We start from the raw sequence: 54,407 nt of genomic DNA, 5'->3' as shown, positions 1-54,407 counted from the left end.
AATCAACAAGCTACGTCATTGCGATGAATGAAGCAAAGCGAAATGAGGAAGCAATCTCATTTTTATGAAAAGATTACTTCAAATTATGGCACTACATTTATAATTTTCGCAATGAAATTTTGATTTTTAGTTATTTAAAGTAAATCCTTAGGTCGAACTCAGGTTAATACTATTTTAAAGCTATAATTTCTTTTACATAATTTTAGTGCTATAAAAAAAAGAACAATTCATATTTTTAATAGAAAATAATATGTAATTTTATAAGATAATTCTTTGATTGCTAAATGAATTACTCTAACAATGGAAACTAATACTCCTATTCAAAAAAAAGATACACCTAAGTTTAAATCTAACAAAAATCTTCATTTTAATGAACTATTTGATCTTGCCGGTGATGCTATTTTTTTAGCCGATATTGAATCGGGAAATATTGTTGATTGTAACCGGTTAGCTTGTGAAAATCTAGGATATTGTAAAAAAGAATTATTGGCTTTAACAGTTGGAGATTTGGATGCTACTTATGTTTCTCTTGAAGATGAACAAAAATTATGGAATAGTTTAAAGCCTAATAAACCAATAACTATTGAAGGGAAACATAAACGTAAAGATGGAAGCACTTTTCCAGTTGAGATTAGAGTTTCCATATTAGAAAATAATGGTAAAAAAGAAGTTTTGGGTATTGCTAGAGATATTACGGAATTTAAAAAAGTAAATGATAAACTTATTGAAAGTGAAGAAAAATACAAAGCTTTATACGAAAATGCTCCTTTATCTTATCAATCATTAAACGAGAATGGTAATTTTATTGATTTTAATCCTGCTTGGTTAAATACTTTAGGATATAAACGCGAAGAAGTTTTAGGTAATTGGTTTGGAGATTTTTTACACCCAGATTATGTAGATTATTTTAGAAAAAACTTTTCTGAATTTAAAAAAAAAGGATACGTACATAACATCCCATTTAAAATTCGGCATAAAAATGGAAAGTATTTAACTATTTCATTCGAAGGGTGCATTGGCTATAATCCTGATGGTAGCTTTAAACAAACCTATTGCACTTTTAAAGATGTTACCGAAGAAACTAAAGCAAAAGAAGAGTTAGTAAAAGCCAAAGAACAAGCTGAAGAAAGCAACAGATTAAAATCGGAATTTTTACACAATATGAGCCACGAAATTAGAACTCCAATGAATGGAATTTTAGGTTTTTCAGAATTGTTAGGAGATCCAAATTTATCACTTGAAAAACAACAACATTTTATCAAAATTATTCAAAATAGCGGTAAATTATTACTTAGAATTATTGATGATATTTTAGAAATTTCAAGATTAGGAACTAAACAAGTAAAAGTAATAAACGAAAAAGTGTGCTTAAATGATTTAATGGTTGAATTGTTTTCAATATTTGATGCAAAAGCAAAAGAAAATAAAACCCCACTATATTTAAAAACTCCGCTATCGGATGAAGATAGCAGTATTGAAACTGATAGTGCCAAATTGCATAAAATTATTAGTAACCTCCTTGAAAATGCACTAAAATACACCAATAAAGGATTTATAGAACTTGGTTATTATTTAGAAAAAAACAATCTTAAAATCTATGTAAAAGATACAGGAATAGGAATTTTACCATCTAAATTAAATGTTATTTTTGATCGTTTTACACAAGCTAATGAACACCCGTTAAACAGTAATGCTTCTGGTTTAGGATTAGGGCTTTCTATTGCAAAAGAAAATGCAGAGTTATTAGGAGGAATCTTAAAAGTGACCTCTGAAGTTATGAAAGGATCAGAATTTGTATTAACCTTACCGTTTAAAGACTCATCAAAAAAAACTAAAAAAGAAATTAATAAAAATAAATGCAAAGTCTTAATTGTAGAAGATGAAGAAGTAAATGTATTATATCTTGAAACTATAATTCATGATTTTGAAGATTGCAATATCGTTCATGCTAAAAATGGAAAAGAAGCTGTTGAAATAGTGCAACAAGATAAAAATGAAACCATCACCTTGATTTTAATGGATTTAAAAATGCCAGTTATGAATGGTTTTGAGGCAACTAAAAAAATAAAAAAAATACATCCAAACGCCATTGTAATTGCACAAACCGCTTATTCAACTTCAAATGAAAAGAAAAAAGCGTTAGAAAGTGGATGTACAGATTTTATTTCAAAACCTTTACATAAAGAGAGAATAAAGGAAATATTAAAAAAATACTTAAATTAACGAGCTTTTTTATTTCTATTTAAAAACCAAACAAGTGGAATTTGGGCTTTCTACGCTACTAAAAAAAGTTAATTTCCCTGTTTCTTTATTTACTTTAAAAACACTAATATTATTACTTATTTTATTGGCAACCAATAAAAAATTTCCATTTGGAGCAATTGTAAAATTACGAGGCCAATTCCCGAAAGTAGCAATAGATTGTATTTTTTGAAGCATTCCAGTATTTGTATCTATTTTAAAAACAGCAATACTATTTTCTCCTCTGTTTGAACTATATAAAAATTGTCCATTTTTAGATAAACAAATTTCAGCTCCAGAATTTTTTCCAGTATATTTTTTGTTTCTAGTGCTTATGTTTTGAATACTACCGTAGGAATTAGTTTCTTTTTTAAGAACCGCTATAGAAGAACTCAACTCGTTCATAACATAAATAAACGTTTCGTTTTTTGAAATCACAAAATGCCGAGGACCCGCGTTGTTTTTTATGGCATAAGTTTTATCTAATAAAAAATGCTCCTTATTTTGAGTATCCATTTTATAATTTACCAAAAAATTCCTACCCAAATCAGCAATTAACAAATTGTTTTTAAAAAATTTAGCAAAATGGGGATGTGCTTTTTTAGAAGCAATATTATGATCAATTACTTGAAAAGCTTTTTTGATTTTACCATTTTTTTTGATTTTGTGAATTGATATATTTCCACCTGTATAGTTTGCAATAGCAGCTAAGTTATTAGCTGAGTTTGTTTCAATATAACAAGGATTTGCACCATTAGTACTTACTTTATTGATGAATTTAAGTAAACCGTTTTTAGTAACTTCATAAGCATTTACATAACCACTTTTGTTTTTATCAAAATCAGCTACTTCACTAACCGCATATAAGTATTTTTTGTTTGATGAAAAAGTTAAATAGGACGGGTTTTTAACTTCTGCTGCCAATTGTTTATTAGTTAAAAAACCTGTAACTACATTAAAATCATGATAATAAATTCCTTCGCTTTCACCATTGGTATAAGTCCCCACATATAACTTTATATTTTGAGACATTAAGGTTGAACTTAAGAAAAGTAATAGTATAGAAAATTTCATAAAATAAATTTTTAATGTTAATTATTTAGCCAAAATACCTCGTTTATTAAGCACTGAAATTTGTCGTAAATTTCCTTCTTTAATAGTTCCTTTTTCAAAAACATATTTTTTTTCAAACATGTTATTCCCTTCAAAAAAAGTAATATCAAAAAAATTAGTTAGCTTTAAAACTTCATTTTGAATTAATTCAATTTTAGCGAAAGAATTGGCTGGTAATTTTTCAATTTTATGTCTTAATACAGCAGTTTTAATTCCTCTATCTTCATTATAACCTTTAGACACAATCAAAATCATTTCCAAGTCAACCTCTTTTGTGTTAATTATATAAGCATTCCAATCTTCACATTTAAATACTTCGTTGTATTCTTTTGCAACAGCAACATAAACATTAGAAACTTCAGGTATTTGAATATCTTTTTTCATTTTTCAGTTCCATTCATTTTTCAGTATGGCAAAAATTACATCATCTTTCCATACTCCATTAATTAATAAACTTTCTTTAAAATGAGCTTCTTTCCTAAAACCTAACCGTTCAAAAAGTTTAATAGAATTTTTGTTATCTGGATCAATAGATGCGGTAATTCTATGTTTATTAAATGTATCAAACAAATAAGTAATTATTCCTTTTAATGCTTCCGTTGCAAATCCTTTTCTCTGCTGAATTTTAGCTACAGTAATTCCTAATTCAACTTGTTTTTTATCAGCATCTAAAAAATGTACACCAATATCTCCAATAATTTGATTAGAATTTTTATCAATAATGACCAGCTGAAACCAAGAATCTACAACATTAAATTCGGAAGTAGTTTTATTAATATACTCATAAGCATCCTCTAATTTTTCAGGAATCCAACCTTGAAATTTGTTTGTAATAGCATCACTTCTATAATCAAATAATGCTGAGGCATCCTTGCTTTCAAGTGGTTTTAAATGAAGGCGTTCCGTTTCAATTGTGATTTTTACCATTATCAATATTGATTTATTACCGCATTTGAAAATTCAGAAAATCTTACACAAATAAGAAAATGAATTACATTAAGAATAAAACTTTTTAAGGATTGGTTATTCTTACAAAACAGATTTAAATTGTTCTAAAAAGCGAATATCGTTTTCATAAAACATTCTAATATCTGGAATTTGATAAAGCAGCATGGCAATTCGTTCAATTCCCATTCCAAAAGCATATCCTGAATATTTTTCAGAATCAATATTAGCGTTTTTAAGCACATTTGGATCTACCATTCCGCATCCCATAATTTCTAACCAACCTGTACCTTTGGTAATTTTATAATCAACTTCAGTTTCTAATCCCCAATAAATATCAACCTCAGCACTTGGTTCTGTAAATGGAAAATACGAAGGACGCAATCTAATTTTAGATTTACCAAACATTTCTTTAGTGAAGTATAACAGTGTTTGTTTTAAATCAGCAAAAGAAACATCAGTATCAATATACAATCCTTCCACTTGATGAAAAATACAGTGAGAACGTGCCGATATATCTTCGTTTCTAAAAACTCTACCTGGAGAAATAGTTCTAATTGGTGGTTTATGACTCTCCATATAACGAACCTGAACAGAAGAAGTATGCGTTCTTAATAAAATATCAGGATCTTTTTCAATAAAAAAAGTATCCTGCATATCTCTAGCAGGGTGATATTCTGGCAAATTTAAAGCGGTAAAATTATGCCAATCATCTTCAATTTCAGGACCTTCCGAAACATTAAAACCAACTCTAGAAAAAACATCAATTATTTTATTTTTAACAATAGAAATTGGATGTCTAGCACCTAATTCAATTGGTTCTTCAGGTTTTGTTAAATCGCCATAAATTCCTTTTAATTCTTGATTATTTTCAAGAGATTCTTTAAGTTGATTTACTTTTTCTTGAGCGTTATTTTTTAAAGAGTTTAAAACTTGTCCAAATTCTTTTCTATCAGCAGTAGCTACATTTTTAAATTCAGCAAACAAATCGTTTAAAATTCCTTTTTTTCCTAAAAACTTAATTCTAAAAGTTTCTATTTCTTCTGAAGTCGTCGCATTAAATGCAGAAACTTCTGCAAGAAATTCTTTAACTTTATCTATCATCTTCCATAAAAATTAGATTGCAAATTTAAACAATTTTATTGGGTTTTTATTCATTGAACAAGGTGTTTGAAAAGGATAAAAAAAATTAAATATTTAAGAAAAGACGAAAACGTTTTCGTCATAGTAAAAAAAACAACTGTTTTTAATCAGTTTTCTTTAGTTTTATTACATTATTAATTATATTTGAGTAATAATTTAACAAACCTTTAAAAAATCTAAACCTAAATTATGAAATCTAAAATAGATGCGTTCATGAACTTGGTGAAAAAGAGTAATCCAAATGAACCAGAATTTTTACAAGCTGTACAAGAAGTTGCAGAAACTGTTATTCCTTTTATTGAAAAAAAACCTCAATATAAAGACAAAAAATTACTCGAAAGAATGGTTGAGCCTGAAAGAACCATCATTTTTAGAATTCCATGGGTAGATGACAAAGGAGAAACCCAAGTAAACCGAGGCTTTAGAATTGAATTTAACTCTGCAATAGGACCTTATAAAGGAGGCTTGCGTTTTCATCCATCAGTAAATTTAAGTATTTTAAAATTTTTAGGGTTTGAACAAACCTTTAAAAACTCATTAACTACTTTACCAATGGGAGGTGCAAAAGGTGGTTCTGATTTTAACCCTAAAGGAAAATCAGATAATGAAGTTATGAAGTTCTCACAATCATTTATGTCCGAATTATTTAGGCATATTGGCCCCGATACTGATGTTCCTGCTGGAGATATTGGTGTTGGCGGACGTGAAATTGGCTATTTATATGGGCAATATAAACGATTAAAAAATGAATTTAGTGGGGTTTTAACAGGTAAAGGAATGGCTTTTGGCGGCTCACTAATTAGACCAGAAGCCACAGGTTATGGCGATGTATATTTTGCAAAAAACATGTTAGAAACCAAAGGAGAAAGTTTTAAAGGCAAAACAGTTGTAATTTCTGGATCTGGAAATGTAGCACAATATGCCTGTGAAAAAGCAACCCAATTAGGTGGTAAAGTAGTTACCTTATCCGATTCTTCAGGTTATATTTATGATAAAGATGGTATTGATGCCGATAAATTAGCTTTTATTTTAGATTTAAAAAATGTAAAACGGGGTAGAATAAATGAATATGTTAAAAAATATACATCCGCTAAATTTTTTAAAGGTGAAAAACCTTGGAGTGTAAAATGTGATATAGCCTTACCTTGTGCAACCCAAAATGAATTAGACGGATCTGCAGCAAAAAAATTAGTTGCAAATGGCGTAATTTGTGTTGCTGAAGGAGCAAATATGCCAACTACACCTGAAGGAATTCATATATTTCAATCTAATAAAATATTATTTTCACCCGGTAAAGCATCAAATGCTGGTGGCGTTTCTGTTTCCGGTTTAGAAATGAGTCAAAATTCAATGCGGTTTAATTGGACTACTGAAGAAGTAGATAACAAACTTCATGAAATTATGAAAAACATACATGAATCTTGCGTTAAATATGGTAAAAATAGTGATGGCTATGTTGATTATGTAAAAGGAGCAAATATTGCTGGTTTTGTTAAAGTTGCTGATGCAATGCTTGCACAAGGAATTGTTTAAGAACAAACTAATTTTATAATTTTAAAAAGGTTGCTAATTAGCAACCTTTTTTTTGGTTAAAAGCATAAAAACACATTAAATTAGGGGGAAATTTAAAATAAGGAAATCCTTTAGTATGGATAATAAAATAAATAACCGATTACCCGATTTAAAAACCTATAAATTTGAAGATGTTGCTTTTAATAGGTTAATGCAAAATCGAATAAATAACATCTTAATTGTTTGTTCCAATTATGACTATTATATGTTGGAAGAAGATGGTAGAATTGATGAACGCATTTTTAACGAATATACCGACTTAAATTTACGCTATCCACCTAGTTTTACCCACGCCAACTCAGCCAGAAGAGCTATAAAAATGATGGAAGCCAATAAATTTGATTTAGTTATAACTTGGTTAGATATTGGCAATTATAAAGCTTTTGAGACTTCCAAACAAATAAAAGATGCATTTCCAGAAGTACCAATAGCAGCGTTAAGTTTATACTCTTCAGAATTAAGAAAAAAATTAAAAAGTGGAAATACAGGTATTATAGATTTTGTTTTCCATTGGAATGGTAATGTCGATATTTTTTTGGCAATTATAAAACTAACTGAAGACAGAATGAACGCTAAATACGATATCAATAAAATTGGAGTAAAAGCCATTTTATTAGTGGAAGATTCTTTAAAATTTTATTCTCGGTATTTGCCAATTATTTACAAAATTTTAATGAAACAAACTCGTTCACTTATGTCTGAAGGCTTAAATGAACACAGAAGAATGATGTTAATGCGTGGTCGTCCTAAAATATTATTGGCTACTGACTATGAAAATGGAATAGGTTTATTTAAAAAATATAAACACAATTTATTAGGAGTAATTTCAGATGTAAATTACTTTAAAGGAGGAAAAAGAAACCCTAAGGCTGGATTTGCCTTCCTAAAATATGTCCGCAAATTAGACCGATATTTCCCCTTTTTAATTCAATCATCTAATATTGAAAATAAAAAAACTGCACTTGAACTCAAAGGCAAATTTTTATATAAATATTCTGATACTTTAGGTACCGATATTAAAAAATACATTACTAAATATTTTTCATTTGGCGATTTTGAATTTTGGGATCCAGAGCAGAAAAAGATACTTGCAAAAGTTAAAGATTTAAATAGTTTTCAAAAAGCATTATCTATTGTTTCTCTTGAATCTATAAAATATCATGCACAAAGAAGTGAATACTCTAAATGGTTAAAATCTAGAGCATTATTTTCCTTAGCAAATTTATTTAGTAAGGTTGAATATAATGATTTTGAACATCCTGAAGAAATCAGAGATTTTTTAATTAAAGCCATAAAACTTTATCGAATTTACCAATCAAGAGGTGTTATTGCTAATTTTGATAAAAATAAATATGATGAATATCTAGGGTTTGCAAGAATAGGTGAAGGAGCCTTAGGAGGTAAAGGTCGAGGCTTGGCTTTTATTGATTCCTTTTTAAAACGTCATAAATTATTTGATAAATATAAAGATGTATTCATATCAATTCCAAGAACCGTAGTTTTAAGTACTGATATTTTTGACGAATTTATAGAGAAACATGATTTAATAAATTTTGTAGTACAATCTAACTCCGATGAAGAAATATTAAATGAATTTATTTCAAAACCGCTACCTAAATGGGTGAAAAATGATATTGAAGCATTTTTAAATGTCATTAAAAGACCTATTGCGGTAAGATCATCAAGCGTGCTGGAAGATTCTCATTATCAACCTTTTGCTGGTGTTTTTGCCACTTACATGATTCCACATTCTAATAAGAAAAAAATGTTGAAAATGGTATGTAACGCTGTTAAATCTGTTATTGCATCTTCCTTTTATCAAAATAGTAAATCCTATTTAGAAGCAACTTCTCATACTATTGAAGAAGATAAAATGGCAGTTATTTTGCAAGAATTAACTGGAAAAGAATATGGTGATGTTTACTATCCAAATATTTCAGGAGTGGCTCGTTCCATCAATTTTTATCCAATTGGCAACGAAAAACCAAATGAGGGAATTGCTAATATAGCTTTAGGTTTAGGTGAAATTATTGTTGGTGGCGGACAAACCTTACGTTTTTCGCCTTATCATCCTAAAAAAGTATTACAACTTTCTTCTCCTAGCTCTTCCCAAAGAGATACTCAAAAGTATTTTTATGGGCTTGATTTAAATCCAGATAGCTATAAAGTTTCGACAAATGAAGGCATTAATAAAAAGAAAATTAGCATAAGAGCTGCAAAAAATCATAATTCCTTAAAATTTGTGGCTTCAACGTATGACCTTCAAAATAATATTATTAAACCTGGAATAATGCACGATGGAATTCGTGTAATTACTTTTGATAATGTGTTAAAATATGGGACCTTTCCTTTACCAGAAATTCTACAGGAACTATTACGGATAGGACAACGAGAAATGCGAAACCCTATTGAAATTGAGTTTGCCATAAATTTAGATGTCCCAAAAGGTCAGCCTAGGATTTTTAGTTTTTTGCAAATTCGTCCAATTGTAGAAAGTATTGAAAATAAAAATGAACTTCCTAAAAATTTCAATGAAAAAGATACCATTATATACTCAAAATCTGCATTAGGTAACGGAACTTACGATCATATTAAAGATTTTGTTTACGTAAAACCTGAAACTTTTAATTCATCTAACACAAGGCAAATTGCAAGTGCCGTAGAAAAAATAAATAAAAAGTTTTTAAAAAAAGACAAACAATATATTTTAGTAGGTCCAGGCCGCTGGGGTTCTAGTGATCCTTGGTTGGGAATTCCTGTTATTTGGCCTCAAATATCTGCTGCAAAAATAATTGTAGAAGCTGGTTTGCACGATTTTAGAATTGATCCAAGCCAAGGAACACATTTCTTTCAAAATTTAACTTCTTTTAGAGTGGGTTATTTTACGATTAATCCATTTTTAAATGATGGTTTTTTTGACTTAGATTATTTAAACAACCAAAAAGCAGTATATGAAGATGAATATTTACGTCACATCACATTTAAAAACCCTTTAACAATTATTATTGAAGGAAAAGATAATAAGGCTGCAATATTTAAAGAGAATTTTAATTTAAAAGATAATACTGAGACCAAAAATGAAGATTTATTGGATGATTTACCTCCTGATGGATTTATGTAACAAAAATATCAAAATGATAAAAATCAGCCTTTTATTATGATAATAATGAATTTTTTATACTTAAATTTGCACATAATTTATCATTAAATTAATAACAAACTAATTTAATTTTTTAAAATCACAATACAATGAATGTTAATACTATAATTAACAACTTGGAAGCAAAGCATCCAGGTGAAAAAGAATACTTACAAGCAGTACATGAAGTTTTGGAATCTATTGAAGATATTTACAATGAAAATCCACAATATGAAGCTGCTAAAATAATTGAACGTTTAGTTGAGCCAGATCGAATTCTTACTTTTAGAATATCTTGGACTGATGATGAAGGTCAGGTACACGTAAATTTGGGTTATAGAGTTCATTTTAATAACGCTATCGGCCCATACAAAGGCGGTTTACGTTTACACCCTAGTGTAAATTTAAGCATCCTAAAATTCTTAGGATTTGAACAAACTTTCAAAAATGCTTTAACTACCCTACCAATGGGTGGAGCAAAAGGTGGTTCTGATTTTAATCCTAAAGGAAAATCTGATAACGAAATTATGCGTTTCTGTCAAGCATTTATGTTAGAATTATGGCGCATGATTGGCCCTAATACCGATGTGCCTGCAGGTGATATAGGAACTGGCGGTAGAGAAATTGGTTACTTATACGGAATGTATAAAAAATTACAAATGGAGAATACTGGTGTTTTAACTGGTAAAGGACTAAACTGGGGAGGAAGCTTAATTAGACCAGAAGCTACTGGTTTTGGAGCAACTTATTTTACCAAAGAAATGTTAGCGGTTAATAATGATACTTTTAAAGGAAAAACAGTTACTGTTTCAGGTTTTGGAAATGTGGCTTGGGGTGTTGCTTTAAAAATTACTGAACTTGGAGGTAAAGTAGTTACTATTTCAGGTCCTGATGGATACATTTATGATGAAAAAGGATTAGATGCTGAAAAAATTGATTATTTATTAGAACTTCGTGCTTCTAATAATGATATTGTTGCTCCTTATGCTGAAGAATTTCCAGAAGCTAAATTTATAGCAGGTAAAAAACCTTGGGAAGTTAAATGTGATATTGCTATGCCAAGTGCTATTCAAAATGAATTAAATGGCGATGATGCAAAACAACTTATAGCAAACGGTGTTAAATATGCCGCTGAAGTTTCTAATATGGGTTGTACTCCTGAAGCTATAGAAGCATTCCAAGAAGCTGGAATTCCTTTTGCTCCTGGTAAAGCTGTTAATGCTGGTGGTGTTGCTGTTTCTGGATTAGAAATGTCCCAAAACGCTATGAAATTAAACTGGAAAGCAGAAGAAGTTGATGAAAAATTACATCACATTATGTCATCTATTCATCAAGCTTGTATTAAATATGGTACTCAAAACGATGGTTATATTAACTATGTAAACGGAGCAAATATTGCTGGATTTATTAAAGTTGCCGATGCCATGTTAGATCAAGGTATTATTTAATAATTCTTCTTTTTATAAAAATTTAAAAGCGTGCTTAATAGCACGCTTTTTTTATGACATTTAGTTTGTAATTTTAAATAGATACCTTCGACTTACATTTAAATGAACCAAAAATAAAATTGCAATATGAGTATAACCATTCATTTCCTATTAGGATTTATTACTTCATTTTTAGGAACCTTAACACCGAGTATGTTAAATATGACTACGGCAAAAATAAGTTTAACTAAAAGCAAAGCAGATGCCATAAAGTTTGCAATTGGAGTTTCATTAGTGGTTTTAATACAGGTTTATGTTGCCATTTTATTTACTAAATTTTTAAGAAATAATCCTGCATTTGTACAATCGCTTCAAAAAATTGCCATGGTTATTTTTGCAGGTTTATCATTTTATTTTTACCGAGAATCAAAAAAACAAAAAGAAGCAACTTACAAAGAACGAGCAGGAAATAGTTTTGTGGTTGGTTTGTTACTTTCTGCTTTAAATATGTTTTCTATTCCTTTTTATTGCGGAGTTACCACGGCTTTAGATGTTGCAGGATGGTTAAAATTTTCTCAGTTTAATATTTTAATATTTGTTATTGGTTCTGCACTTGGAACTTTTACTTTATTAGCGATGTATGCAAGTTATGCGAAAATTATTCAAGCAAAAGCCAAAGGATTAGCAAAAAATTTAAACTTAATATTAAGTATTTTAACAGGTGTTTTGGCATTATTTACCCTTTTAAAATTGTGGATTTAACATTAATCATTTTAGTATTTTGTAATTTTAAAAAATGTTAGAAAATACGGAAAATAAAAAAATAATTCATATTGATATGGATGCGTTTTACGCATCTGTAGAACAATTAGATAATCCTGAATTAAGAGGAAAACCAATTGCCGTTGGCGGTGGTAGTGAACGCGGTGTAGTTGCTGCTGCAAGTTATGAAGCACGTAAATTTGGCGTTCGTTCTGCTTTAAGCGGTCCTATTGCTAAAAAAAATTGTCCGCAATTAATTTTTGTAAAACCTCGTTTTGAACGCTATAAAGAAATTTCTCAAAAAATTAGAGCTATTTTTTATGAATACACCGATTTAGTAGAGCCACTTTCTTTAGATGAGGCTTATTTAGATGTTACCATAAACAAAAAAGGAAATCCATCTGCCAGTTTAATTGCCAAAGAAATTAGACAACGGATTTTTGATGAATTACATTTGAATGCTTCCGCAGGAATTTCAAACAGCAAGTTTGTGGCTAAAATTGCATCAGATATTAACAAGCCAAACGGACAAAAAACAATTCTTCCAAAAGAAGTAATTCCTTTTTTAGAAGAATTACCTATTGAAAAATTCTTTGGAATTGGTAAAGTTACCGCTTCAAAAATGTTTAATCTAGGAATTTTTAAAGGTGCTGATTTAAAGAAAAAATCAGAAGAGTTTTTAATTGCCAATTTTAATAAAGCCGGAAAACATTATTACAACATTGTTCGTGGCATCCAAAACAGTGAAGTAAAACCTAATCGATTGCGTAAATCCGTTGCCGCTGAACACACTTTTATAGAGAATTTAACTTCAGAAATATTTATGTTTGAAAAATTAGAGAAAATTTCTGAAGAATTAGAACGGCGATTAAACAAATCTAAAGTTTCGGGAAAAACAGTTACTTTAAAAATAAAATACAGCGATTTTAAAACACAAACGCGTAGTAAAACCTTACCGTATTTTATAAAAGAAAAAGCCATTATTTTAGAAACGGTTAAAGAATTATTATATCAAGAAAAAGTAATGAATTCCGTTAGATTACTCGGAATTTCTGTAACTAATTTAAATATTCATTCTAAAAAATCACCTGAAAAGCCTATTAATGTGCAGTTGAAATTTGAGTTTTAAAATTCTTCTTTCAAATAAATTATCTTTCGTTCTCTTAAATACTTTAAAATGTATTCAAAAACACCTTTTTTATCACCAATTAATTCTGGTGGAAAAACACCTTTTTCAAAAAACAATCTATCTAAAAACATGTTTGCAACAGCGGTTGCAGTATAACCCGTTGTTCTTGCCATAGATGAAGTTTTAGTTTCAGAACAATATTTATCATGTAAATTATAGACAATTTTCTTTTGCGTTCCATTTGCATCTTCGCCAATAATAGTAATTCTCATAATCGTTAATTCCTCTTCCATTTCTCCTAATTTCCATTCATCAAATAAAATTTTAGAAGTAAAATCTAAGGGTGAAATTTCAATACCATTTATTTTAACTGGTTTAGTATTAAAAAAACCACTTTGTTTTAAAACTTGTATATATTCCACATGCCCAGGGTAACGCAAGGTTTTTTCTTTCATGTTTCTGATGTGAGGCATCGTAAAAATTAAAGAACGCAATCCCATCAGAATTAAAAGATTCAAGTGTTCCTACACTTTTAAATTCAACATGTTCCATATCAGAAAGTGCTTCCTTAACTACTAAATTTCCATTTTCTACATATCTCGCAGGTCGTGTATATTCTTCAATCACATCAACAGGTGAAAAAGGAGCTTTATAATTAAAAGGCCATTTTTTAACGGTTGGTAATCCACCCACCAAACATTCAAAATCAGTAATTTTTAATTGTTGGTTGTAATAACCTAAAATAATATTTCCCATTCCTGGTGCAACGCCACAATCTACAATGGCAGTAACATTATTTTGTTTGGCTAAATCGTTTAATTCTAAGGAGTTTTCAGAGAAAAAGGAAATGTCAACTACATTTTTTTTGGCTTCAATAATTGTTTTTAAAGTTTCAAATCCTAAGAAACCAGGAACTGCACAAACAACCAAATCGAAAGGTTGTAAGATTTGTTTTAAAGCTTCTTTTTTGGTAACGTCAAGTTTTAAAGTTTCAAGAAGATTGCATTTATTTTTTGAAAATTGAAGTGCTTCTTGGCTGAAATCTGCCAAAGTTACGTTGTGTTTATTAGTTAAATCAATAGCGATAGTTCTTCCAACCATGCCAGCACCTAATACAATTATATTGCTCATACTATTTGTTTAATTTTAAAGTTGGAAATAAATAAAAAAGGGAAACTGAAATCTGTTTTTTGAAAAAAGAATCAATACAAATTATAACCCTGGCAAAAAAAACCAAGGCATTTCGTTATTTATTAAGTTCAACATTTTCTTCATCAGTTAACAACCTTGAATGAATAATAAACCTAACACCAAGTGGAATTTCTAGAGAAAAACTTGAACCTCTGCCTTCTGTTATATCAACTGTCAAATGTGTATGTTTCCAATATTCAAATTGGTCTTGGTTCATATAATAATTAACTCCTTCTAATTGTCCAAGTAATATATCGCTATCATCTAAATACATATCTCCTTCTTCAAAAACCATTGGTGCTGAACCATCGCAGCAACCTCCACTCTGATGAAATATTAATTCTCCGTACTTTTCTTTGAGTTTATTTAAGACTTTAATTGCTTTTTCTGTTATAGCAATTCTTTTAAATTCCATAATTATATTTTATAAAAAAGCTGACTGAGATTACAGTCAGCCTAATAGTTTAGTTCTATTATCTTCTAAAAAAATCCTAATTTATTCTTATCATAAGAAATTAGCATATTTTTAGTTTGACGATAATGGTTCATCATCATTAAATGGTTTTCTCTTCCAAATCCTGATTTTTTATACCCGCCAAATGGTGCGTGAGCGGGATATGCGTGATAGCAATTTACCCAAACTCTACCTGCTTTTATGGCTCTTGGAATTTGATATAATTGATGTGCATCTCTTGTCCAAACACCTGCTCCTAAACCATAAAGCGTATCATTTGCAATTGCAATTGCTTCTGCTTCATCTTTAAATTTAGTTACAGAAAGAACTGGTCCAAAAATTTCTTCTTGAAATACACGCATTTTGTTATGTCCTTCTAAAATAGTAGGCTGAATGTAAAACCCATTTGCTAATTCTCCTTCTAATTTGCAAGCCTCACCACCTGTAAGAACTTTTGCACCTTCTTCTTTTCCTATTTTAATATAAGAAAGAATTTTTTCATATTGGTCATTTGATGCTTGAGCACCAACCATTGTATTTACGTCATAAGGATTGGCTTGAATTGCTGCTTTTGTTCTTGCAACTACTCTTTCCATAAATGCATCATAAATATCTTCCTGCACTAATAACCTTGACGGACAAGTACAAACCTCTCCTTGATTAAAAGCAAATAATACCGCTCCTTCAATTGCTTTATCTAAAAACGCATCATCTTCATCCATAACAGAATTAAAGAAAATGTTAGGCGATTTACCACCTAACTCCATTGTTACGGGATTTAAGTTTTTAGATGCATATTGCATAATTAATTGACCTGTTGTAGTTTCACCTGTAAAAGCAACTTTATCAACACCTGAATGAGATGCTAAAGGCTTACCGGCTTCAGGTCCAAAACCGTGAATAATATTAATTACTCCTGGAGGGAATACGTCTGCAATTTTTTCTAATAATAGAGTTGCAGTTGATGGTGTTTGCTCTGCTGGTTTTAGTACTACACAATTACCTGCTGCTAATGCTGGCGGCATTTTCCAAGACAGCATTAATAAAGGGAAATTCCAAGGAATAATTTGAGCAATCACACCAAGCGGTTCTTTAATATTCATTGATAGCGTGTTTGCATCTAATTCCGTTGCAGAACCTTCTTCCGCTCTAATAACTGCTGCAAAATAACGCCAATGGTCTATCGCTAATGGAATATCAGCATTTAGAGTTTCTCTAATTGGTTTTCCATTATCACAGGTTTCAACTAATGCAAATTCTTCTAAATTTGCTTCAATTAAGTCTGCTACTTTATTTAACATTGCTGCTCTTTCAGTTACAGAAGTATTTCCCCAAGCATCTTTTGCTGCATTGGCTGCTGCTACTGCATTATCTACGTCTTCTTTTTGAGAACGTGGGTATTTTGCAATTAATGTGTTGTCAATTGGTGATGTATTGTCAAAATACTGCCCTCCAACTGGTGCTACGAATTTCCCATTGATGAAATTTCCGTACTTGTCTTTAAATTTTGGTTTTGAATATGCCATATTTAACATTTTTAAAAGTTAGTAAATCCTACTCTTTTATAGATTTTCGGTTTCCTCTATTTATTTCTTAATGTCTAGTCCTGAAATACAGCTACAAGTTAAAATTTATTTTGAGATATCAACTTCTTCTTTATAAAATTTCCCTTGCCAAGTCTTTTTTTCGATAAGTTTTTTATCGATTTTGGCAACGATTTCAAAGTTTTTAAGATTGTCCCATTTAGGAGCTATTAATAACTCTTTTGGGGCTTCACTTATAAATCGTTCAATAATAATAGTTGGACGTAAATATCCAATAAATTCTGCAATAAAATCGATGTAGTTTTCAACAGTAAAGAGGTCGAAATTTTCTGCAACAGTCAAAAAAACATTATCTCTATAATCCATGTTTATAATAAATATATTTAGTATTGATAAATATTTAATTTAAAGCAATTTAACTAGCTGTATTTTACAACTATTAGTCGCTATCAATTATAAAAATTAGTAATTTGTATTTTACGATTTTAAAATAGTTTCTATCCTCTAAATTTACTTGTTTTTTCTACACAACAAAATGAAATATTTTTTTATTTTATTAATATATAATCTTTTTCAACATTAATTTTTTCCATTTCAGCTATTAAAAAGGTTTATTCAGTAATGTTTTTTTCAATAATTATTTTTCGCTTAAGTTATTTGTGGCATAAAATAATTATTAAAAACAAGTAAATTATGAAAAAAAGTTTATTAGTGTTGCTCATAGTAGCAATAGGATTAAGTTTTCAGAGTTGCCAAAAAAATGATGTAACTCCAGTTCCAATTCCTAACAAAGTACAATTGACAGTTGATGCCACATTCGGATCTATTTTAACAGATTCTCAAGGGAAGTCTTTATATTTCTTTGCCGATGATGCAAATGGTTCTTCACATTGTGTAAATGGTTGTTTAAATAATTGGCCTATATTTTACGATGCAAATATCACCATTGATAATGGTTTAGATATTGCAGATTTTGGTACAATAACTAGAGCTGATGGAGCCATGCAAACAACTTATAAAGGATGGCCTTTGTATTATTATGTTTCAGATGTTAAAGCAGGAGATACCTTTGGAGATGGTGTAAATGGAGATTGGTTTATTGCAAAACCTAATTATAGTGTTATGTATGTTTTTGATCAACTAACAGGTCATGATGGAATTGACTATTTAAGTGATTATACATCAGGTACTGGAGAAACAGGTTATATTGTAGATAGTTATGGAAATACACTATACACTTTTAGTCACGATTCAAATAATACAAATACTTTTACAGCATCTGACTTTGGGAATAATGCCATATGGCCAATTGCAGAAGTTACACCTAGTGAAGTGCCAAGTAATTTAAATGCTGCTGATTTTGGAACTATTAGTGTGTATGGAAAAACACAATTAACCTATAAAGGATGGCCATTATATTACTTTGGTCAAGATAGTGTTAGAGGGGATAATAAAGGAATAAGTTTTCCTGCACCAGGTGGTGTTTGGCCAATTGCCAATAGTACAACAACTGTAGCACCCTAATAAATATAATTATATAAGGTTGTTTTTAATGATTATATATTATTAAAAACAACCTTCAATTAAAAATAAGTAAAATATGAAAGTAATTAAACCTATAATGCTTCTTCTGGTAGTATCATTTTCTTTTTCTTTGATTTCGTGCAAAGATAAAAATGAATCTGATTATCATATTATTTCAGATGTTCCAGATTTAGTTATGCCAAATAACAATTTATCTTTTAAAGAAGTAAAAAATTATAAAAATTATAAGATTATTGCGACTCATTATCGTACAGATAAAAATGAATTGCGGTATGTTTTAGCAAACAAGAAAGCTTTTAAATCTTTTTATAAAAACCAACCCTTTCCTGAAGGAAGTAAAATTGTTAAAATAGGATGGAATGTTGAAAAAATGAAAAACTTTGGCGTTGCACTTGAAGCAAATAAAATTCAGAGAATTGAATATATGATAAAAGATAAAACACGTTTTCCTAAAAACCCTGGAAATTGGGGATATGCAAGGTTTGTTAAAAAAAATGGAGCTTATAAAAGCTGGGATAAAGGAACTGCTAGTTGTATCGCTTGTCATAATTTGGCAAAAAATAATTATTTTATTTTTTCAAAATTTCAACATTTACAGTAGTTAATTTTTTCCAGCCCATTTTTTAAATTCAGTAAGTTTTGCTTTACTTATAATTATATCAATAGGCGAAATAGGATTTGTAAATACTTTTAATTGAGTTGTTCCATATTTTTGTATTTTATCTATTGCTTTTGCCGATACAATAATCTGCCTTGATGCTCTATAAAATGTATTTTGATTTAAAGATTTAAAAAGTTCATCTAACGTTAAATTTATAGATGATTTTTCATTATTGTATTCAATGATATATGTTATTTTATTTTCTGTAAAAATAAATGCAATGTTATTAATAAAAACAGGGGTTAGTTGATTGCCTTTATCCGCTAAAACCCTTTTTGTTATTTCTTCTTTTTTATCAAGTGTTTTAGAAATTGTTTTTAACTCATTAAAATACTGCTTTCCAGTATCTCTATTTATTTCCCCAATTTTTTTTAAATTAATTGAGTTCATAAATTGAAGAACAAAATAGATTAATAAAGAGCTACTTAGCCAAACGAGTATAAAAATTAATGATAGTTTTTCTTTAAGATTACTAAAAATAGTCCTAAATTTTTCAACATTAGCATGAGATGCTACAATCCAATTTGTATTTTTTACAGGATTTAAATAAACAATTTCAGTATATTTTTTCAGTTCTCTTAAACCACCTGTTGCTTTTTTTTCAATAATTGCTTTTTTAAAGTTTATTTCAGCTTTTTGGTTTGAAATGAATTTTATAACGGAATTATTTTCAGATAGCATCTTCCCTATTTTTTGCTGGTTTGGATGACAAATTTCTCTTCCTGTAGAGTCAAACATGCAAACAAAACTATTTTCAATAGACATGTTTTCTATGCTTTTCTGAAATTCTTCTCTAACCTGACTCTTTGAATAACCAGAACTAAGTCTTTCAGATAGCATTTTTGAAATTAAAATAGTTTGATTTTTTGAGTTTTCAATTTGTTGATTTAATAAATCATTTGTTGCAGAGCTATAAACATAGTTAAAGCTGTAATAATACATTAAAGCCAAAATTAATAATATAGAAGGTAGAATTATTGTTTTTAATTTCACAGTAGTTATTTTTATATTAATTGTTACAGAATAAACTTACAATTTATTTTGAGATATCAACTTCACCTTTATAAAACTTTCCCTGCCACGTATTTTTTTCAATCAGTTTTTTATCAATTTTAGCAACAATTTCAAAATTTTTAAGATGATTCCAATTTGGAACGATTAATAACTCTTTTGGAGCTTCACTTATAAAACGCTCAATAATAATAGTTGGGCGTAAATATCCAATAAATTCTGCAATAAAATCAATGTAGTTTTCAACAGTAAACAAATCGAAGTTCTCTGGATTTCGTTTGTATTGAACAGCCATCACCGAGTTTTTTATAATTTGTAAATGGTGAATTTTTAAAGTTTTTATAGGTAGTTTAGAAATCTCAAAAGCATGATGTAAAAGTTCGGATTTCATTTCTCCTGGCAATCCTAAAATAATGTGTGCTCCTAATTCAAAACCTTTATTTTTACATAATTCAAAAGTAGTTTTAGTTTCTTCAAAAGTGTGACAACGATTTATTTTTAGTAACGTTTTTTCATTGGTACTTTCCACTCCAAACTCTAAAGAAATAAAATATTTTTTTGAAAGTTCATCTAAATAATCAATAATTTCTTTTGAAATACAATCGGGTCTCGTACCAATAACTAAGCCTATAATTCCCTCGATATTTAAAGCTTCTTTATACATTTTTTTAAGTGAAGCTAAATCGGCATAAGTGTTTGTATATGCTTGAAAATAAGCTAAATACTTTTGAGCTTTGTATTTTTTACTAAAAAACGAAATCCCTTCTTGTAATTGTTGTGTAATCGATTTTGTAGGTTCACAATAATCAGGATTAAAAGTGTTGTTATTGCAATACGTACAACCTCCATAACCTTTGGTTCCATCTCTATTTGGACAAGAAAAACCTATATCTAAAGCTATTTTTTGTACACGTTCACCAAATGTTAATTTGATAAATGAAGAATAATCTAAATAACGTTTTCCCGTAAATTGCATTTAAAATATTTATACAGCAAAACTATTAAAAGAAGTTGGATTGGATTATATTTATTTATAAATCCTGACTGATTATTCATAATTAGTTATAATATTTATATTGCAAGTCTAAAGGAACTTGGTTCAGCATCTCATTACTATTTAATAACCTATGTTTTATTGAATATGACACTGAAACAAGCCCGCCTGCTGCTGGCAGGTTTAGGGTGACGAGCGTTATGTTAGATTGCTGATATTCAGAATTATGAAAGTTATTATAGAATTAAAAATAAAATTATTTGAAGCTTGTACTTTTTTTGTAGAAGAAAAATACAACACAGTAACTACCAGTATCAAGTCTTATCAAAAAGCATTATTTTCTGAAACAAAAAGTTCGGCAGGTGATAAACATGAAACAGGTAGAGCAATGATTCAGTTAGAAATGGAAAAAGCAAGTCAACAATTGGTAATAATTTCTGAAATGAAAGAAGTTTTAAAACGAATTTCAATTGAAAATAAATCTAATATTATTTGTTTAAGCAGTTTAATTATCACCAATAAAGTTAATTATTTTTTAGCAATTAGTGCGGGTGAAATTATCATCGAAAATAAAACATATTATGCCATTTCAACAAATTCACCTATTGGGAAACAATTATTAGGTAAAAAAGTTGGAGGTATCGTTCCTTTTAATGAAGCTAAAATTTTAAATATTTATTAATTTAAATAGTGTCAGTCTGAGCTTGTCGAAGACTTATTGATTTAACTTCTACAAGCCCAGTAGTTTAACAAAATTATCTTCTATTTTTTACTTTACTAGGTAAATCCTTAAAACCCATATTGAATAATGTAAACCCAAAAATATCAGCATATTGCTCAATTATTTTTGAAACAGGAGTTCCTGCTCCATGACCTACGTTAGTTTCAATTCTAATTAAAATAGGGTTATTACCTCCTTGTTTTGCTTGTAATTCAGCAGCAAATTTAAATGAATGTGCAGGTACTACTCTATCATCATGATCTCCCGTTGTTATTAATGTAGCTGGATAATGAACTCCTTTTTTAACGTTGTGTACTGGAGAATATCCTTTTAAATATTCAAACATTTCTTTTGAATCATCAGCAGTTCCATAATCGTAAGCCCAACCTGCCCCAGCTGTAAATTTATGATACCGCAACATATCCATAACTCCAACAGCGGGCAATGCAACTTTCATTAAATCTGGTCTTTGAGTCATTGTTGCACCAACCAACAGCCCTCCATTTGAACCTCCGCGAATAGCTAAATAATTTTTGGAAGTATAATTATTTTTTATTAAATATTCTGCTGCTGAAATAAAATCATCAAATACATTTTGTTTATGCATTTTAATCCCTGCATTATGCCATTTTTCTCCATATTCACCACCTCCTCGTAAATTTGGTACGGCATAAATACCTCCTTCTTCCATCCACACAGCATTTGTAATACTAAAAGAAGGTGTTAGGCTAATATTAAATCCTCCATAACCATATAAAATAGTAGGATTTTTACCATTTAAAATGGTTCCTTTTTTATAGGAAATAATCATTGGTATTTTTGTTCCATCTTTTGAAGTATAAAATATTTGATGCGATTCAAAATTACTTGAATTAAAATCAATAGCTGGTTTTTTATAAATAGCTATTTTTCCTGATTTTGTTTCCAAACTAAAAATAGAGTTTGGTGTAATATAATTTGAAAATGAAAAATAAATTATTTGTTGATCTTTTTTACCTTTAAAACCACTAGCTGTTCCAATTCCTGGAAGTTTAATTTTTCTAATCAATTTTCCATTATAATCATATTGATTTACTTTAGAAATAGCGTCAACCATATAATTGGCAAAAATAAATCCGTTGGCTTTTGAGGCGGATAGTACATTGCTGGTTTCTGGAATAACATCAACCCAGTTTTTTGGAATTGGATTTGAGGCACTAACCTTAACAATTCGCTTATTAGGTGCGTTTAAATTAGTTACTAATAACAATATTTCACCCTTATTATCTAATACATTAGTAGTTGATTCAAAATTACTAACCACTGAAATTATTTTACTATTTTTTTTAGTTAAATCTTTTATGTATAACTCATTACCCGAAGTTGAAACAGAAGCTGTTATTACTAAATAATGTCCATCTTCCGTAACATAACCTCCTACATATCTTCTTTTCTTTTGTTTTCCAAAAATAATTTTATCTTCTTTTTGTGAAGTTCCTAATTGATGATAAAATAATCTATGTTGATCTGTTTTAGCAGATAGTTCACTTCCTTTTGGTTTTTCATAACTTGAATAGTAGAAACCTTTATTTCCTTTCCAAGAAATTCCACTAAATTTTACATCAACAATTGTGTCTTCTTTAATTTCTTTTGAAAGTGCATCCATAATAATAATTTTTCTCCAATCTGAACCTCCTTCAGAAATTGAGTAAGCCACTATTTTTCCATTTTTTGAAAAAGAAACATTTCCTAATGAAATAGTTCCATCTTTAGAAAAAGTATTTGGATCTAAAAAAATTTCAGGAGCTTCTTTATTTTTTTGTCGGTACAACACATATTGATTTTGTAATCCATCATTTTTATAAAAATAAGTGTAGTTCCCTTCTTTAAATGGAGCTCCAATTTTTTCATAATTCCACAATTCTTTTAATCGTGATTTTAATTCCTTTCGATAAGGTATTTTTGATAAATAATTAAATGTTATTTTATTTTCAGCTTTCACCCAATTTTTAGTTTCTTCAGAGGTGTCATCTTCTAACCAACGATATGGATCTCTAACTTTTATTCCAAAATAATTAGTTATGGTGTCAACTTGTTTGGTTGTTGGATATTTCAAATTAGTAATATTTTGTGGTGAATTATTATTTTTACAGGAAGCTAAAAGAATTGCAAACAATGTAATAAATATTATTTTTTTCATAACAAATGAATTAAAAGTTTTTTCAAAAGTAATCAAAAAAAAAGCATATCCTTTTTGAATATGCTTTTTAAAAAAATTTAATATCAATTAAAATAGTGTTTTGTACTTATTCCATTTTTTATACATTAAAATAATAACAATTATAGTTACCACTGCTGCTGGACCAATCCCCGCAGGATTTAAAAATAAATGGAAAAATATCATATTTACAGCAACTGGAGCGATTATTACCAATGCTAAAGGAACCCATTTATTAAACAATAAAAGTAGGCCAACAACAACTTCGGTAGCACCTACTAATTTAAATAAGTAACCTGTTGCCATCATTGCTGCCATAAAATTACCTGCAAGTTCAGGCATTTTAGGATCAGGCATAAAACCAAAAAATTTATTAGCTCCAAATACAATAAGGATTAAGGCTAATAAAATTCGTAGTACTAAAATTAATTTTGAATTCATAATAATGTGTTTTAGTTTAAATTAATATGGTTTTCAGTCGTTAAATTACAAATAATTTACAGATGTAACCAAAGTTACGCTAACTTTGTAAGTTTTTATGTCACTTTGCAGTCTAATAAAGTGCACAAAACAAGTATTTTATTAATTAAAAAAATAGAAAATGACAGAATATTTAACTAAAGAAACTTTTTTAGAAAAAGTTTTTAATTACGAAAAAAATAAAACGTGGAAATTTGAAGGTGAAATTCCTTGCGTTATTGACTTTTATGCTGATTGGTGTGGACCTTGTAAAATGGTGGCCCCAGTTTTAGAAGAATTAAGTAATGAATACGACGGTAAATTAAATATCTATAAAGTAGATACTGAAGCTCAACAAGAATTAGCTGGAGCTTTTGGAATTAGAAGTATTCCTTCTATGTTATTTTGCCCAAAAGAAGGTGAACCACAAATGGCTCAAGGTGCATTACCAAAACATCAATTAGAACAAATATTTAAAGATGTTTTAAAAGTTTCTTAAGGTTTTAAATCCCAAATTCCAAAGACAAAAGCCGCACAATGTGCGGCTTTTTATTTTTATAAAACTTAGTTATTATATCAATTTATTTTCCACCAAATACTCGGCAATTTGTACAGCATTTGTTGCAGCACCTTTTCGTAAATTATCGGAAACAATCCACATATTTATTGTTTTTGGTTGCGATTCATCTCTTCTAATTCTTCCTACAAAAACATCATTTTTACCATGTGCATAAATAGGCATTGGATAGGTATTTGTATCAATATTATCTTGTACAACAACTCCTGGTGTTTCATTTAAAAGTTTTCTAACTTCACCTACATTAAAATCGTTTTCAAATTCAATATTTGCACTTTCGCTATGTCCACCAACAACAGGAATTCTAACTGCGGTTGCGGTAATGGCAATGCTTCTATCATTTAATATTTTTTGAGGTTCTTGCACTAATTTCATTTCTTCTTTTGTGTAACCGTTTTCTAAAAAAACATCACAATGCGGAATTGCATTTTTATGAATAGGATAATGATAAGCCATTTCGCCTTTTACACCTTTGTATTCATTTTCTAATTGTTGGACTGCTTTAACTCCAGTTCCAGTGATTGATTGGTATGTGGAAACAATTAATCGTTTAATCTTATATTTTTTATGAAGTGGTGCTAATGCCATAACCAATTGAATGGTTGAGCAATTAGGGTTTGCAATAATTTTATCCTCTTTTGTTAATTCAGAAGCATTTATTTCAGGAACAATTAATTTGTTGTCAGGATTCATTCTCCAAGCAGAAGAATTGTCAATAACTGTTGTCCCAACTTCAGCAAATTTTGGAGCCCAATCTAATGATGTTTGTCCGCCAGCAGAAAATATAGCGATATCTGGATGTAAATTAACAGCATCTTGCAATCCAATAACGGAATAATTTTTATTTCTAAAAGTAATTTGTTTACCAACAGATTTTTCAGAAGCGACAAGAATTAATTCCGTAATTGGAAAATTTCGTTCTTCTAAAATTTGTAACATTACATTTCCTACCATTCCGGTAGCACCAACTACTGCAACTTTCATGTAAAAATAATTTATGTATTAATTATAATGCAAATTTTATAAAAAAATGTTACAACTTGTAGTAATTATTTTAAAATTAACAAATAAATATGCTTTTGTTAAATAATTGTGATTATATCGTTTAAATAATTTTATGTTTAATTACTTTTAAGGTATAATTTTTGAAGATAATTTTATAAAATAAACCATGAAAAAGTTCTTACTATTTACACTCTTTTCCTTATCAACTTTTATTTCGTTTTCTCAATATATTTAAGGCAAAGTTTTAGATGCTAATACTAATAAACCTATTGAAGGGGTTCATGTATTTATGAAAGGTATAAACCGAGGAACTAAAACCAATGCTAAAGGAGCGTATTATTTAAAATTTCCTTATTAAAATTTCCTTATAAAATTATGAAGTCTGATGTTATTCGGTTTTTACAAGTACACAAATTATTCTATTATTCGTTCCGCAAGCCTTTTTAGTATTGATTTAAACCAATTTAACTTAACAAAAATTATACAATCTAAAACACTTTAAGTTTTTAAAAGATAATATATGCAAGTTTCTCTTAAGCGTTATCAAAATAATTGCCCATTTTAGTAATAAAATTTCAGAACTTATTAAATTCTGACTTTTAAATTTTTATAAAATTATGTGGATAATCTAACATACGATTCTGAAAAGTTAAAACAGACTTCTTTTTAATCACACCATTATCAACATTAATAGCTTTTTGAATTGTAGGATTTTCCATCCAACTTTTATGACCTTCTAAAATTATTGGTAAATAAACAATTAGTGCTGCAGATATTGATCTTGAAGCACTTTCCCATAGATAACTTGGCGTATGATCAACTGCATAATAGTCAATATTATCTATATTCAGCATTGGTTTTTTAAAAGTTGTAGGTTTTGCAAAATAGAATCCCATACCTTCGTCACAACTCACATCAATAATTAAACTTCCTGGTTTTAAACTATCTTTTTCTTCTTCTGTTACAAAATCGATAGGATTGTCAGTATCCTGGTAGGTGCCATTAATAATAATTTCAGATTTACTAATTAAATCGGATAAAGGGCGAACTGTTCCATCGGTTAGTATATGGTTTTGTGGCGGTTTTTGGAACACAAAACTTTCAACTTACGTCGATGTTTTATTAATGTTAAATCGCTCATATTTAGCACTTCATCCGCCATAAACTATACACATTGCTATGTGCTGATTATTTTTTAATAATGCCATATTTAGCATATTTCCTGCCTTTTTCTATTGCCCAGATAGTATTTCCATAATCAAAATGCCAATATTCTTTAGGGTCAACTACAAACCCCTCTTTATCGAAGAGATTAATAAGAAGTTCTCTGTTCTTTCTTACTTGTGCTGTAATGTCAGGATGAAATGGATAACAGGTTTTATTAAGTTCTAAATGTAGTCCGACATTATTTCCAAAATCCATTACGCAATCCTTTTTTAAATCATAGATTAACGCATCCACAGCTCCACCGGTTGAATGCATAGATTCTTCCTCAGGAGCAATGAAATAAGAAACTATTTTATTAATCTCTTTTAATGATTTATTGGGATAATCTTTTTTTATAATCTTGACTCTTCTGTCACGCAAAAGTTTTTGATGTGCAAAACCTCTCCATACGGAACGAATGATTAATCTTTTATCTTCCTTATCCAAAATTTTGCTTATTCGTCCTATTTTTTTAAAAACAGCTTCTCTAACCATATAGTTGTAATCCTTGTAAAAAGATGGTTCAAACACTAAATTAAAATTTGATTCTTTTAAGCTGATTAACGGAGAATGATCGTCCTTAATCATAATAGTAGAGATAAGTTGCTTTTGGAAGCGGTCTAATCGTTCAACTAATTCGCAATATTCTTTTCCAGTCATTGGCTCTATTTGTATTTTTTATTTATATACGGTGAGGTCATTGCTGAGAGTAATGCTCCGTAATTGAGATTAAACTCAACAGTATTTCCCACTTTTAAGTCTGTTTGTTTGGCATCAACAATGATATGGTCACTACTTGCTCCGAGAATATCAATATCCAATAGGGGCGTTAATCCTGAAACTAAAACATCTTGTAAACCAACTCCGAGTAAAATTCTTTTTATTAAACCACGGTCAATAAATTTTGGTGTATTTCCAAATGCATCCTGATAAACATTTCCATTTGGTAAAGAGGGTTTTATTTTTGATTCAATAACTTCTGCAATTAAAGTAAAGGCATCTGTAAATAAACCTGGTATGGGTTTTCTTTCAAGAGTTTCACAACCCAAAAATATAGATTCACCAAGCCGTAAATTATTGATTTTACCAACATCCTTAGTTGACATAAACCAATTATAATTGGCTGAGTTTCCACCTGAAACAAACTCTAATTTTAATTCGAACTTATCTTCAATATTTATTGCAATTGAGGACAAATTCTCCATTTTTTTATCATCAGGCTTAATTCCCCCGAAACAAGCCAAGTTTGTTCCGATACCGGCAAGTTCAATTCCTTTTAATCCTATAACCTCATTAACGATTTTTTCCAAGTTGGAGGGCATAATACCCTCTCTTAAATCTCCCAATTCCACCATTAATATAATTTTATGTGTGGCATCTTGCTTTACAGCGAATTTTGAAAGTTCTTTAATTACCATAAGCTCCGAATTAAGACTAATGTCGGCATACTTCACAATATTTTTGGCTTGACTATAAATGCTCCTTAATAAAAGAAATTGTGCTTGAATACCTGCATTATGCATTTTTTTGATATTATCTATTCTTGAATCGGCAAGAATATTTATTCCACTTTTTATTAAAATATTTGCAATCTTAGTATCTCCACAAACTACTTTTGTTACGCCAATTACATCAATACCTTTTGAACCATAAAGTTCTTTCAATGTTTTTGCATTATGGGCAATTTTCCTAAGGTTTATCTCTATTCTTGGTGTTATCATATCAATTGCACTCACTTTAGTATTTCGGGAAATACTTCAAATATCTTTTTAATAATATTGTCGCATCCATATTTTAAAACATTCGTAGTAGGTAGTTGATACCTGTCTTCATATTCTGCTATTGTGTTTATTAATTCAGTATCAGTCATATCTTCATCGTTAAGTGTAATGGCAATTACTTTTGATTTTGAAAACATTTCGTTAAGTTTTATTTCACTTTCTAAAGTAGGCATTGGAATTGTCGGAAAATCACAACGACTTTTTCTTTTTGGTGGATGCTGAATGATTATTGCATCGGCATTTGAACCCTTTATAATAGCAGATGAAGAATTAAATGCAGGATGGCTTAAACCACCTTGCCCCTCAACAATAATTATATCAGGATGTTCAGTATTAACTGCATCTATAATTGCTTTTTCAACTTCTCCTGTGGTAAAACCTGATGTTAGCACATCTAATGCCATTCCATACTTAGCACCCTGAAGTAAACCTGTTTGTCCAGTGGCTATAAATACAGCATTTATATTTTCTTTTTTTAATGCCTCAACAATAATCCTAGCAGTAGTCATTTTGCCAACAGCACAATCTGTACCGGTAACAACTATTACAGGGGTTTTGTTTTCGAAAATTTTTCCAGTAAAAAGATGCAGACCTTTTCGTTTTGGAGGTTTTCTAAAGTCAAATATTTTGACATTACATTCACTTGCTTTTTGCATAAATTCTTTATCATCAGCAAAGAATTCAGGGAGAGGATTTACAATATCCATTCCTTTTTCCATTGCAGTTATGATTATTTGCCTCTGTTCCTTATCAAGAAATGGAGATAGCGGTGCAATACCATAAATAAAATATTTCGGGATGTAATTCAACTTCTCTAAGGCATCATCAATACTGCTAAATATAGGGATTCCCTTTTTTATTCCATCGAGACATTCGCCCGCATCAAGACCTGCCTTTGTACTATCTATAATGCCAACAATTTTATATCGTTCCGAATATCTGATAAGTCCATTTGCAACTTTTCCATCTACCTTTCCAAATTCATTTTCACTAAATACTAATGCTTTCTCTATCATAATTTATCTCTTAATTTAATTAATTTCTTAATATACACTATTGGACTCAGTGACTCTGTTTTAATTTGCACATAACATGTTCTATAGTTACCATTCTAGCCTCGTCATTATTACCTTCACGAATACGAACATAATGTACTGCTAAAATTTCTTCACGTACTTCATTGATCAGGTCTTTGAATACAAATTGTAATATCTGTAAAACCATGAGCTTTGAGTGCGTAAATAGCTCCACGACTAACAGCTCCAAATCCAAAAATAATTACTTTACGCTGGTTCCCGTAATGACCATCAACACCCTTTAATTGCAATGCATGAATAACGGCACAATAGCCTGCCAATTCATTATTTTATAAAACGTATGTCTGCCTATATGACCATCTGGAGACCATACAAACATATCTTCAAAAGCTATTAGAGTTAATTTTCTATCTATGGCAGTTTGTGTAATATCACCTTGCTGTGCACAATGTGGATAACCCCAAATGAGTCCACCTTCACGTATTTCTTGTAAATCGGCTAATGTTGGTTTTGCAATGATAACTGAACCAATTTCAGCCAATAAATCATGACGAGAAGCAACTCCTCCTGCTTGCGAAATAAAAAAATCGTCATCCAAACCAAAAGGTGCACCATATCCCTTTTCAAAAATTAATTGTTTCCTGATATCTTCAGGTAAACGTGATAGATGATTTGGATGAATTGGCACACGTTTTTCATCTACTTTTTTTGAAGTTCCGATAACTCCTAGGGTTAGTTTTTTCATGAATTCTACTTTGTTAGTTTTGTTTTAAAACAAATAAATGTTGGTCTGATTATCCGTAATTCAAAGAGAAAGCATTTGCAGAAGTAAAAGACTATATTATTTATAGTAGCAAAATGTAGTAATGACTGATTGAAATCAAAAATGGTTTAAACCTGTTGTAAAGATACGCTATTTTTTTAAGAGCTATTTGAATTTAAAAGGTGATAAAAACAGTTTATAAAAAACTAGCATATAAAAATGGCAAAATTAGGTAGATTAGAGAAATCAATTAACTTCTTCTAGCCTAAGTGGATTAAACATAGTTTTAACACCATTATATTTTCGAATTTCTAATAGTTATAAGAAAATACGTAATTTTGCAAAAATCTAGAAAAGAATGACTACGACTGGAAAAATAGAATTAATGGCTCCTGCCGGAAATTTTGAATCATTACAAGCTGCACTAGACAATGGTACAGATTCAATTTATTTTGGTGTGGAACAATTAAATATGCGAGCACGAGCAACTATAAACTTTACATTAGATGATTTACAAGAAATTTCTAATAGGTGTAAAGCAAAAAATGTAAGAACCTATCTTACATTAAATACCATAATTTACGATCACGATTTAACTATTGTAAAAACATTACTTCAAAAAGCAAAAGAAGCTGATATAACCGCAGTAATTGCTATGGATCAAGCAGTAATAGCTTCTGCAAAAGCTATTGGAATGGAAATTCATATTTCTACCCAAATAAATATTACCAATATTGAAACGGTTAAATTCTACGCCATGTTTGCCGATACTATGGTATTAAGTAGAGAATTAAGTTTACGTCAAGTAAAGAAAATAACTGAACAAATTGTAAAGGAAAACATTTGTGGCCCATCTGGAAAATTGGTGGAAATTGAAATTTTTGGTCACGGTGCATTATGTATGGCGGTTTCAGGCAAATGTTATATGAGTTTACACAATCATAACTCATCGGCAAATAGAGGTGCTTGTAAACAAGATTGTCGAAAAAAATATACCGTTATTGATCAGGAAACAGGTGTTGAAATGGAGTTGGATAACGAATACATTATGTCCCCAAAAGATTTATGTACCATTGATTTTTTAGATGAAATTGTAGATGCAGGGGTTAAAGTTTTAAAAATTGAAGGAAGAGGTAGAGCTCCAGAATATGTTGCCAGAGTTATTAAATCCTATAGAAATGCTATTGATAGTATTGAAGATGGCTCATATAATAAAGAAAAAGTAATTAGTTGGATGCAAGAGCTTGAAAAAGTATATAATCGTGGTTTTTGGAGTGGCTATTATTTAGGTCAAAAATTAGGAGAATGGAGTAAAGGTTCAGGAAGTCATGCAACACAAAAGAAAGTGTATTTAGGAAAAGGCATGCACTATTTTCCAAAATCTAACATTGGAGAATTTAAAATAGAAGCTTATGATATTACTTTAGGCGATACTATTTTAATTACCGGTCCAACAACAGGTGCACAAGAAATGAAAGTAAAAGAAATGTTTGTAAATGATATAAAAGGAGAGAAAGCTCAAAAAGGAGATTCAGTAACTATTCCTCTTGAATTCAGAATTAGACCTTCCGATAAATTATATAAAATTGTTGAAAACAAAGTGGAAGCTTAAATGGTAATTATAACGTTACAAAGAGCTAAATGTATTGGCTGTAATTATTGTGTAGAATTAGCTCCTTCTCAATTTCAAATGTCAAAAAAAGACGGAAAATCGGTTTTGCTTCATGCTAAAGAAAAAAAAGGATTTTTCACTATTAAATCTCCTGATAAAACTATTTTTGAAAATAGTATTAAAGCAAAAGAAGCTTGTCCTGTTAAAATAATTGATGTAAAACAAGTATGAAATTCCATTTTTTAACGTTTTATATTTCTTAATTTTAATCCTATCTTTACAAATTAGTGAATACCGAAATCTATTTTCGGATGTTAAAACCTATTAAACATAAAAAATATGAGCTGTAATAATTGCTCTTCCACTATAGATAAAGCCCCAAAAGGCTGTAAAAGTAACGGAAATTGTAACACAGGAAGCTGTGAAAAACTTTCTGTTTTTGATTGGCTGGCTAATATGCCTTTGGCTACAGGACAAAAGCCAATGAATATTTTTGAAGTTAGATTTAAAAACGGAAGAAAACATTTTTTTAAAAATGTAGATGACTTAAAAATTTCTATGGGCGATATAATCGCTGTAGAAGGAAATCCTGGTCATGATATTGGAGTTGTATCCTTGGCAGGTGAATTGGTTAAAATTCAATTAAAAAAGAAAGGAATTGAATTAGATAGCGATGCTATTAAAAAAATATACAGAATTGCTACTCAAAAAGATATTGATATTTGGACTGCCGCACGTGAAAAAGAATATAACACACAGTATAGAGGTCGTGAAATTATTAGCCGTTTAGGTCTAAAAATGAAATTATCTGATGTTGAATATCAAGGTGATGGAAATAAAGCAACCTTTTATTATACCGCTGAAGAACGTGTGGATTTCAGACAACTTATTAGAGATTTTGCAAGTACATTTAGTATTCGTATTGAAATGAAACAAGTTGGGCTACGTCAAGAAGCTGCTCGGCTTGGTGGTATAGGTTCTTGCGGAAGAGAATTGTGCTGTTCTACTTGGTTAACCGATTTACGCAAAGTAAATACCGCTGCTGCCCGTTATCAACAATTATCTCTAAATCCCCAAAAATTAGCTGGACAATGTGGTAAATTAAAATGTTGTTTAAATTACGAATTGGATACTTATTTAGATGCACTCAAAGACTTTCCAAAAACAGATATAGAGCTTAAAACCGAAAAAGGAATTGCCGTTTTTATTAAAATGGATATCTTTAAAAATTTACTTTGGTACACCTATAAAAATGAACGAAGTAAATGGTATAAATTAACGTTAGATCAAGTTAAAGAAATTATAGCATTAAACAAAGACAATAAAACGGCATCTTCATTAGAAGATTTTGAAAATGAATTAATTGTAGAAAAAGTAAATATTTTTGAAAATGTAGTTGGTCAAGATAGTTTAACTAGGTTTGATACTCCTAAAAGAAAAAAGAGAAGAAATAAAAAACATAGAAACAACCACCAAATTGTAGCTAAAAACACTGCTCAAAAAGGAAATAACTCAAACGCTAATAAACATTCTAAAAGAAAACCGTTTAGAAGAAAACCGAATAATGAAAAAAACAGTTAAGAAATTTAAAGTTTATATATTCTTTTTTTTAGCGCTAATATCTTGTAATTCAAAAACGATATTTAATAAATACCAAAGCTTACCTAACAAAACTTGGTTTTTAAATAATAAAATTGTCTTTAATATCGAAAATAAAGATACTATAAACAATAAAAACGTGTTTATTAATATAAGAAATACTACAAATTATCCGTTTAGTTCATTGTTTTTAATTGCCAAAATTGAAACTCCAACTAATAATCAAATTATTGATACTTTAGAATATAAAATGGCGGATAATTATGGCAATTGGTTAGGAACTGGTATTTCTAATATAAAAGAAAATAAGTTGATTTATAAACAAAATTATCATTTTTCAAAGCAAGGAAATTATAAATTTACAATTCAACAAGCAACTCGTAGTAATAGTGATATTGATGGAAATATGCCTTTAAAAGGTATTTCTGATGTTGGTTTAAGTATTGAAAAAATTAAAGAATGAAAAAAAAGAAAGTAACTAAAAATCCTTTTTCAATCTATATTAAATGGTTTTGGATTCTAATTTTAGGAGGTACAGCTTCTATTATTTTTATGTTTTTATTAGCATCTTGGGGAGTTTTTGGTCCGTTACCAACTTTTGAAGAATTAGAAAACCCCGAAAAAAACTTAGCTTCTGAAGTCATTTCTCTTGATGGTAAAACATTAGGAAAATATGCTTTTGAAAATAGAACTCCCATAAAATACAAAGATTTACCTAAAAACATAGTTAACGCTTTAGTAGCAACTGAAGATGAACGTTTTTATGAACATTCAGGTATCGATTTTAAGGCAACTTTACGTGCAATAGTTAAATTAGGAAAAGACGGTGGCGGAAGTACCATCACCCAACAATTAGCTAAACTTTTATTTACAGGTGAAGGCTCCAAAAATTTACTAGAAAGAATACTACAAAAATTCAAAGAATATGTAATTGCAGTTCGATTAGAACGCCAATATACCAAACAAGAAATTGTAACAATGTACCTTAATAAGTACGATTTTTTAAATTTAGCAGTTGGTATTCGTTCAGCTTCCAGAATTTATTTTGGAAAAGAACCAAAAGAACTTACAATACCTGAATCGGCAATGCTAATAGGTATGCTAAAAAATGCATCTTATTTTAACCCGTTAAGAAGAAAAAAACTAGTAAGAAATCGTAGAAATGTTGTTTTGAGTCAAATGGCAAAAAACAACTTTATTACTGAAAAAGTAAAAGATTCTCTTCAAAAAACAGATTTAGGACTAAACATTAATAGAGAAGGTCATAGCGATGGTCACGCAACCTATTTTAGAGAATATTTACGTGATTTTATGAAAAAGTGGATTAAAAAACATCCTAAACCTGATGGTTCTTTTTATAATTTACACAGAGACGGACTTAAAATTTATGTAACCATAGATTCTCGAATGCAAACAGATGCAGAGGATGCTATGAAAGAACATATGGCAAATTTACAGCGAGTATTTTTTAAAGAACAAAAACACAATAGAACCGCACCTTTTTACGATTTAGACAAAAAGCAAATTGCCAACACAATGCTTCGAGCTATGAAACGCTCTAATCGCTGGCATAGAATGAAAAAACAAGGAAAATCTGAAAAAGAAATACTTGCATCCTTTAATAAAAAGGTAAAAATGAGTGTTTTTTCTTGGAAAGGAGATAAAGACACAATTATGTCTCCTAAAGATTCTATTCGTTATTATAAGTATTTTTTAAGAGCTGGTTTAATATCTATTGAACCTCAAACAGGCTATATAAAAGCTTGGGTTGGTGGTATTAATTACAAACATTTTCAATTTGATGCCGTAAAACAGCAAAAACGTCAAGTAGGCTCTACTTTTAAACCTTTTGTTTATGCATCAGCAATTAATCAATTAAAATTATCTCCTTGCTACAAATTACCAAATACTTTATATACAATTCCTAAAGAAAAATATGGAATGCCTGAAGATTGGACGCCAAGAAATGCCAGTAATAAATATGGAGGTGAGCTAACCCTTAAACAAGCCCTGGCTGGCTCTGTTAATGTTATTACCGCTAAATTAATTGATATGGTAAACCCACAAACCGTTGTTAATTTAGCTAAAAGTGCTGGTATTACTAGTAAAATTCTTGCTGTTCCGTCAATAGCATTAGGCTCAGTAGATTTATCTTTATATGAAATGGTAAGTGCTTATTCCACTTTTGCAAATAAAGGCTTACGAATATCACCAATGATGTTGATTAAAATTGAAGACAAAAACGGAACCGTTTTAGAACGATTTATTCCAAAATCAAAAGAAGTATTAAGTGAAGAATCAGCTTATGTAGTTATAAATTTATTAGAAGGGGTAACAGAATCTGGTTCAGGAATTCGGTTACGCACAAAATGGGGGAAATACCCAGATAATGTTGCCACAGGTTATCCTTACGGATTTACAAATCCTATTGCAGGTAAAACAGGAACTACACAAAACCAATCTGATGGTTGGTTTATAGGAATTGTGCCTAATTTAGCTACTGGTGTTTGGGTTGGTGGTGAAGATCGTTCCGTCCATTTTGCAGGAATTGATAAAGGTCAAGGTGCCACCATGGCATTACCAATTTGGGCTTTATATTATAAAAAATTATATGCCGATCCTAGTTTACATATCAGCAAAGAAGATTTTGAAAAACCTAAAAAATTAACGATTCAAATTGATTGTGATAAGGACATTAATAAAAATAATCCTGATAAAAAAAGTGTTGAGGAGAACCCTGAATTTTAATAGTTTATGAAATTAAAACCTGATTGGAATCCAACCAAAGAAAGTATTAAAAATAGCAACATTTTTAAAATGATGCAAAAATTTGGTTTCGATAACTATCAAGATTTTTGGAAATGGTCAATAACAAATAAAGAAACTTTTTGGCAGGAAACAGTTAAAATTTTAAATATTCATCTAAATAAAAAATACACTTCAATTTTAGATGTTTCCAAAGGAATTGAAAATGCAGCATGGCTTAAAAATGCAAAATTAAACATTGTAGATTCCTGTTTTCAAAATAATGAAAATGCTACTGCTATTATCTTTCAAAAAGAAGGAGAAGAAATTCAAAAAATCACCCAAAAAGAACTTTTAGCATTAACCAATAAAATTGCAAATGGTTTATTAAAATTAGGCTTAAAAAAAGGAGATAAAATAGCTATTGATATGCCAATGACCGTGGAAGCTGTCGCAATTTATTTGGCAGGTATAAAAGCAGGAATGCCCATAGTTACTATTGCGGATAGTTTTACTCCTAATGAAATTGCCATCCGATTAAAAATAACAAATCCAAAAGTTATTTTTACGCAAGATGTATTGCAAAGAGCTGGCAAAACAATTCCTTTATTTAGTAAAATAATCGAAGCTAATGCACCAAAAGCAGTAGTTTTAAAAGTTTCAGATGAATCAATTTCATTAAGAAAAAATGATATTTACTGGAATATCTTTTTAAGTGATAACAAAAAATTTGAATCGGTTATTCAAAATCCTGAAGATATTATAACCGTATTATTTTCATCAGGAACTACTGGAGAACCAAAGGCAATTCCTTGGACACATACCACTCCAATCAAAAGTGCAAGCGATGGTTATTATCATCATGATATTCATAAAAACGATGTAGTTTGCTGGCCAACTAATTTAGGTTGGATGATGGGACCTTGGTTGGTTTTTGCATCGCTTATAAATAAAGCAACTATTGCACTATATTATGGAGCACCAATGGGAGAAGATTTTGGAAAATTTGTACAAAATGCAAAAGTTACTATGTTAGGGGTAATTCCAAGTTTTGTTAAATATTGGAACAGCAGTAAATGCATGGAAAAACTGAATTGGAATACTATTAAATGTTTTAGCTCAACAGGAGAAGTTTCTAATCCTAAAGAAATGAAATACTTAATGCAATTAGCTAACAATAAGCCAGTTATTGAATATTGTGGAGGTACTGAAATTGGCGGTGGTTACGTTACAAGTACGGTAGTTCAGCCAAATATTGCTAGTATATTTTCATCTCAAGCTTTAGGTGGAGCATTTGTTTTATTAGATGAAAATCATCAAAAATCAGATAAAGGAGAAGTATTTTTAATTCCCCCAATAATGGGATTATCAACAAAACTTTTAAACCGAAATCATTTTGACGTTTATTATAAAAGCACACCAACATTTGAAGGAAAACTGTTACGACGTCATGGCGATCAAATGGAACAGCTTGAAAATGGCTATTACCAAGCACAAGGACGCGTTGATGACGCCATGAATTTAGGCGGAATAAAAGTGAGTTCTACTCAAATAGAAGCCATTATCAATACATTATCATTTGTTAAAGAATCTGCAGCAATAGCTGTTGCTCCAAAAGGTGGAGGCCCAAGTTTGTTAGTGGTTTATTACATAGAAAGTACTACGGAATTTTCTGATAAAGAACGCTACAATCAATCTAAAAATAGTATCAGAAAACAATTAAATCCGTTATTTAAAGTAACTGATTTAGTTAAAATAGAACTATTACCCAGAACAGCATCGAATAAAGTGATGCGAAGAAAATTAAGAAATTTATACGAACAAGATTAAAGGAAATTTGTGAAAATAATATCATACAACGTAAACGGAATAAGAGCAGCTTTAAAAAAAGGATTTATAGACTGGTTAACAACTACAAATGCTGATGTAATTTGTCTTCAAGAAACAAAAGCCCATAAAGAACAATTAGATTTAAGTGTATTTGAAAATGCAGGTTATACCTATCATTATTGGTTTTCGGCACAAAAAAAAGGATATAGTAGCGTAGCTATTTTATCAAAAGTAAAACCTAATCATATTGAATATGGAACTGGAATTGAAACCATGGATTTCGAAGGTAGAAATTTACGTGTAGATTTTGATGATTTTTCCTTAATGAGTTTGTATTTACCTTCTGGAACAAATGATGCTCGTTTAGATTTTAAATTAAATTATATGGCTGAATTTCAGCAATATGTAAATCAGTTAAAAAAAGAAATTCCTAATTTAATTATTTGTGGCGATTATAATATTTGTCATACTGAAATTGATATTCACAACCCAAAACAAAACAAAAATACTTCAGGATTTTTACCAATTGAAAGAGAATGGCTAAGCGGATTTATCAATAGCGGATTTATAGATTCTTTTAGATATTTACACAAAGAACCTGATAATTATACTTGGTGGAGCTACAGAGCCAATGCCAGAAATAATAATAAAGGTTGGCGTATAGATTATCACATGGTTAGTGAACCGATGAAAGACAGAATTAGAAGAGCTTACATTCTGCCTGAAGCCAAACATTCAGACCATTGTCCAATTGTTGTTGAAATAGATTAAAATGAAATTTACCTTGTACAAATTTGAAGGTAAAATTATAGAAAATTAGAAGTGATTAAAATGAAACAACTCGTATATATTCTTTTTTTATGTTTTTTTTATAATGGTTTTGCCCAAGTTAAAAAAGACACTCTTAAAATTGAAAAAATTGAAAATTTAAAAGAAATATCTTCAAAAAATGATACCATTTTTAAACAGGTAAAAGATTCTTTAGCTTTTAAAACAGATACTATTGCCGACAAAATAGATAGTTTATGGCTACATCAATTAATAAATTCACCTTTAAACGATACTATTAAATATGTTTTAACCGGAACAAAGATAGTAGTTTCTGATTTGGTTGATTTACCAACAGACACTTTAAAAAAACGATTAAAAATTTTAGATGCTAAATCTCCTTTTCATATTGAATACAATCCTCAATTAGAATCGATAATTAAGACTTATTTAAAACGAAGAAAAGGAACATTCGCCAATTTACTAGAAAAAGCACGTTATTATTTCCCTTTATTTGAAGAGCAATTAAGCAAATATGACATTCCGTTGGAAGTAAAATATTTAGCAATTGTTGAATCAGCTTTAAACCCTAGAGCTCGTTCAAAAGTTGGAGCCGCAGGTTTATGGCAATTTATGTATCAAACCGGAAAACAGTATCATTTAAACGTTAGTTCGTACGTTGATGAACGTTATGATCCTTATCGTGAAACAGTAGCTGCTTGTAAATATTTAAAAAATTTATATCAAATTTTTGGGGATTGGGATTTAGCGTTAGCGGCTTACAATTCTGGTCCAGGAAATGTTTCAAAAGCTATCCGAAAATCTGGAGGAAGTAAAAATTATTGGAATATTCGTCATAATTTACCTATGGAAACTGCAGGTTATCTTCCTGCTTTTTACGCTACTTTATACATTTTTGAATATGCTAATGAACATCAAATTAAAGCTAAAAAAACTGCCTTGGCTAAGTTTGAAACCGACACGGTTCAAGTAAAACGATTGTTAACATTTGCACAAATAAGTCAATCTTTAGGAATTGATATTAAAATACTTCAATTTTTAAATCCACAATATAAATTAGATATCATTCCATACATAAAAAGGAAAAATTATATGCTTACTCTTCCTATTAAATATATTGGAAAATTTGTGAGTAATGAACATCAAATTTATGCATTAGCTAAAATTGATGATGCTAAACGCGAAAAACCTTTGCCAAAATATTTTGAAATGAATCAGCGAATTAGATATCGGGTTCGAAATGGTGATTTTTTAGGTAAAATAGCAAACAGATATGGTGTTTCAGTTAGAAGCATTAAAAAATGGAATAGATTAAGAAGTTCACGGTTAAGAATAGGACAACGATTATCTATTTATCCGAGAAGATTGCCAGGTATTTCAAGATCAAAAATAGTTAAAAAACATACCCGAAAATCTACTCCAAAAGGTAAGTATCAAATATATACTGTTAAAAATGGAGATTCATTATGGTTAATCGCTCAAAAATTTTCAAACGTTTCTGCTCAAAATATTAAAGATTGGAACAATATTTGGAGTGTTAAAAGTTTAAAACCTGGAATGAAATTAAAAATATATAATCTGTAACCTAAATTATGAAAAAACTCGCCGTATTATTTACCGTTTTTACACTTTTATTTTCTTGTAATTCAGGAAAAGATAAAATTATACTTCAAGAATCAAACGGAAGAATAAATCATATTCTTATTATAATGAAAAATAGCGAGTGGAAAGGTGATGTTGGTGATGCCATTAGAAAAATACTAACAGAACCTGTAGTAGGATTACCTCAACCAGAGCCTTTATTTGAAATTACTCAAGTACCTGAAAATAATTTTGGAGCCATGTTTAAAGCTTCTAGAAGTGTTTTAAGATTAGGTATTACTGATAAAAATTTATTTAATATAGCTACTAACGTTTATGCTGATCCTCAAAAAATAATAACCATTACTGGTAAATCAAAAAAAAAATTAATTGCGGAAATTAATAAAAATAGCCAAAATATTATTGCTGCTTTTAAAAAAGCAGATATTCATGCTATCCAAAAAAGAGTTATTAAAAAATATTATAATATTAAGAATATTTCTACATTTAAAAAGCATGGATATAGCTTAAAAATCCCAAAAAAATATCGTAAAGTTGAAGATACTGGAGATTTTATTTGGTATCGATATCATTTAACTGGTGGAAATAGTATGGAGTTAATTTCTTATACATATCCTATTAAATCTGAAAATGATATTAACGGGAATAATATTGTGGCTAAAAGAGATAGCATAGGGAAAATATATATTCCTGGAGCTATTAAAAATTCTTATATGATTACAGAAGCTGCTTACACTCCGCACATGTTTCAAACAAAAATAGCTAGTCTTCCCGCAATTGAAACTCGGGGAAAATGGGAAGTTAAAGGCGTTTATATGGCAGGTCCTTTTTTAAATTATTCAGTAATTGATAAAGCACACAATAGAGTTATCGTAGTGGAAGGATTTACTTTTGCTCCTTCAATAAACAAACGAGATTATATGTTTGAATTAGAAGCTATATTAAAAACATTAAAAGTAAATTAAAGGCTAAACTGTTTTTCTGTGGTAAACATCATTCCATTTATAGTAACTATGAGTACTTTTTTAGAATAAAATTTATGTTAATTTAAGTACTAAATTTGTGATTTAATATAGTTAAAGCAACTATTTTTCTCACTCATTATTCACATAAAAACTATTTATTTTGTTTCGCCCAACTGTCCCGCAATGGCACCGTTCTATTAAACACTAATTTATTTGAAGTACTATCTTTATCTACACAAAAATAACCTAATCGTTGAAACTGAACTCTATCTAAAACTTTTGCAGTTTTTAAACTTGGCTCTGCAAAAGCATTAATTATTTGTAAGGATTTTGGATTTATAAACTCTTTAAAATCAACATCTTTATGACCATCCGGAGCTTCATCCGTAAATAATCGATCATAAACTCTAACCTCTGCTTTTATAGCATGTGATATTGAAACCCAATGTAAAGTTCCTTTAACTTTTCGTTTACTAGCTTCTGTTCCGCTTCCACTTTTACTATCTTCATCATAGGTACAATGAATTTCAGTAACCTCGCCATTTTCATCTTTTTTACAACTTTCTGCTTTAATGATATACGCATTTTTAAGCCGAACTTCTTTTCCTAGTTTTAATCGAAAGAATTTTTTATTGGCTTCTTCTCTAAAATCTTCTTTTTCAATATAAATTTCACGAGAAAAAGGAACTAATCTACTTCCAAAACCTTCTTCATAATCGTTATAATTGGCATCTAAAAATTCTTCTTTCCCTTCAGGATAATTGGTAATTACTACTTTTACTGGATTTAAAACAGCCATTACTCTAGGTGTGGTTTTGTTTAAATCGTCTTTTATGCAATGTTCTAATAAAGCCACATCGGTAACATTTTCTCTTTTTGAAATACCTGAAATATCGCTAAAATTTCTAATAGACATTGGAGTATAACCTCTTCTACGTAAACCTGAAATGGTTGGCATACGAGGATCATCCCAACCAGAAACCACACCTTCTTCAACTAATTGTAATAATTTACGCTTACTCATAACCGTATAACTCAAATTTCTACGAGCAAATTCGCGTTGTTTTGGTCTTAATTTTGAATTATCATAAACTTGCTCAACATACCAATCGTACAAATCTCTATGACTTTTAAATTCTAACGTACAAATAGAATGAGAAACTTGTTCAATATAATCCGATTCTCCGTGAGTCCAGTCATACATTGGGTAAATACACCAATCTGTACCTGTTCTATGATGTTCTTTTTTTAAAATTCGATACATAATTGGGTCGCGCATATGCATATTTACATGTTTCATATCAATTTTTGCACGTAACACATGAGAACCTTCTTCAAATTCTCCATTTTTCATTTTTAAGAAAAGTGATAAATTTTCTTCAATAGAACGATTTCTATTTGGGCTATCAGTTCCCACTTCTGTTGGAGTTCCTTTTTGAATAGCCATTTCCTCAGAAGATTGATTATCTACATAAGCTTTTCCTTCTTTAATCAATGCTAAAGTCCAATCATATAATTGTTGAAAATAGTTAGAAGAATACAATTCTTTATCCCATTTAAAACCAAGCCATTCAATGTCGTGCTTAATAGCATCTACATATTCTTGTTCTTCTTTTGCCGGATTTGTATCGTCAAATCGTAAATTTACAGGAGCATTATATTTTAATCCTAATCCAAAATTTAAACAAATAGAGGCCGCGTGTCCAATATGTAAATACCCATTTGGTTCAGGAGGAAAACGAAACCTTAATTTTTCTTTTGGTAATCCGTTTGCTAAATCTTCTTCAATAATTTGCTCAATAAAATTCAACGATTTTTTTTCTTCACTCATAATACAAATCTTATAAGTCACAAAATTATCGATTTTTTTTCGCAATGCAACTATAAAAATAACAGCAATAGTATTAAAAAAGATAAAACAACTTATCTTTGTTTAAAGTTTTTTAAATGGGAGTTATAAAAATAAGAAATATTCGTATTTACGCCTATCACGGTTGTTTAATTGAGGAAGGTAAAATAGGTTCAGATTACCGAGTAGATTTAAAAGTGAAAGCCGATTTATCAAAGTCAGCACAAACAGATAATTTATCAGATACCGTTGATTATGTACATTTAAATAAAATTGTAAAAAATGAAATGGCTATTCGTTCAAAATTATTAGAAGAAGTTGCGAAACGGATTTTAGATAAAATTTTAGAAGAAATACCAATAGTAAAAAAAGCTACCGTTGCCATCTCAAAGTTAAATCCGCCAATTGGAGGTAATGTAGCTATGGTTACTATAGAAATGTCAAAAAAAAGAAATCCATAAAAAACACTTGGTAACTTATTAAAAATAGTTAATTTTGCAATCCAATAATGGCGTCGTGGCCGAGTGGCTAGGCTGGGCTCTGCAAAAGCTCCTACAGCGGTTCGAATCCGCTCGTCGCCTCAAAAAAACCTAAGGAATCCCTTAGGTTTTTTGTTTTCTTTAACATATTAATAGCTATAAAATCATGTATATTTGTACTCATAAGCTTATGTATGAAAATATACCCTATTGAAACAGGAAACTTTAAATTAGATGGCGGGGCAATGTTTGGAGTTGTTCCTAAAGTTTTATGGCAAAGAACCAATCCTGCAGATAGCAATAATTTAATTGATATGAGCCTTCGATGTATGTTAATTGAAGACGGAAATCGACTTATTTTAATTGATACCGGCACAGGAAATAAACAATCTGATAAATTTTTTAGTTATTATTTTTTCTTTGGAAATTATTCATTAGATACTTCTTTAGCAAAATATGGATTTCATAGAAATGATATTACCGATGTATTTTTAACACACTTACATTTTGATCATTGTGGAGGTAGCATTCAATGGAATAAAAACCAAACAGGTTATGAACCTGCTTTTAAAAACGCTAAATTTTGGAGTAACAAAAATCATTGGAAATGGGCTACAGAACCAAATCCAAGAGAAAAAGCTTCCTTTTTAAAGGAAAATATAAATCCAATGGAAGCGAGTGGTCAACTAAATTTTGTAACTATTCCAATTAATAATTTTGCTAAAAATACCGAATTAGGATTCGATATCCTTTTTGCTGATGGACATACCGATAAACAAATGATTCCTCATATTCAATATCAAGGTAAAACCATAGTTTTTGCAGCAGATTTATTACCAACTGTTGGGCATATTCCCTTACCTTATGTAATGGGATATGATACTCGTCCATTGTTAACAATGGATGAAAAAGCAGCGTTTTTAAATAAAGCAGCTGATGAAAATTATTACTTGTTTTTAGAACACGATGCAACAAATCAATTATGTACCGTAAAACACACTGAAAAAGGAGTACGATTAAATCAAACTTATAAATTCAATCAAATATTTAATTAAAAGAGAATAAAAATGAGAATATTAAAACCCATGTACGTAGCAGTTGTAGCAACACTAACACTTGCAAGTTGTGCTTCTGTAAAAAACTTAGCAGTTCCTACTATGAATACCGCTGTTAATGCAACCGCTAAAAAAGGCACAGTTGGTGATAAACAATTTAACAACTGGGCACATGCCGATTTAGTTACCGATTCTATACCTGGAATGAGCGTAACCAAAGCGTATAAATTTTTAGAAGGTAAAAAAAGCCAAACAGTAGTTGTAGCTGTAATTGATTCTGGAATTGATATCAATCACGAAGATTTAAAAGATGAAGTTTGGACTAATCCAAAAGAAATTGCCGGAAACGGAATTGATGATGATAAAAATGGACATATAGATGATATTCATGGATGGAATTTTTTAGGTGGAAATGGTGTTGCTGCTCCAGAGCAACTTGAAATAACAAGGTTATATGCTAAAATTAAACCCCAATTTGAAGGTAAAACAGCGGAAACCATTACAGAAAGTGAAAAACCAGCTTATGAAAAATATTTAATGTACAAAAAAGCTTATGAAGCTAGTTCTGCAAGACATTTTAAAACAATGGCTCGTTTAAAACAAATTAGTGAAAATTTTGCAGCTATTAAAAAATTCTTAGGAAAAGATAGTTTTACATTAGAAGATTTACAAGCAATTAAAACTGAAGATAAAACACTCCAAGCTCAAATAGGTGATGTTTTAGGATTATTTAGCAGAGGCCTAGATGAAAAAGCTTATTTAAAATATTATAACACTCAAAAAGCAAACAAAAATTGGGATTTAAACTTTAATGGGCGAAAAATTGTAGGAGATAATCCTGAAGATATTAATGATACCAATTATGGTAATGGCAACGTAATTGGTTCAACAAAAACTGAATCTCATGGAACCCATGTTTCAGGTATTATTTTAGCAACACGTAACAATGGAATTGGATTAAACGGAGTTGCAAATAATGCTAAATTAATGGTTGTTAGAGCTGTACCAGATGGAGATGAACGAGATAAAGACATTGCTTTAGCAATTAGATATGCCGTTGATAATGGAGCAAAAGTAATTAATATGAGTTTTGGTAAAAGTTGGTCTCCTAATAAAGAATGGGTTTTTGATGCTATTAAATATGCTGCAAAACATGATGTTTTATTGGTACATGCAGCGGGTAATGACAATAAAAATATCGATATTAAAGCAAACTGGCCAAACGATTCTGCAGATCACATTACCGAATTTGCAGATAATATGCTTACCGTTGGTGCAATGAGTATTAATTATAATGAAAATTTACCTGCTACTTTCTCTAATTACGGACAAACAAATGTAGATGTATTTGCTCCTGGAGTTCAAATTTATTCTTCTGTACCAGAAAATAAATATGCAAAATATAGCGGAACTTCTATGGCTTCTCCTGAAACTGCAGGTGTTGCTACTTTAATTAGAGAATATTATCCTCAATTATCAGCAAGCCAAGTAAAACATATTATTATGAATTCAGCTACTAAAGTAACTATGGAAGTGATAAAACCTGCAAAAAGAGGTCAAGAACCTAAAATGGTTAACTTTTCTACCCTTTCAGTTACTGGAGGTGTTGTGAATGCATATAACGCTTTAGTATTGGCCGATAAAATGGTTAACAAAAAATAAGAACTTATAATGTTCTGTTAAAAAGAGGCTGTCTAAAAAGTAAAAGTTTCGTCAACCTGAACCTGCCAGCAGCAGGCGGGCTTGTTTCAGGTTCTCATAATCACTGGTAATCAGCAAGATGAGATTCTGAAACAAGTTCAGAATGACGGTTTTCAAGACTTTTTAGATAGTCATTTTTTTCTTTTAAATAAGTTATATCTATATTGCAACCTCTGATAATTACACATCTCATGAAAAAATTATTTACCTTTCTATTTTTAAACATTTCTTTTTTTTTAACTGCTCAAAATAATACTTCTTATTGGCAACAACATGTTAATTATACAATGGATGTTGATGTAAATGTTCAAAATTATCAATATACTGGTACTCAAAAATTAGTATATACAAATAATTCTCCAAATGAATTACATCAGGTGTTTTATCATTTGTTTTTTAATGCTTTTCAACCAGAAAGCGAAATGGATATGCGATTGCAAAATATAGTTGATCCTGATAAAAGAATGGTAACTAATATTGGTACTAAAGAAAATCCAAAATACGAAAGCAGAATAGCAAAACTTAAACCTAGTGAAATTGGTTATTTAAAAGTACTTACCTTAAAACAAAATGGAAAATCTGTTAAGTTTAAAATAATTGGAACTGTGTTGCAAGTAGTTTTAAATGAACCTATAAAACCTGGTAAAAAAGTAACTTTTGAAATGACTTTTAAAGGTCAAGTTCCTGTTCTTATTAGAAGATCTGGGCGAAATAATAATGATGGCGTAGCACTTTCTATGGGACAATGGTATCCAAAATTAGCAGAATATGATTTTGAAGGTTGGCATGCCGATCCTTATATTGCTCGTGAATTTTTTGGAGTTTGGGGAGATTTTGATGTAACTCTTCATATTGATAAAAATTATACCGTTGGTGGCACCGGAAATTTGCAAAATCCACAAGAAATAGGCCACGGATATGAAAATAAAAATCTAAAATTAAAACTTCCAAAAGGAAAAAATTTAACTTGGCATTTTAAAGCTTATAACGTACATGATTTTACTTGGGCAGCCGATCCAAATTATCAACATGACGTGGTTAAAACAGATACAGGAACTACGCTTAATTTTTTATATAAAAACGATAAAAAATTTGCAAAAGCTTGGAAAGAAGTGCAACCTTATACCGTTAAAGCATTAAATTATTACAATTCACATATTGGTAACTATCCGTATAAACAATATTCTGTAATTCAAGGCGGTGATGGCGGAATGGAATATCCAATGTGTACTTTAATTACTGGAGGAGAAACTTTAAATAGCATTTTAGGGACTATGTTTCACGAATTTGGACATGAGTGGTTTCAATTTATGTTAGCTACCAATGAAAGTGAACATTCATGGATGGATGAAGGATTTACTACTTATATTTCTACACTAGCTTCAAATGAAATTACCAAAGGGAATGTAGAAGGATTTTCTCCTAAAAATTACGGAGGTTATTTTTATGTAGTAAAAAATGGATTAGATGAACCTTTAACTACACATGCAGATCGGTTTAATACTAATGTAATGTTTAGTGTTGGAAGCTACACAAAAGGAAGCATGTTTTTATCACAATTAAATTATGTTATTGGGAAAAAGAATCTTGCAAATACACTAAAAAAGTATTTTAAAGATTTTAAAATTAAACATCCAACACCAAATGATTTTATAAGAACTGCTGAAAAAGTTTCAGGTTTACAGTTGGGTTGGTATTTAAATGAATGGATTGAAACTACACATACTATTGACTATGCAATTGCTAAGGCTGAAAATAAAACCATTACTTTGGCTAGAGTAGGTGAAATGCCAATGCCTGTTGATATTTCGGTTACATATGTAGATGGAACTTCAGAAGAATTTACTATTCCTTTAAGAATGATGTATGGTCATAAACCTACTAAAAACACCATCTTAAAAAGCTGGGCTTGGGCAAATCCAACTTATACTTTTAACGTTTCTAAAACAATTAAAAAAGTTGAAATTGATACATCTATGTTAATGGCTGATGTAGATAGAAGTAATAATACGATTGAAATAAAATAAGAAAAATTTTAATTAACTTTTTAGTTTTGGCAATTCCCCAATAATTAAAGCTAGCGGGTTTCCAACCGGGAATATACATGGTTTCTAATTTTTCAATGATAAAACCATTATTCTCAATAAGTGTTGGAATATCTCTGTTTAGATTACAGCCTCCTCCAATACGTTTCCAAAAAGGGTTTATAATATTTTGATATTTTTGGATTCCCTTTTCTGGTGCTTTTCCATGTTCGCAAAACAACAGTTTTCCTGTTGGTTTTAATACTCTTTTTATTTCCGAAAAAGCTTTTTCTAAATCTGGAATTGTACACATTACATAGGTAATAACCACCGTATCAAAACTATTATTAGCTAATGGAATATTTTCAGCTTGAGCTTTTATAAATTCAAAATTAAAAGGTAAATTTTCTGTATTTAAATTATTTTTTTTCCAAAGATCTTCTGATGGGTCAATAGCTATAAGGCTTTTTATCTTTTTGGTATAATAAGGCAAGTTTAAACCTGATCCTATACCTATTTCTAATACTTTACCCGTTGCTAATGGAATTATTTTTTTACGTTGTAACCTATTAGGTTTCTGGCTACAAGCCCAGTGAATTGCTTTTGGAAGAACAAATTTATTATAAAGTCCCATTTTTAAATGATATAGCTAGTTTTAGATAACAATATGAATTAATAATTTAACTAATTTTTGTAAATATACTATGTTTTTATAGACTTATAATGCAAACAACTTGTTACATGATGTAATAAATCACATCAAAAACATAACAAATAGCATAAAAAACAATATAAATGGCAATTCTACTTGTTTTTCTAAAAAATAGATTGTAGTTTTATACTCTATTTTGAATATAACTATTCTAATAGTTAAGAATTATCAACCCCAAATTCTTATTATTATGAGAACCATTTCACTTTCAGAAAACTCCGTAACAGACAGTGTATTTAATTTTGCTCAAAAAAATTACAATACTTACGTTCAGCATTATCGATCTAGAAATATGACTCCAATGCCATTAAAAGAGTTTCTAAAAAATTACACTAGATAATTCAAATTTATCCTATAATAATATCATTTAAACCATTAAACGGTTATAAAAATCATGCGAAAGTAGATGTTAAAAGTAAGTTCATTAACACTTATACTGTAACAAAGACAACTAACTCATCTTGAATAAAGGAAACAAAATATATCAGTTTATCCTAACCCCTTTTCAAACACATTTATAATTAAGAGTTCCAATCACTCTCTTTTAGGTTCTAAAGTAAAAGTAATGAGTAGACAGGGTGTAATCGTTTATCAAAACATAATAAATAAGAAAATTAATTTTATAAATTTGCCTAAACTTCCAAGTGGTATCTATTTTGTTACAATTGAACACAAAGATGGCTTAGAAAAACGTATTTTAATTAAAGATTAATATTAAATTTTGAACAAAATTATTAGTAGGATAAAGAACTTAATAGAATTTATTACCATTTATCAAGTTATGGTTTTTATAACTTTGTTCTACATTTTTTATCCTACCAATAATTCTAGTTTAGATGCTTATGCTTATGCTGGGGATATTAAGTACGCTAAAAATTTATTTTTACCACACCACCTAATTTATAACTATTTTTTATACAGCTTATTAAAACCTTTTAACTTATTTTTTAGCGATATAAATACCCTTTTATTTACCAAGTATATAAATGCTTTTTTTCAAGCATTAAACCTTATCATTTTTTATAAAATACTAGCCAAACTTTCAATCCCTAAAAAGGAGACATTACTTTATATTATCATTATTGGATTTAGTTTTAGCCTTTGGCGGTTTGGTACAGAAAACGAAACCTATATTATACCTATTACTTTCTCATTAATTGGGAGTTTTTATTTTCTGAATTTCTTAAAAACTAAGTATCTAAAATATATTTTATATAGTGGATTTTTTGCAACAATAGCCTGCCTCTTTCATCAAATACATTTTTTTTGGTGGTTTGGTTTGTTGATTGGTACAATTTTTTATTCAAAAAAATTAAAATATATCTTGGTTTATAGTATAACCGCTTTAATTGTACCCTTAGCTTATAGTTTAGTTTTAATTTTTTATAACAATCAAGAGCTAAGTCTAAATAATTTAATACATTTTGTATTCTTTGATTTCTATTCAGGTAGTGCCAAAACCGAATTTGGTTGGAATAATTTAATCTTAATCATTATAAGTAGTATTAGAACTTTTTTTCAAATACACGCTAACATTTATTTTCTTATTAGAAAGAATTTTCTTTTTGTTATTCCTATTTTATTTATTTTCTTTTCCGTCTTTAAAGTTATTAAGTTAGTTTCAAGAAAAGGACTTCTTAAAAGGCGAAAACTCAACGAAAATCCTTTTATAAAAACGCATCTTTTAATTTTTATACTTCAATTTTTATTTGCCATTTACGCGGTTGGAAATGTTGAATTTATAATTATGATTCCTTTTCTAATATTCTTGAGTTTATTTGTAAAATACAAAATTAATAAAACAGTTCTTATCCTCTTAGCACTCAATCTTTTTATCTGGAATTTTAGTTACGGTATTTTTCCAAACCATTATTATAAATACTATAATGATGCTGTTTTAGTTGATTTTATCATCAATCACCCCAATGACAAATTCCTAGTTAAAAATGATGCTGTTTTAAATCAATTTTACTATAAAACGGGTATGGATAATTATAAAAATATTCTTCTTCTAAATCAATTAAAATCTAAGGGAGAACTCTACAAATTACTCTCAAAAAATAATATCTACACAGATATAATTGGTAAACCCAGCATTTTTAACAGAGGGTCAATCACCTCAAAAAATAAATTTAATTTCAACTTTAATAAATTCAATAAAAAGTTTATTACATCTTATAAAGGTTTGTATGGAACATCTAAAATTTATCAAATAAGCAAACCATAAAGTTATTTATATTATAAGTTTTCAATAATAACTTCCTCTGTTTATCAATAAAATTTTAGTATATATCAAATATTTTATTTGAAATTAATTATTAGATGATGATATCTTTTTGCCCTTCATATTTCTCAAATATTTTTGGATAGTTTTCTTTAAAATTTTTAAAAATAAAATCTATTGGAACATCATCAAATGATCCGTAATCTTCTAAATATTCCATAAATTCATTCCCTTTATTGTCAAATTCCTGAAATATGGAATCACTTTCTCCATCAAAATCTAACGGAGCTACATTACATTTTAGGCATAATTCTTTATTAAAAGCAGGTGATGCTTTCAGCCATTTTCCATCTAAAAAAACATCCACCATTCCGTGTGGACTTATTTCATCAGTTCCAAATTTCTCAATTATTCGTTCTATACCAATATGATTTTTCACTTTAGCTAGATGAATTTTTGCAGGAATTTGTAATCCACGCAAACCAGCAATTAACAAAATAGATTTATCTATACAATGTGTTTCTGTTTTTTTTGAAATGACACTTGCCTTATAATTTTCCTTAGATAAACTAATTCGATAAGGATTGTATCTCCAATTATCACGAATTTTAAGATACAACTGTTTTGCTTTTTCTTTTTGGGTTAGCGTATCTGTCTTAAATTTCTGAATGAGTTTTTGAATTTCATCAGTTTCATAATCAAAATAATAGGTGGCATTTAAATAATCCATACATCAACTAGTTAAAGTATAACATTTTTTACGCGTCCAACTTCACCTGTTATTAATTGAACTTTTATGCCGTGTGGATGACTTGAAGAATTGGTAAGAATTCTTTTTACGATTCCTTCGGTTAATTCGCCAGTCCGTTGATGATGTTTTTGAATAATTTCTACTTGAACTCCAATTTGAATATTTTTTCTAATTTTTCCAGTAAGCTTTTCATTATTCATAAGTAATAATTTTATAATGTGTTAAATCATTTAAAAAATAGTTTTTTTAGTGAAAAAACCCAAAATACAAAAAAACTAAACCAAAAATTATCAATATTGGGGCAAAAAACCAATGGATTTTTTTCTTTACAAAAAATGATTTGAATACCGTTAGTGATGTTGGAAATGCTAATAATAAAATTCCTTTTAATAGTGCAACCCAACCAATAATAGTAATTAAAACGATCCAGTTTTTTACCCAATTATTATGGTATTGAATAATGAAAACACCAAATATAATGGCTAATATTCCACCTAAAATTAAATAAGAAGTATTCTCAAAGAGTTCTTTAAATACTTTTTGATAATAAAAAGGATTAAAAAACAATCCTATTCCGAAGGAAAAATAGATAATTCCTATAATTTTGGATATTAAAATTGAAGTTTCCATGTGTGACGTTTTTATAGTTCTTTAAAAAATTGAAGCTTCTGTTTCGGTAGTAAATAATTCTAAAAATTTAAATCCTTTTTTAGAATTTCCTTTTTCATTTAATTCAGGACTCCAAACAACAATGCTGTATTTTCCTGGATGAATTGCCACAATACCACCACCAACACCACTTTTACCCGGTAAACCCACTTTAAAAGAAAATTCTCCGGCTTCATCGTAAAACCCACAAAGTTGCATAATTGCATTTATTCGCTTGGATTTACTAGTACTAATTATTCTTTCTTTTGAAAATGGATTTTCGCCATAATTAGCTAAAAATAAAAACGTTTTGGAAAGTTCTTTAGAAGTCATTTCAATAGAGCATAAATAAAAATAGAAATCCATAACCACATTAATATCATTTTTAATATTGTCAAACGATTTCATTAAATTAATAAATGCTGCATTTCTAAAACTTGTTGCTTTTTCCGACTCCGCAATACGAGCCGAATAATTAATAGTTTTATTATTAGAAAGGCTTCTAACAAATGTTAAAAAATCTTTTTTTGGGTTTTTAAGATGACTCACCAAAATATCAGAAATTACTAAAGCTCCTGAATTTATTAATGGATTACGCGGGATTCCATTATTATTTTCTAGTTGAACAAAAGAATTAAACGGAGTTTCAGAAGGTTCAACTCCTACTCTATTCCAAAGGTTTTCACCTTCAATTTTATAGGCTAAAATTAATGCTAATACTTTTGAAATACTTTGAATTGAAAATTTTTCATTAGCATCACCAAATTTAAAATGTTTTTGATTTAATGTGGTTAAACAAACTCCAAATTTATCTGGATTAACCTTGCCTAATTCTGGAATATAATCTGCCACTTTACCTACTGATACTGTAGTTTCAACTTCTGCAGCAATTACTGAAAATAAAGTGTTATAATTTATAGTAGTATTCATTTTTATATAGTATTGTATTTCACAAATTGCAGAAACAACAAGCAAAAATTACTACTACAAATTTAATTTATTTAGTCAATCCTCAAAAAGCACTATTTCGGGTTGATTTAAGCCACATTTAAAATTGAATTGAACTTTATTCTATAGCGTATTGCTATTTTGAATTTCAAAATTATCCACACAATAGAAGTTTTTAACTTTTTCATCAATTTCCTAAAGTTAAATCCAGCGGCAGCCATCATAAAATTAATAGAATCACCAGTTTGCCCCTTCAG

At 29.4% G+C, this 54,407-nt stretch carries 51 protein-coding genes, 1 tRNA gene and 1 pseudogene; 28 read left to right on the top strand and 25 right to left on the bottom strand.

The window, feature by feature from the left end; all coding sequences use genetic code 11:
• Positions 1–300 precede the first annotated feature (300 nt).
• Entirely contained in the window at positions 301–2,223 is a 1,923-nt protein-coding gene (locus L3J60_RS05485) for a PAS domain-containing hybrid sensor histidine kinase/response regulator (protein ID WP_291974486.1), read from the top strand.
• 15 nt (positions 2,224–2,238) lie between these two features.
• Here the strand turns inward: L3J60_RS05485 and L3J60_RS05480 are convergent, their stop codons facing one another.
• The 4 genes from L3J60_RS05480 to pheS form a co-directional block, all read right to left on the bottom strand.
• Positions 2,239–3,315, bottom strand: a complete 1,077-nt coding sequence (locus L3J60_RS05480; RefSeq protein WP_291974485.1) for a lactonase family protein — start codon at positions 3,313–3,315, stop codon at positions 2,239–2,241.
• 21 nt (positions 3,316–3,336) lie between these two features.
• A complete protein-coding gene (locus tag L3J60_RS05475) occupies positions 3,337–3,738 on the bottom strand; it encodes a hypothetical protein (RefSeq protein ID WP_291974484.1) in 402 nt (133 codons plus the stop codon).
• Between the two features lie 3 nt (positions 3,739–3,741).
• Positions 3,742–4,281, bottom strand: coding sequence for a GNAT family protein (locus L3J60_RS05470; protein ID WP_291974483.1), 540 nt, complete (start codon positions 4,279–4,281; stop codon positions 3,742–3,744).
• A gap of 102 nt (positions 4,282–4,383) precedes the next feature.
• On the bottom strand, positions 4,384–5,403 hold the full coding sequence (gene pheS, locus L3J60_RS05465) for a phenylalanine--tRNA ligase subunit alpha (protein ID WP_291974482.1): 1,020 nt from the start codon (positions 5,401–5,403) through the stop codon (positions 4,384–4,386).
• A 228-nt stretch (positions 5,404–5,631) separates the two neighbouring features.
• On the opposite strand from pheS, the gene gdhA (L3J60_RS05460) reads away from it, so the two are divergent.
• The 5 genes from gdhA (L3J60_RS05460) to dinB all read left to right on the top strand — a co-directional run bounded on the left by gdhA (L3J60_RS05460) (position 5,632) and on the right by dinB (position 13,471).
• Positions 5,632–6,975 (top strand): NADP-specific glutamate dehydrogenase, encoded by a 1,344-nt coding sequence (gene gdhA / locus L3J60_RS05460; RefSeq protein ID WP_291974481.1) that lies wholly within the window; start codon positions 5,632–5,634, stop codon positions 6,973–6,975.
• A 115-nt stretch (positions 6,976–7,090) separates the two neighbouring features.
• Positions 7,091–10,135 (top strand): PEP/pyruvate-binding domain-containing protein, encoded by a 3,045-nt coding sequence (locus L3J60_RS05455; protein ID WP_291974480.1) that lies wholly within the window; start codon positions 7,091–7,093, stop codon positions 10,133–10,135.
• Between the two features lie 128 nt (positions 10,136–10,263).
• A complete protein-coding gene (gdhA, locus tag L3J60_RS05450; protein ID WP_291974479.1) occupies positions 10,264–11,601 on the top strand; it encodes an NADP-specific glutamate dehydrogenase in 1,338 nt (445 codons plus the stop codon).
• Between the two features lie 126 nt (positions 11,602–11,727).
• The gene (locus L3J60_RS05445) at positions 11,728–12,342 is read left to right on the top strand and encodes a LysE family transporter (RefSeq protein ID WP_291974478.1); all 615 of its coding nucleotides are present in this window, start codon (positions 11,728–11,730) and stop codon (positions 12,340–12,342) included.
• 34 nt (positions 12,343–12,376) lie between these two features.
• The gene (gene dinB / locus L3J60_RS05440) at positions 12,377–13,471 is read left to right on the top strand and encodes a DNA polymerase IV (protein WP_291974477.1); all 1,095 of its coding nucleotides are present in this window, start codon (positions 12,377–12,379) and stop codon (positions 13,469–13,471) included.
• On the opposite strand, the gene L3J60_RS13445 is transcribed toward dinB, so the two are convergent.
• The 5 genes from L3J60_RS13445 to L3J60_RS05420 all read right to left on the bottom strand — a co-directional run bounded on the left by L3J60_RS13445 (position 13,468) and on the right by L3J60_RS05420 (position 17,026).
• Positions 13,468–13,926, bottom strand: coding sequence for a saccharopine dehydrogenase C-terminal domain-containing protein (locus L3J60_RS13445; protein ID WP_366836893.1), 459 nt, complete (start codon positions 13,924–13,926; stop codon positions 13,468–13,470). The genes dinB and L3J60_RS13445 overlap by 4 nt on opposite strands.
• On the bottom strand, positions 13,853–14,602 hold the full coding sequence (locus tag L3J60_RS05435) for a saccharopine dehydrogenase NADP-binding domain-containing protein (RefSeq protein ID WP_366836891.1): 750 nt from the start codon (positions 14,600–14,602) through the stop codon (positions 13,853–13,855). The genes L3J60_RS13445 and L3J60_RS05435 overlap by 74 nt, the downstream gene beginning before the upstream one ends.
• A 115-nt stretch (positions 14,603–14,717) precedes the next feature.
• Positions 14,718–15,077 carry a DUF779 domain-containing protein gene (locus tag L3J60_RS05430; protein WP_291974476.1) on the bottom strand — a complete coding sequence of 120 codons (360 nt, stop codon included), beginning with the start codon at positions 15,075–15,077 and terminating at the stop codon, positions 14,718–14,720.
• 65 nt (positions 15,078–15,142) lie between these two features.
• Positions 15,143–16,642, bottom strand: coding sequence for an aldehyde dehydrogenase family protein (locus L3J60_RS05425; RefSeq protein ID WP_291974475.1), 1,500 nt, complete (start codon positions 16,640–16,642; stop codon positions 15,143–15,145).
• A 105-nt stretch (positions 16,643–16,747) separates the two neighbouring features.
• On the bottom strand, positions 16,748–17,026 hold the full coding sequence (locus L3J60_RS05420) for a hypothetical protein (protein WP_291974474.1): 279 nt from the start codon (positions 17,024–17,026) through the stop codon (positions 16,748–16,750).
• 327 nt (positions 17,027–17,353) lie between these two features.
• Here L3J60_RS05420 and L3J60_RS05415 point away from each other — a divergent pair, with 327 nt between their 5' ends.
• Both L3J60_RS05415 and L3J60_RS05410 read left to right on the top strand, forming a co-directional pair.
• Positions 17,354–18,184 carry a hypothetical protein gene (locus L3J60_RS05415; protein ID WP_291974473.1) on the top strand — a complete coding sequence of 277 codons (831 nt, stop codon included), beginning with the start codon at positions 17,354–17,356 and terminating at the stop codon, positions 18,182–18,184.
• Positions 18,185–18,260: 76 nt separating this feature from the next.
• Complete coding sequence (locus L3J60_RS05410; RefSeq protein WP_291974472.1) at positions 18,261–18,806, top strand: cytochrome P460 family protein; 546 nt, start codon at positions 18,261–18,263, stop codon at positions 18,804–18,806.
• Here the strand turns inward: L3J60_RS05410 and L3J60_RS05405 are convergent, their stop codons facing one another.
• Both L3J60_RS05405 and L3J60_RS05400 read right to left on the bottom strand, forming a co-directional pair.
• On the bottom strand, positions 18,807–19,859 hold the full coding sequence (locus tag L3J60_RS05405; protein WP_291974471.1) for a LytTR family transcriptional regulator DNA-binding domain-containing protein: 1,053 nt from the start codon (positions 19,857–19,859) through the stop codon (positions 18,807–18,809).
• Positions 19,860–19,902: 43 nt separating this feature from the next.
• Positions 19,903–20,853: a TIGR01212 family radical SAM protein gene (locus L3J60_RS05400; protein WP_291974470.1), complete on the bottom strand. Its 951-nt coding sequence runs from the start codon at positions 20,851–20,853 to the stop codon at positions 19,903–19,905.
• Between the two features lie 244 nt (positions 20,854–21,097).
• On the opposite strand from L3J60_RS05400, the gene L3J60_RS05395 reads away from it, so the two are divergent.
• On the top strand, positions 21,098–21,553 hold the full coding sequence (locus L3J60_RS05395; protein ID WP_291974469.1) for a 3-oxoacyl-ACP synthase: 456 nt from the start codon (positions 21,098–21,100) through the stop codon (positions 21,551–21,553).
• 73 nt (positions 21,554–21,626) lie between these two features.
• Here the strand turns inward: L3J60_RS05395 and L3J60_RS05390 are convergent, their stop codons facing one another.
• Both L3J60_RS05390 and L3J60_RS05385 read right to left on the bottom strand, forming a co-directional pair.
• Positions 21,627–23,771, bottom strand: a complete 2,145-nt coding sequence (locus L3J60_RS05390) for a prolyl oligopeptidase family serine peptidase (protein ID WP_291974468.1) — start codon at positions 23,769–23,771, stop codon at positions 21,627–21,629.
• Positions 23,772–23,858: 87 nt separating this feature from the next.
• Positions 23,859–24,230 (bottom strand): DoxX family membrane protein, encoded by a 372-nt coding sequence (locus L3J60_RS05385; RefSeq protein ID WP_291974467.1) that lies wholly within the window; start codon positions 24,228–24,230, stop codon positions 23,859–23,861.
• A gap of 160 nt (positions 24,231–24,390) precedes the next feature.
• Between L3J60_RS05385 and trxA the strand changes: the two genes are divergently transcribed.
• A complete protein-coding gene (trxA, locus tag L3J60_RS05380) occupies positions 24,391–24,747 on the top strand; it encodes a thioredoxin (protein WP_291974466.1) in 357 nt (118 codons plus the stop codon).
• A gap of 72 nt (positions 24,748–24,819) precedes the next feature.
• Here the strand turns inward: trxA and L3J60_RS05375 are convergent, their stop codons facing one another.
• Positions 24,820–25,809: an aspartate-semialdehyde dehydrogenase gene (locus tag L3J60_RS05375; protein WP_291974465.1), complete on the bottom strand. Its 990-nt coding sequence runs from the start codon at positions 25,807–25,809 to the stop codon at positions 24,820–24,822.
• A 268-nt stretch (positions 25,810–26,077) separates the two neighbouring features.
• On the opposite strand from L3J60_RS05375, the pseudogene L3J60_RS13440 reads away from it, so the two are divergent.
• Positions 26,078–26,188 (top strand): annotated as a pseudogene (locus L3J60_RS13440) (carboxypeptidase-like regulatory domain-containing protein); the annotation flags it as partial.
• Positions 26,189–26,429: 241 nt separating this feature from the next.
• Here the strand turns inward: L3J60_RS13440 and L3J60_RS05370 are convergent.
• From L3J60_RS05370 to L3J60_RS05350, 5 genes are all read right to left on the bottom strand, one after another.
• The gene (locus L3J60_RS05370) at positions 26,430–26,924 is read right to left on the bottom strand and encodes a hypothetical protein (RefSeq protein ID WP_291974464.1); all 495 of its coding nucleotides are present in this window, start codon (positions 26,922–26,924) and stop codon (positions 26,430–26,432) included.
• 94 nt (positions 26,925–27,018) lie between these two features.
• A complete protein-coding gene (locus L3J60_RS05365) occupies positions 27,019–27,696 on the bottom strand; it encodes a M15 family metallopeptidase (RefSeq protein WP_291974463.1) in 678 nt (225 codons plus the stop codon).
• A gap of 5 nt (positions 27,697–27,701) precedes the next feature.
• Positions 27,702–28,757, bottom strand: a complete 1,056-nt coding sequence (locus L3J60_RS05360) for an alanine/ornithine racemase family PLP-dependent enzyme (protein ID WP_291974462.1) — start codon at positions 28,755–28,757, stop codon at positions 27,702–27,704.
• Positions 28,758–28,768: 11 nt separating this feature from the next.
• Positions 28,769–29,833, bottom strand: a complete 1,065-nt coding sequence (locus tag L3J60_RS05355; protein WP_291974461.1) for a DUF1611 domain-containing protein — start codon at positions 29,831–29,833, stop codon at positions 28,769–28,771.
• Between the two features lie 301 nt (positions 29,834–30,134).
• Positions 30,135–30,599, bottom strand: coding sequence for a hypothetical protein (locus tag L3J60_RS05350; RefSeq protein WP_291974460.1), 465 nt, complete (start codon positions 30,597–30,599; stop codon positions 30,135–30,137).
• A 376-nt stretch (positions 30,600–30,975) separates the two neighbouring features.
• On the opposite strand from L3J60_RS05350, the gene L3J60_RS05345 reads away from it, so the two are divergent.
• The 9 genes from L3J60_RS05345 to L3J60_RS05305 all read left to right on the top strand — a co-directional run bounded on the left by L3J60_RS05345 (position 30,976) and on the right by L3J60_RS05305 (position 41,759).
• Positions 30,976–32,229 carry a peptidase U32 family protein gene (locus L3J60_RS05345; protein WP_291974459.1) on the top strand — a complete coding sequence of 418 codons (1,254 nt, stop codon included), beginning with the start codon at positions 30,976–30,978 and terminating at the stop codon, positions 32,227–32,229.
• Positions 32,230–32,460 (top strand): ferredoxin, encoded by a 231-nt coding sequence (locus L3J60_RS05340; protein ID WP_291974458.1) that lies wholly within the window; start codon positions 32,230–32,232, stop codon positions 32,458–32,460.
• 108 nt (positions 32,461–32,568) lie between these two features.
• Complete coding sequence (gene ricT / locus L3J60_RS05335; RefSeq protein WP_291974457.1) at positions 32,569–33,810, top strand: regulatory iron-sulfur-containing complex subunit RicT; 1,242 nt, start codon at positions 32,569–32,571, stop codon at positions 33,808–33,810.
• Entirely contained in the window at positions 33,794–34,291 is a 498-nt protein-coding gene (locus L3J60_RS05330; protein ID WP_291974456.1) for a gliding motility lipoprotein GldH, read from the top strand. The genes ricT and L3J60_RS05330 overlap by 17 nt, the downstream gene beginning before the upstream one ends.
• Positions 34,288–36,576, top strand: a complete 2,289-nt coding sequence (locus L3J60_RS05325) for a transglycosylase domain-containing protein (RefSeq protein ID WP_291974455.1) — start codon at positions 34,288–34,290, stop codon at positions 36,574–36,576. The genes L3J60_RS05330 and L3J60_RS05325 overlap by 4 nt, the downstream gene beginning before the upstream one ends.
• A gap of 6 nt (positions 36,577–36,582) precedes the next feature.
• The gene (locus L3J60_RS05320; protein WP_291974454.1) at positions 36,583–38,403 is read left to right on the top strand and encodes an AMP-binding protein; all 1,821 of its coding nucleotides are present in this window, start codon (positions 36,583–36,585) and stop codon (positions 38,401–38,403) included.
• Positions 38,404–38,412: 9 nt separating this feature from the next.
• Entirely contained in the window at positions 38,413–39,174 is a 762-nt protein-coding gene (locus L3J60_RS05315) for an exodeoxyribonuclease III (RefSeq protein WP_291974453.1), read from the top strand.
• Between the two features lie 60 nt (positions 39,175–39,234).
• The gene (locus L3J60_RS05310; protein WP_291974452.1) at positions 39,235–40,776 is read left to right on the top strand and encodes a lytic transglycosylase domain-containing protein; all 1,542 of its coding nucleotides are present in this window, start codon (positions 39,235–39,237) and stop codon (positions 40,774–40,776) included.
• A gap of 8 nt (positions 40,777–40,784) precedes the next feature.
• The gene (locus tag L3J60_RS05305; RefSeq protein WP_291974451.1) at positions 40,785–41,759 is read left to right on the top strand and encodes a DUF4837 family protein; all 975 of its coding nucleotides are present in this window, start codon (positions 40,785–40,787) and stop codon (positions 41,757–41,759) included.
• A gap of 151 nt (positions 41,760–41,910) precedes the next feature.
• Here the strand turns inward: L3J60_RS05305 and L3J60_RS05300 are convergent, their stop codons facing one another.
• The gene (locus L3J60_RS05300) at positions 41,911–43,590 is read right to left on the bottom strand and encodes a glutamine--tRNA ligase/YqeY domain fusion protein (RefSeq protein ID WP_291974450.1); all 1,680 of its coding nucleotides are present in this window, start codon (positions 43,588–43,590) and stop codon (positions 41,911–41,913) included.
• A gap of 116 nt (positions 43,591–43,706) precedes the next feature.
• Between L3J60_RS05300 and folB the strand changes: the two genes are divergently transcribed.
• The 5 genes from folB to L3J60_RS05275 all read left to right on the top strand — a co-directional run bounded on the left by folB (position 43,707) and on the right by L3J60_RS05275 (position 48,870).
• Positions 43,707–44,069, top strand: a complete 363-nt coding sequence (folB, locus tag L3J60_RS05295) for a dihydroneopterin aldolase (protein ID WP_291974449.1) — start codon at positions 43,707–43,709, stop codon at positions 44,067–44,069.
• Positions 44,070–44,118: 49 nt separating this feature from the next.
• Positions 44,119–44,189, top strand: a tRNA-Cys gene (locus tag L3J60_RS05290).
• A 92-nt stretch (positions 44,190–44,281) separates the two neighbouring features.
• On the top strand, positions 44,282–45,142 hold the full coding sequence (locus tag L3J60_RS05285) for an MBL fold metallo-hydrolase (RefSeq protein ID WP_291974448.1): 861 nt from the start codon (positions 44,282–44,284) through the stop codon (positions 45,140–45,142).
• Positions 45,143–45,154: 12 nt separating this feature from the next.
• Positions 45,155–46,804 (top strand): S8 family peptidase, encoded by a 1,650-nt coding sequence (locus tag L3J60_RS05280; RefSeq protein WP_291974447.1) that lies wholly within the window; start codon positions 45,155–45,157, stop codon positions 46,802–46,804.
• Positions 46,805–47,034: 230 nt separating this feature from the next.
• Entirely contained in the window at positions 47,035–48,870 is a 1,836-nt protein-coding gene (locus L3J60_RS05275) for a M1 family metallopeptidase (protein WP_291974446.1), read from the top strand.
• On the opposite strand, the gene L3J60_RS05270 is transcribed toward L3J60_RS05275, so the two are convergent.
• Positions 48,818–49,501, bottom strand: coding sequence for a class I SAM-dependent methyltransferase (locus tag L3J60_RS05270; protein ID WP_291974445.1), 684 nt, complete (start codon positions 49,499–49,501; stop codon positions 48,818–48,820). The two genes, L3J60_RS05275 and L3J60_RS05270, sit on opposite strands and share 53 nt — an antisense overlap.
• Positions 49,502–49,769: 268 nt before the next feature.
• Between L3J60_RS05270 and L3J60_RS05265 the strand changes: the two genes are divergently transcribed.
• The 3 genes from L3J60_RS05265 to L3J60_RS05255 all read left to right on the top strand — a co-directional run bounded on the left by L3J60_RS05265 (position 49,770) and on the right by L3J60_RS05255 (position 51,806).
• The gene (locus L3J60_RS05265) at positions 49,770–49,919 is read left to right on the top strand and encodes a hypothetical protein (protein WP_291974444.1); all 150 of its coding nucleotides are present in this window, start codon (positions 49,770–49,772) and stop codon (positions 49,917–49,919) included.
• 141 nt (positions 49,920–50,060) lie between these two features.
• Complete coding sequence (locus tag L3J60_RS05260; RefSeq protein WP_291974487.1) at positions 50,061–50,291, top strand: T9SS type A sorting domain-containing protein; 231 nt, start codon at positions 50,061–50,063, stop codon at positions 50,289–50,291.
• A gap of 9 nt (positions 50,292–50,300) precedes the next feature.
• Entirely contained in the window at positions 50,301–51,806 is a 1,506-nt protein-coding gene (locus L3J60_RS05255) for a hypothetical protein (RefSeq protein WP_291974443.1), read from the top strand.
• 91 nt (positions 51,807–51,897) lie between these two features.
• Here L3J60_RS05255 and L3J60_RS05250 read toward each other — a convergent pair whose 3' ends face one another.
• Genes L3J60_RS05250 through L3J60_RS05235 form a run of 4 tightly spaced genes read right to left on the bottom strand, consistent with a single transcriptional unit; the run spans position 51,898 to position 54,132 of the window.
• On the bottom strand, positions 51,898–52,533 hold the full coding sequence (locus tag L3J60_RS05250) for a transglutaminase-like domain-containing protein (protein WP_291974442.1): 636 nt from the start codon (positions 52,531–52,533) through the stop codon (positions 51,898–51,900).
• A gap of 11 nt (positions 52,534–52,544) precedes the next feature.
• Positions 52,545–52,754: a YwbE family protein gene (locus L3J60_RS05245; RefSeq protein ID WP_291974441.1), complete on the bottom strand. Its 210-nt coding sequence runs from the start codon at positions 52,752–52,754 to the stop codon at positions 52,545–52,547.
• A 46-nt stretch (positions 52,755–52,800) separates the two neighbouring features.
• Positions 52,801–53,184 (bottom strand): hypothetical protein, encoded by a 384-nt coding sequence (locus L3J60_RS05240; protein ID WP_291974440.1) that lies wholly within the window; start codon positions 53,182–53,184, stop codon positions 52,801–52,803.
• A gap of 21 nt (positions 53,185–53,205) precedes the next feature.
• Positions 53,206–54,132: a glutaminase gene (locus L3J60_RS05235; protein WP_291974439.1), complete on the bottom strand. Its 927-nt coding sequence runs from the start codon at positions 54,130–54,132 to the stop codon at positions 53,206–53,208.
• Between the last annotated feature and the right edge of the window lie 275 nt (positions 54,133–54,407).

The sequence above is a fragment of the Lutibacter sp. genome, assembly GCF_021647475.1.
Lineage (GTDB): Bacteria > Bacteroidota > Bacteroidia > Flavobacteriales > Flavobacteriaceae > Lutibacter.
This window is presented reverse-complemented; position numbering and strand designations above follow the sequence as displayed.

Excerpts from the sequence above, each read along its gene's own strand:
- L3J60_RS05275 (WP_291974446.1), top strand. The coding sequence starts at position 47,035 with ATGAAAAAATTATTTACCTTTCTATTTTTAAACATTTCTTTTTTTTTA.
- pheS (WP_291974482.1), bottom strand. The coding sequence starts at position 5,403 with ATGATAGATAAAGTTAAAGAATTTCTTGCAGAAGTTTCTGCATTTAAT.
- L3J60_RS05280 (WP_291974447.1), top strand. The coding sequence starts at position 45,155 with ATGAGAATATTAAAACCCATGTACGTAGCAGTTGTAGCAACACTAACA.
- L3J60_RS05300 (WP_291974450.1), bottom strand. The coding sequence starts at position 43,590 with ATGAGTGAAGAAAAAAAATCGTTGAATTTTATTGAGCAAATTATTGAA.
- L3J60_RS05420 (WP_291974474.1), bottom strand. The coding sequence starts at position 17,026 with ATGGATTATAGAGATAATGTTTTTTTGACTGTTGCAGAAAATTTCGAC.
- L3J60_RS05270 (WP_291974445.1), bottom strand. The coding sequence starts at position 49,501 with ATGGGACTTTATAATAAATTTGTTCTTCCAAAAGCAATTCACTGGGCT.
- L3J60_RS05235 (WP_291974439.1), bottom strand. The coding sequence starts at position 54,132 with ATGAATACTACTATAAATTATAACACTTTATTTTCAGTAATTGCTGCA.
- L3J60_RS05480 (WP_291974485.1), bottom strand. The coding sequence starts at position 3,315 with ATGAAATTTTCTATACTATTACTTTTCTTAAGTTCAACCTTAATGTCT.
- L3J60_RS13445 (WP_366836893.1), bottom strand. The coding sequence starts at position 13,926 with ATGAAAGAAAAAACCTTGCGTTACCCTGGGCATGTGGAATATATACAA.
- L3J60_RS05345 (WP_291974459.1), top strand. The coding sequence starts at position 30,976 with ATGACTACGACTGGAAAAATAGAATTAATGGCTCCTGCCGGAAATTTT.
- dinB (WP_291974477.1), top strand. The coding sequence starts at position 12,377 with ATGTTAGAAAATACGGAAAATAAAAAAATAATTCATATTGATATGGAT.
- L3J60_RS05435 (WP_366836891.1), bottom strand. The coding sequence starts at position 14,602 with ATGAGCAATATAATTGTATTAGGTGCTGGCATGGTTGGAAGAACTATC.
- L3J60_RS05340 (WP_291974458.1), top strand. The coding sequence starts at position 32,230 with ATGGTAATTATAACGTTACAAAGAGCTAAATGTATTGGCTGTAATTAT.
- gdhA (WP_291974479.1), top strand. The coding sequence starts at position 10,264 with ATGAATGTTAATACTATAATTAACAACTTGGAAGCAAAGCATCCAGGT.
- L3J60_RS05475 (WP_291974484.1), bottom strand. The coding sequence starts at position 3,738 with ATGAAAAAAGATATTCAAATACCTGAAGTTTCTAATGTTTATGTTGCT.
- L3J60_RS05265 (WP_291974444.1), top strand. The coding sequence starts at position 49,770 with ATGAGAACCATTTCACTTTCAGAAAACTCCGTAACAGACAGTGTATTT.
- L3J60_RS05310 (WP_291974452.1), top strand. The coding sequence starts at position 39,235 with ATGAAACAACTCGTATATATTCTTTTTTTATGTTTTTTTTATAATGGT.
- L3J60_RS05365 (WP_291974463.1), bottom strand. The coding sequence starts at position 27,696 with ATGACTGGAAAAGAATATTGCGAATTAGTTGAACGATTAGACCGCTTC.
- L3J60_RS05305 (WP_291974451.1), top strand. The coding sequence starts at position 40,785 with ATGAAAAAACTCGCCGTATTATTTACCGTTTTTACACTTTTATTTTCT.
- L3J60_RS05330 (WP_291974456.1), top strand. The coding sequence starts at position 33,794 with ATGAAAAAAACAGTTAAGAAATTTAAAGTTTATATATTCTTTTTTTTA.
- L3J60_RS05470 (WP_291974483.1), bottom strand. The coding sequence starts at position 4,281 with ATGGTAAAAATCACAATTGAAACGGAACGCCTTCATTTAAAACCACTT.
- L3J60_RS05455 (WP_291974480.1), top strand. The coding sequence starts at position 7,091 with ATGGATAATAAAATAAATAACCGATTACCCGATTTAAAAACCTATAAA.
- L3J60_RS05415 (WP_291974473.1), top strand. The coding sequence starts at position 17,354 with ATGAAAAAAAGTTTATTAGTGTTGCTCATAGTAGCAATAGGATTAAGT.
- L3J60_RS05285 (WP_291974448.1), top strand. The coding sequence starts at position 44,282 with ATGAAAATATACCCTATTGAAACAGGAAACTTTAAATTAGATGGCGGG.
- ricT (WP_291974457.1), top strand. The coding sequence starts at position 32,569 with ATGAGCTGTAATAATTGCTCTTCCACTATAGATAAAGCCCCAAAAGGC.
- L3J60_RS05390 (WP_291974468.1), bottom strand. The coding sequence starts at position 23,771 with ATGAAAAAAATAATATTTATTACATTGTTTGCAATTCTTTTAGCTTCC.
- L3J60_RS05400 (WP_291974470.1), bottom strand. The coding sequence starts at position 20,853 with ATGCAATTTACGGGAAAACGTTATTTAGATTATTCTTCATTTATCAAA.
- trxA (WP_291974466.1), top strand. The coding sequence starts at position 24,391 with ATGACAGAATATTTAACTAAAGAAACTTTTTTAGAAAAAGTTTTTAAT.
- L3J60_RS05445 (WP_291974478.1), top strand. The coding sequence starts at position 11,728 with ATGAGTATAACCATTCATTTCCTATTAGGATTTATTACTTCATTTTTA.
- folB (WP_291974449.1), top strand. The coding sequence starts at position 43,707 with ATGGGAGTTATAAAAATAAGAAATATTCGTATTTACGCCTATCACGGT.
- L3J60_RS05430 (WP_291974476.1), bottom strand. The coding sequence starts at position 15,077 with ATGGAATTTAAAAGAATTGCTATAACAGAAAAAGCAATTAAAGTCTTA.
- L3J60_RS05240 (WP_291974440.1), bottom strand. The coding sequence starts at position 53,184 with ATGGAAACTTCAATTTTAATATCCAAAATTATAGGAATTATCTATTTT.
- L3J60_RS05360 (WP_291974462.1), bottom strand. The coding sequence starts at position 28,757 with ATGATAACACCAAGAATAGAGATAAACCTTAGGAAAATTGCCCATAAT.
- L3J60_RS05395 (WP_291974469.1), top strand. The coding sequence starts at position 21,098 with ATGAAAGTTATTATAGAATTAAAAATAAAATTATTTGAAGCTTGTACT.
- L3J60_RS05325 (WP_291974455.1), top strand. The coding sequence starts at position 34,288 with ATGAAAAAAAAGAAAGTAACTAAAAATCCTTTTTCAATCTATATTAAA.
- L3J60_RS05375 (WP_291974465.1), bottom strand. The coding sequence starts at position 25,809 with ATGAAAGTTGCAGTAGTTGGTGCTACCGGAATGGTAGGAAATGTAATG.
- L3J60_RS05425 (WP_291974475.1), bottom strand. The coding sequence starts at position 16,642 with ATGGCATATTCAAAACCAAAATTTAAAGACAAGTACGGAAATTTCATC.
- L3J60_RS05385 (WP_291974467.1), bottom strand. The coding sequence starts at position 24,230 with ATGAATTCAAAATTAATTTTAGTACTACGAATTTTATTAGCCTTAATC.
- gdhA (WP_291974481.1), top strand. The coding sequence starts at position 5,632 with ATGAAATCTAAAATAGATGCGTTCATGAACTTGGTGAAAAAGAGTAAT.
- L3J60_RS05245 (WP_291974441.1), bottom strand. The coding sequence starts at position 52,754 with ATGAATAATGAAAAGCTTACTGGAAAAATTAGAAAAAATATTCAAATT.
- L3J60_RS05250 (WP_291974442.1), bottom strand. The coding sequence starts at position 52,533 with ATGGATTATTTAAATGCCACCTATTATTTTGATTATGAAACTGATGAA.
- L3J60_RS05410 (WP_291974472.1), top strand. The coding sequence starts at position 18,261 with ATGAAAGTAATTAAACCTATAATGCTTCTTCTGGTAGTATCATTTTCT.
- L3J60_RS05485 (WP_291974486.1), top strand. The coding sequence starts at position 301 with ATGGAAACTAATACTCCTATTCAAAAAAAAGATACACCTAAGTTTAAA.
- L3J60_RS05355 (WP_291974461.1), bottom strand. The coding sequence starts at position 29,833 with ATGATAGAGAAAGCATTAGTATTTAGTGAAAATGAATTTGGAAAGGTA.
- L3J60_RS05350 (WP_291974460.1), bottom strand. The coding sequence starts at position 30,599 with ATGAAAAAACTAACCCTAGGAGTTATCGGAACTTCAAAAAAAGTAGAT.
- L3J60_RS05320 (WP_291974454.1), top strand. The coding sequence starts at position 36,583 with ATGAAATTAAAACCTGATTGGAATCCAACCAAAGAAAGTATTAAAAAT.